The sequence below is a fragment of the Bradyrhizobium sp. Ai1a-2 genome, assembly GCF_000426245.1.
Lineage (GTDB): Bacteria > Pseudomonadota > Alphaproteobacteria > Rhizobiales > Xanthobacteraceae > Bradyrhizobium.
Genome location: NZ_AUEZ01000070.1, coordinates 1 through 41,842, shown reverse-complemented (window position 1 = coordinate 41,842; position 41,842 = coordinate 1). Strand labels below are relative to the sequence as shown.

Here is a 41,842-nt window from a genome sequence, read left to right as displayed (position 1 = left end):
GCTGGAGCTTTTGTTGCACCAAATCCTGGTCAGGCTCATCCTCCGATTTCAGCTCGTCCCAAGCTGAAATCAGACTTCTTCACGGGCGACTAAATCGAGCCTCCGGCAGGGCATTGCCGGAGGCCTTGGAGATTTGACAGAACCGCCTTTGCTGGTAGGTCGTCAGAAATTGCGCTGAACCCGGACGTTCAAGCTGACCGTGTCTTGGTCCTTGAACTCGTAGGCCGCGACCGGCTTCGGAGCGCCAGGACCGAAGACCGAGGTGGCAGCGGCGCCACCTACACCGCCCATCTTCTGGTCGAGGCGCGTCCATATCGCTTCCGCCGAGAACGCCAGGTTTTTGACGGGCGTCCAGCGGGTAACTACACCGAGTTGCGAGACATTGAAGCTCGGATCGCAGGTGTATGTCACGCCCTGACCAGGGTGGTTGAGACCGAAGGCCGCGCAGTAGGCCCCTTTGGCCGTCCTTAGATCACCGACGGTTCCATCATAACGGATGGCCGAATAGCTGCCGAACAAGCTGGTCGACCAGTACGGATCCCAGTTGTGGTTAAACGCGCCACGGACGCCCAAAGCCTTGGTCAGCTTCAGCTGGCCGTCGCCGCCGAGCAAGGGCGGCAGGTAGACTGCGTCCGTCGTGGCGCCGAGGCCGATACTCTGGTAAGCAACGCTGCTGCCGCCGAACATCGCAAAGCTCGGCGACGTGGCAGAAGTAGAGATCACGTTCTTCGTGTCACCCACGGCGTAAGTTGCGTCTAGCTTAATGTCATCGCCTGCGCCGGTCGGGATGTTCTTGATCTGTAATGCTGCCATTACCGAGCCGCCCCACTTGTCTTGGGGGTGACCGGAGATTTCCGACAGCGCAGTCGGCGCCGCAGGCGGCAACCCAACAGCACCGGCCGGCGCCGCTACGGTGTTGAGGATATTGTAGGACCCGCTCACGTTGTGAGCCGCGGCCGAAATCTGAAACAGACCCCAGGCTTGACCGACGCGAATGTTGCCGACAACGTCGGGAGCACGAACGCCGGCATAGGCATTGCCGCTCAGACCAATGCCATTGAGGCCGGTCGACAGGTTGTACACGGCGGTCCGGTTGAAGACGGTCGGGTCGTCGAGACCGATGGTGGCCGACACGCCATCGCCGAACTGCGCGCTGTACTGGATGTTGTTCACCCCGGTAACTGTGTCATGACCACCGAGCAGGAACGACGTGTTGTTGCCAGGGTATCCATGCCACGGCGTGGCGTAGGCCGACGCAGACTTGCCGAAGGTGAAGCCGGCAAACTGGATGAAAGTGTACTCGACGGATACGTAGCCGCCGCCCGGCGTGTAGAGCAAGTTGGCGCTGGCGACCGGCAATGAGCCGTTGATCGCGTTAGGGCTATAGCTGGCATTCCCTAAAGTGTCGAACGTAAAATTGGCCTGACTGAAGGTGCGGACGACCCCGTACTCAGTTGCGGTGCGCGTATCGACGGTAAACGCCATACGCGAACGTCCGACGAAATAGTCACGATAGCGATTGCCCTGACCAGGATCGCCAGCCCACGCGGGCGAGTCCTGCACGGCGAAGCCGTTGAACGTGGTATCGACGCGCAGGTAGCCGCCCAGCTTGATGCAGGTATCGGTGCCCGGAATGTAGAAGAATCCCGCGCCATAGAGCGAACAGATTCGCACATACTCGACCGGCTGTGCTTTCGTCGGAAGATCGGCCGCGTGAGCCATGGCGGTTGCAACCAGGCTCACCGTCGAACTCAAGATCACAGTTCTGCGTATCCTCACGCAAACCTCCAAGATGTTTTCTTGCGAGGAGCGATTCCGATGCGCGCAACGGAAATGCCCTCGCCTCCCCCCATTCACCCTGACTTGACCTTCACTTCCGACTAAGCGGCGGAGCGTCGTGCCAACCAGAGCGGCGCGAGGAAGACCATCCTCGTCACGTTCCCGAGAATGACGAAGGAGGCTTTGGTGAAGAAGGCGAAGCTTTGTACGCAGCGAACCATTCGCGCTCGACAAGCTTCAGGTGTGACGCGAACGCTTCAGGTTTCGTACGCAACGTACGAATCGCGCCAACGCTGGAGAAGCGAACTGGAAACTTTCACTAAGCAGGCACTATTCTTGCGAGACATCAAATAGAGTGCAGCCAAGCTCACGTTCCAACCGGTAAGCTTCAGATATCGTCGCGTGGCACGAGCATGCTCTTTGATCGAGAAGTTGACGATTTCGAACGCGAAGCGCCCCGCGGGCTTTCACAATCGACCCTTCATCTTCAAATCGCCTTAGGGCTTCGGTGACGCTCGCACGCCGTAGCCCCAGCATCGTCGAAAGATAATCATGGGTAACCGGTATATTAGTTCCGCCCGCGACGTCAGACGCATGACAAAGCCAGCCCGCAAGGCGCTGCGTAAGCTGATGATGAATTCCGCACAAGGCGACTTGGGAGCAGTGGATCAGCAGCACTTGAACGCTATGGAGAAAGTGCTCTCGCAACCGCGGCCGCTCTTCCATTAAATTCGACAAATCCTCCACGTAAATGTTGAGCGATACGCCCGAGGTCACCGCAACGCACTGGTGACCAGACTCGCCAGCCCCGAACAGGGCGGAAATCCCTACCACTCCCTGCACGCCTACCAGGGCCAATTCGACGATACTGTCACTCGAAATTCTCCTCAGGGAAACGAGACCCGATTCCACAAAGCCGATGTCCGCGACTCGCCTCTTCTGTTGTTGCAGAACAGAGCGCTCATTGAAAAACGTCTTGCGGAGATAGGGGCGCATGCAAGCAAGATCGGTCGGCGATAGACCGTTCAAGATCCTGTTATTTACCGGTGGGCGCAGCACGAGCATTAAACGTTCCCGCCATCGAATGATCTTGTTGCGATCGCCGCTCCTGCGAGAGTTCACGTCAGGCCCAGCTCAACTGAACCTCTTTCGAACCAGGAACAACCGCACTTCCGTCGATGGATTTGGCGTCTATCGCGGGGAGAGGCGGATCAATCTCGCGATGGCGTCGCTCCCAATCTGCCGTGGGGATAACAAGCTTGTCCCCGCGTCACTGCCCGCATCTTGACTCCTCCCATTGCGATCGTCATTGGACCACAATATGAGGTTATAATGATAGTATGTCAACCGGCTGCCGGCGAAGCGTCGGCAAGGACGGCCCGGCCGGTCGACTCTGCAGCCTTTTTCGAGCGGCGGAGATCACGATGGACGATCTCCTAGAGCGTGATGATTTCTCTTCGAATGACCATCGATGCTGCCATGAACGCATCGTCGACGAACCGCTGGGTTGCGAGTCCGCATCAGTCGGCCGGCACCAATCTCCTTGCCGGCCGCCTCTGCATGGAGCCAAGTGACGAGGGTTCAGCCGCCGCCAACCGTAGGCTCATTGGGTGCCCTCTTCGCAACACCCCTAACGCGTTGCCGCCAGCGCGGCGGCTTGCGCTCCCGTCAAGTATAGATCGCCGTAGCGATCTCCAACACGCTCCCACATCAGACGCGAGAAGAGCAAGGCTGCATCGAGTGGATGGTGATTGATCAAGATTGCGTCCGCTTCACCTGCAGCATTCATGTGAACCCAAACGGCGCACTCGACAGGAACGCCCTGAATCTGCGCGCGATAGGATTCCATGAAAAAGCTCTCACCGACGTCGCCGCGGTAGGTGAAGTTCTGAAACTCGTATAGTGGAATAGCTTCCTTCAGCAGGGCAACGATCGTCTCTCTGCCTTGGACGGGCCGCTTGAGAACCGCGCCTTCAAGCGTGGCATCCTCAGCCAACTTCGCCAGCCACGGCGGGGGCCCAGCGGGCTTCGGAAGCAATGGGGCGGTATCGTTGAACTTCATTTGTGGTCTCCCGATCGTACGTCGTCAGAGGCAGTCGCGGTGGTGCGACTGCAAATGGCAGGGAACGTGAATGTCATCCACCGAACCGGCATCAGAACATCCCGTTGCTGTTCTTTCCGGCTTCCGGAATGGGTTGGATGCGGTCCCAATGCTCGACGATCTTTCCGTCCTCGAGCCGGAATATCTCGCCGATCGCGAGGCCGCGCTCGCCCGGAAACCGAACCATGTGGACATCCATGATGACGTAGTCGCCGTCGGCGAAGATCCGCTTGATTTCACTATGCGAGTCCGGATGGTCGCTGCGAACCCACTCGATAAACCTGCGAAACCCCTCGCGTCCCTCCTCCACCAGCGGATTGTGCTGTCTGTAGGAAGCTCCGACATACCCGAGGGCTCTGTCGGGATTCTTTTCGTTGAGAGCAGCATTGTAAAACGCGACGACCACGCGCTTGTTCTTCTCTTCGCGGGGCGAATCGGAGCTCGTGCCGGGTGTCCGCTGCACTTCCTCGGGGACCTGCCCCAACGCGACGGGCGCTGCCAGCGTTCCCGCCGCGGCTATCGCGGAAGCGCCCAATACGAGTTCGCGTCGTGCAAGCAATATGACATCCTCCTTCTGATGCGGTCAACGCTTGGAATTGAGAGCAAACGTATTCACGCAGCCGCCTCGGCACGGGCGGAGCTTTCGCCGAGCGTCGGGTAGTCTGTGTAGCCGCGCTCGTCGCCGCCATAGAATGTCGAGCGATCATAGGCGTTGAGCGGTGCATCGATCGCCAGGCGACGAGGCAAGTCGGGGTTGGCGATGAATGCCCGACCGAAGGCAACGGCATCGGCGCGGCCGTCGTCGATCGCCGCCTCGGCGCTGTCCTTCGTGAAGCCGCCCGAAGCGATCAAGGGGCCGCTGAAAGATGCACGGAACAACGTCGCCGCAGAATCCGGCAAATGCAGATTCTGCTCGTCCGAGAGTCCTGCATTCGAACGAGGCTCGATCAAATGAAGATACGCGCCCTCGCGGGCCGAAAGTGCCTCGATCACGTAGGTGAACAGTACGACCGGATCCGAATCGCCGATGTCACCGAGCGTGCCGTAGGGAGAAAGCCTGACCCCGACCCTCGACGCGCCGTAAACGCTTTCCACCGCGTCCAGGACCTCGAGCAGGAACCGCGCACGATTGGCGACAGATCCTCCGTACCGATCAGTTCGACGGTTCGTCCGATCCTGCAGGAACTGGTCGATCAGGAACCCATTGGCGGCGTGAACTTCGACCCCATCAAATCCGGCGGGTTTCGCTCGAGTAGCCGCCTGCCTGTATTGTTCCACGACGCCGGAAATCTCATGGAGCTCCAGCGCGCGGGGTATCTCGAAGGGATAGGCCTTGAAGTCGGCGCCATAGGCTTTTCCTGAAGGTCGCACGGCAGAGGGTGCTACGGGCACTGTGCCGTCGGGCCGATGGCTCGAATGGGAGATGCGACCTGTGTGCCAGAGCTGGAGGAAGATGATGCCCCCGTGCGCGTGCACCGCGTCCGTCACCAACTTCCAGCCGGCCGCCTGCTCATCGCTGTGGATACCGGGCGTGCGCGGAAAGCCTTTGCCTTGCAGCGATATCTGCGTAGCTTCCGAGATGATGAGCCCGCCCTTGCTCGCACGCTGACCATAATATTTCGCGTTCAGAGCGGTGGGTACATCTCCAGGCTGAGACGCCCGCATGCGCGTAAGCGGCGCCATCAGCACGCGATGTTCAAGACGGAAAGGGCCGACCCGCAGGGGTGCAAACAGTGATTGGGTCATAGTATATAATCAAGCTGACCGGTCATATTGAATAGGGGTAAAACTATGTTGCCGCCGACATGGCGCTAGGACGAAATGCTCGTGAACACCACCTGGAAGAAGGCCCGGAAAGCACCGTCATCGCGATCCACCTTTGACCGCATCACGGCGCCTTCCCACGAGTTCAGCAAGAAGGCTGCGATAGCCTTCGGCTCAAGATCGCGGCGAAGAGATCCATTTAGTTGCGCTTCCTTCACACATGTTTCGATGGCACGGCTCCATGCCGCCAGGATCACGGCCAGACGCTCCCGCACCAAACGACTTTGATCGGGCATTTCGGCGCCCATGTTTCCGATCATGCAGCCGCGCTCGTAGTCGCAGTCGCGACCGACGCCGCTCAGGCGCTCAAAGTAGCTTTTGAGCCGATCGAGCGGCGGCCTGCTTTCGTCGTTGAGCTCTTGCAAATGACTCAGGACGACCCGCCAGTAGCGCTCCAGCGCTTCCACGGCGAGCGCCTCCTTGCTCTCGAAATGATTGTAGAAGGAGCCCTTCGGCACCTTCGCCGCGTCGGTGATGTCCTGCACGCTGGTCGCGTTGAACCCCTTGCGATGGAGGGTCCCAACGGCGGCATCAATGATAAGCTCTTTCACACTATGTCGTGGCATAGCCTCAAGATGACCGACCATCTTAGATTTGTCAACTCGCGATAATGCGCGTCAATTTGGGCTTGGGCTTGCATGCTCGCTCCTACGCGCCCCCGACCGGCGGCTCAAGCCGACCGGCGCGCAAAGGTTCTCCGATTTTACCGGCGCTTGAGAATGTAGCTGTCCATGATCCAGCCGCGCCGTTCACGCGCAGCTTTGCGGGCGGCGACGATGCGGGGGCCTACCTCAGCCAGTTCGCCGGACATGACGATCTGATCGGACATGCCAAGATAGGCTCCCCACCAGATATGAAGTCCTTTGGGATCAAGAGACTGGAAGGCGGTGCCGCCATCGAGCATCACGACCACGGTTTCCGTACCGGCGGGCCATCCATCTTCACGCAGCCGTCGTCCGGTCGTAACCAGGAAGGGCTCGCCGATGTCGGTCAGCGGCAGCGCGTGCGCTGCGCAGAGTGTCTGGATCGATGTGATGCCGGGGATGACTTCGATTGATGGCAATGGATCGAGCCGTCGCGCAATGCGTAGGCTCGAATCAAACAGCGAGGGATCTCCCCAGACCAGCAGTGCAACGCGCCCGGTGCTGCCGAGGTGGGCTGCGATCGTCTGCGACCAGGTCACGCCGACAGCGTCATGCCAATCGTCGACGCCCTTGCGGTAGTCGGCCTCGCCGCCGTCGCGTACAGGCAGATCAAGCTCCACGATTTGTGTCCTGGCGTTGGTCAGCACATCCGCGCAGATCGTTCGCCGCAATTCAGCGAGGTCAGACTTCGCAGTTCCCTTGCGAGGAATCAGGATGAGATCGGCAGCATTGATCGTGCGGATCGCCGCGAGCGTAACCTGCCCGGGATCGCCGCAGCCGATACCTATGAGGGAGAGCGTCAGCATGCCGTGGATGAGGGGCGGTCGCAGCGACCGCTCAACACGAGTTTTGCGCCCGTCACGATCTCGGGTTCGATATGCATGGCCTTAAGTCCTTCCTGCGGTCATTGATGGCCCCGGTGCCGAAAACTGCCTCCACGCCAAAGCGAAGCAAGCGAAAGCTGATAGCAAGATCACGGCGGATATTGCTCCGCCAGCGCGCCGAACAAAATAACTGTCGTCGGAGTTGCGGCAATCCCTCGTGCAAGCTGCTCGGCGAGCACGGCGATTGTGGTGCGGACGAGCCGCTCATCGGCGCCCCCCAGAGATTCGGCGAACAGCGCAGGCGTGTCGGGCGGAAGGCCATGCTCGACCAGCTTGGCAGCCAAGGATGGAAATGTACGCCGGCCCATGTAGACAACGGTCGTCGCATCCGGATCGGCGAGCGCCGCCCAATTCAAGTTCGCAGGCAATTCACCGCTGACGTCGGCGCCGGTCACGAATTGCACCCGGCGCGAGGTGCGCCGCCGGGTCAATGGAATACCCGCCTGCGCTGCGGCGACGCACGCCGACGTCACGCCCGGAATGATCTCATAACCGATGTCCGCGGCACGCAGCGCCTCGATCTCCTCCTCGAGCCGACCGAAGATGCCTGCGTCTCCCGATTTCAGGCGGACCACACGTGCGCCCGTCGCGGCGTAGTCGACCAGCAGCCGATTGACATGGTCTTGCTTGGTTGAGGGGCGACCCGCGCGCTTGCCGATTGCAACAAGACTGGCGTCCGGATGCGCGAGATCCAGGATCGCGCCCGAGGCCAAATCGTCATAGAGCACCACGTTGGCATGGCGCAGCCGGGCGGCGCCTTTGAGCGTCAGGAGCTCTGGATCGCCAGGTCCGGCCGAAACGAAGGACACGAATCCGCTCACCGGTCCTCTGCAATTAGATGGAAGAAGGTACCTGTTGCTTGACCGCGCCGCGAGCCCGTCTCGGCGACGATCGCGCCGGCGGCGTCGCGCACAATGGCGAGCGGTGCGTCAGGTTGTGCAACGATCGTGGAATAGTGAAACTCATGACCTCGCAGGCGCGCGCTGGCCGGATGCCTCAGCATAGGAGCGGCGAGCTCGGCGATTCGGTAGCCCAGATGCAGGCGACGTTTGGCAAAGCTCGTCTCAAGGCCGAGCAGATTGACCATCTCGTGGCGTGCGCCCTCGGCGTCGGTCAAGGCAGTGCCCAGCACCATATAGCCTCCGCACTCGCCATGCACCGGCCGCGTCTCGGCGAAAGCCCGCAGCGCCGCCCTAAATCGCATGTTCGCCGAGATCCGGCCGGCGTGCAGTTCGGGATACCCGCCGGGCAACCAGCAAATGTCAGCATTCGCGTCCGGTCCTTCGTCGGCAAGCGGTGAAAAAGTCGAAATCTCCGCGCCCGCAGCCCGCCAGGCTTCGAGCATGTGCGGATAGAAGAAGGAGAATGCGGCGTCGCGCGCGAGCGCAATGCGCTGACCGGGTGGTGTGATCTTGAGACTGCAAGGGGTGGATGGCGGCGACCAGGCACTGGCGGATTGTAGCACCGCATCCAGATCGACATGCTCGGTTACGACTCGCGCGGATTCGGCAATCAGACCGCCCACCTCCGCCTGCTCCTCCGCCGGCACCAAGCCGAGATGCCGGCTCGGCAAGCTGATCTGGGCATGGCGCGGCAGTGCACCGAACACGACGATACCGGCGTCCGTCATGGCGCCTCGGACGAGGTCCTTATGCCGCGCGCTTCCTACTCGGTTGAGAACGACGCCGGCGAGCCGCACGCCCTTGCGGAAGTTGCGCAATCCCGTAACGATCGCGGCGGCCGTCTGCGCCTGGCCGGAGACATCAATGACGAGCAGCACTGGCCAGTCCATCATCTCGGCGATGTCGGCCGTCGCGCCGGTCCCCAGGACACCGCGCACGGCAACGCCGTCGAACAGGCCCATCGATCCCTCAGCAAGCACGATATCAGCGTCCGCTCCGCGGCTGACGAGGCGCGCAATCATCTCGCGATCCATCGCCCAGCTATCGATATTGACAGACGCACGCCCTGTGGCGGCTGCGTGAAAACCGGGATCGATATAGTCAGGTCCGCTCTTGAAGCACTGCACGCGCAATCCGCGATCGCGATAGGCACGCGCGAGCGCCAGAGTCAGCGTTGTCTTGCCAGCACCGGAGGCGGGCGCCGAGATGATGAGGCCCGCCGCCATCACGACGCCTCAGGAAAGGGTGATGAGGCTCCGACCGGACGGTAGCGGCGATCATAGTCGGCTGCGTAGAGGCGACTCTCCGCGAACTCGTCCGAGCCCAATGTCCGGCCGACCAAAATGACCGCGGTTCGTTCAAGCGTGGTGCCAACGGCGGTGTCGAGCGTGCCAAGCGTTGCACGGAAGATGCGTTGGTCTGGCCAGCTTGCGCGCCAGACGATCGCGACCGGGCAGTCGGCGCCGTAGTGCGGCGTAAGTTCGGCGATGACCTTATCGAGCTTATGGATCGACAAGTGGATCGCAAGCACCGCACCAGTCGCAGCAAAGGCCGCGAGCTTCTCGCCCTCCGGCATCGCGCTCGCCCGACCTGGCGTGCGTGTCAGCACTACGGATTGCGCAAGCCCGGGCAATGTAAGTTCAGCCTCGAGTGCTGCGGCGGCGGCCGAGAAAGCCGGCACGCCCGGCGTGATCTCATAGGGGATATTGAGTGCGCGCAGGCGGCGCAACTGCTCTCCCATCGCTGACCAGATCGAGAGATCGCCGGAATGCAGGCGCGCAACGTCCTTGCCATCCGCATGCGCGGCGGCCATCTCGGCTATGATCTCATCGAGCGATAGCGGCGCGGTGTTGACGATGCGCGCGCCGGGCTTGCAATGCGCAAGAACACCCTCCGGCACGAGCGAGCCTGCGTAAAGGCAGACGGGACAGGCCGCAATCAGGTCACGCCCGCGCAAGGTGAGCAGATCTGCGGCGCCAGGGCCCGCACCGATGAAGTGCACTGTCATTCACCGTCTCCTTCCGCGATTGCCGCGGTGGCCGTCCGATCCTGCGAAGTTGCCCGCGTCGAAATCAGGCGCGCATTGGGACCGGCGCTCGCGAGTGCCGTTGCTTCGGCGAGTGAACCTGTGCCGAATTTTTCCATGATGCGTTCGGACCGGGTCGACGTCGCAATGCCAGCCAGAATATTGGCCGGAACGGCCCTGATCGGCAGATCCAGCTCACGCGCCAGCAGCTTCAGCGCCTCCTCCTCCGCCTTTTCACTCACGGTCGCAATGACCGCGAGCCCATCGGCGCCGGCAAGTGCTTCACGCAACGAAGCGAGCGTGACATTGCACCTGAAACCAAAGCCGGCGACCTTCATCTGACCGCACTCCACTGTACGACCGGCCGCGCCGCCACCCAGGATCGATACCGTCCCAGTGAGTCCGCGTGAGCGATCTCGACGCGCATCAGTTGGCCGCCGTGTTGCCGATGCAGATCTGCGAACAGCGCCTCGGTCTCCAGTGTCACGGCATGCGCAACCAGCCGTGTGCCCATCTCCAGGCGCGACCAGATGGCATCGAACATTGCAGCGTTGAGGCCACCACCGACGAACACCGCATCTGGCGCCTCGAGCCCCGAGAGGATGTCCGGAGCTGTACCTTGCATGACGGTGATCCGATGCGCCAGACCGAAGGCCGACGCATTGCTGCGGATATTCGTAGCTCGATTTTCCGCGGCCTCGATCGCAATGGCCGTTCCTCCGCACAGGGCCCATTCGACAGAGATCGAACCGGAACCCGCGCCGATATCCCACAATGTTTCGCCAGGTCGTGGAGCAAGCGCCGACAGAGCAAGCGCGCGCACCGGCCGCTTGGTGATCTGACCATCATGTACAAAGAGATCGTCCGACAGGCCCGAGCTGCGCGCGAGCCCGCGCGGCCCCCGCGCCTCCAGCGCAATCGCTACGAGACCGTCGTCGAGTTCTGCCGTGTAGCTATCGACACGATGGTGACTGATACGTTCGCGCGGGCCTCCGAGTGCCGAGAGGCTCCAGATCGATGACCTGCCCCAGCCACGGTCCGTCAACCATTTCGCGAGATCGCCGCTCGCCTGCCCGTCGCGCACGAGGACGATAATTCGTGCCCTGTCCACCAGATGCGGGACCAAACGCTCGACCGGCGCGGCGTGGAGCCCAAGACAGGCGACGGCTTCGAGACGCCAGCCCAGCCGCGACGCTGCAAGCGAGAATGTCGAGGGTGCCGAATGCGCGATCCACTCGCCGGCCTCGAGCTTCTCCGCGAGCGTTCCGCCGACGCCATGCCAGAAAGGATCGCCCGAGGCGAGCACCGCCGTGGGACGGCCGCGACAACTCAACACGCCGGCCATATCGAAAGGCACGGGCCACGGGCGGCCGCGGTCGACAACGCCGGCCAGCGCAAGATGGCGTTCGCCGCCAAAGATCGTTTCGGCTTCGGCCAGCGCTTTTCGGCTTGCCTCGGACAGGCCAGCGAGGCCATCTTCGCCGATGCCGATGATGGTCAACCAGGGACTAGCCATGACGCGCGCGCTCATTCTGGGTGGAACGGCGGACGCCAATCTGCTTGCCAAGGCGATGGCACGCGCAGAGCTTGACGCGATCTATTCTTACGGTGGACGCACCCGAACGCCAGCAAGCCAGCCGCTGCCGACCCGCATCGGCGGCTTCGGTGGACCGACCGGCCTTGCCGACTACATTCGTCGAGAAAAAATCACCCATGTCGTCGACGCGACGCATCCCTTCGCAGCCGAAATAAGCCGCAACGCGGTTGCGGCTTGCGCGGCAACCGAAACGCCGTTGATCGCCCTTGAGCGCGCGCCATGGGCCCAGGTTTCCGGCGATCATTGGATCGAGGTGGCGGATATCGCGTCCGCAGTCGAGGCGTTGCCGGAGACCGGCGCGCACGTGTTGCTCGCAATCGGCCGGCAGCACATCACGCCCTTTGGGGCGCGGCCGCAGCACGCCTATACCCTGCGGTTTGTCGATCCGCCCGAAGGCACATTGCCCTTTGATGCCGACGTCATCGTGTCGCGCGGACCGTTCACGCTGGACAGCGAACTGGAGATGATGCGGGCGCGCGGCATCGAATGGATCGTCGCCCGCAATTCCGGCGGAGATGGCGCGCACGCCAAGATCGAGGCCGCGCGAGTGCTCGGCCTTCCAGTTATCATGCTGTTGCGACCGAAATTGCCCGACCGGTTGCGGGTGGAAAGCGTGGACGAGGTCATACAGCGGCTCGGTCACCGGGCATGCCTCGGTGCATAGACCCAGCGGCCAACCCGCCGCGTTGCCGAATTGCCGACGATCACAAGCGTCCGCATGTCGGCCATTTCCGGCCTCGACTCGCAGAGCCTTACCGTTTCAATCCTCTCATCGGGCGCGCTGACAGCGCGTGCGAAGATCACGATGCGTTCGCCGCAGCCTGCCCGGTTCAGGATATCCAGCGCACGACCGAATGCCTCCGGTCGACTTGACGAGCGCGGATTGTAGATTGCAATCGCAAAGTCGGCTTCAGCGGCGAGCCGCAGGCGCTTCTCGATCAAGGGCCAGGGCTTCAGATTGTCGGAAAGATTGATCGCGCAAAAATCATGGCCGAGCGGGGCACCGGCACGGGCGGCCGCAGCCAGCATCGCTGTCACGCCTGGGAGAACGCGGATATCAAGTTTCGCCCATTGTGGCTGCAGCTCGAGCGCCTCGAACACGGCTGACGCCATCGCAAAGACACCGGGATCCCCCGACGAGACCACCACGACCTGCCGTCCTTCGGATGCAAGCTGCAGGGCTTCGCTTGCTCGCTGCAATTCGACGCGATTGTCCGATGGGTGCAGTGTCAGGCCGTCACGTGGGCGCACACGGGCGACGTAAGCTGCATAGCCCACGATGTCGGTCGCCGCCGCGAGCGCAGCCGACACCTCAGGCGTCACGAGTGCCTCGTCGCCGGGCCCAAGTCCCGCGATGGCCAGCGTTCCCATCACTCGGCGGCCTCCATGCGCCGCCCTCGCCCGTGCACCAGCACTATCGCGAAATATGGACAATCCGACCCATCGACATCGATCAGCCGGGCAAGGCGCTCCCCCGGCATCGTCCCGCGCTCCACCAGCCACGCGTCGTTCAAACGACCGGCAGAGGCGAGCGCGCGGCGCACTTTTTGTAGATTGCGGCCGGTCTTCATGACCACGAGCGCGTCGGAATTTCGCATCCGCCGCTCCAACTCATCCTCTGCCAGCGTGCCCATCAAGATCGTCGTTACGTCGTCACCAAGCGCGATCGGCTGGCCGACCGAATTCCAGCAGCCCGCCATGCCCGGAATCCCGGCGATCACCTCGATTTCGATCCGCTTCTGCAATCGGGCGTGCAGGTGCATGAAAGAGCCGTAGAAGTAAGGATCGCCCTCACAAAGCACGACGACATCGACCGCGCGCGCAATGCGCGCGAGGCGCTCTGCCCATTCGTCGTAAAAGCCCGCGAGCAATCGGATATAATCCGGACTGTCGAACGCGATCTCCGTCGTAACGGGGTATTCCATTGGGTATTCGCAGACGTCCGCCGCCAGCATTCCCTCGACAATGCGGCGTGCCTGGCCCAGACGCCCCTTCTTGCGGAAATAGGCGACGTGTTTCGCCGCGCGCACCTCGCGATCAGCGCGCACGCTCATCAAGTCCGGATTGCCTGGCCCGAGCCCGCAGCAAATGATACGGCCCATCGTTACTCGCTCCGGCTCGCCAGTGCGTTCACGGCGGCGGCGGTGATCGCCGAACCGCCAAGCCGCCCTTCGACTGTCAGCGCCGGCGCGGGCGGATCGGCCATCAATGCAGCCTTGGATTCAGCCGCACCGACGAAGCCGACCGGACAACCGATGATCGCGGCCGGCCTCGGACAGTCGGAGTCCTCCAGCATATTAAGAAGATGAAACAGCGCGGTCGGCGCATTGCCGATTGCAACAATCGCGCCCTCCAGGTGCGGCCACCACAGCTCGACCGCGGCGGCGGAGCGGGTGTTATGCATGGACTGCGCGAGCGCTGGAACGGCGGGGTCACCGAGCGTGCAGATGACGGCATTGCCGGCCGGCAGTCGTGCGCGGGTAATTCCCTCGGACACCATCCTCGCATCGCAGAGAATCGGCGCACCCTTCTGCAATGCGGCACGCGCAGCCGCCACCATGCCGCGCGTAATACGAACATGACCTTCGAGCCCCACCATGCCGGCCGCATGGATCATGCGCACCACCACTGGTTCCTCGTCGGGCGTGAAACGGCGGAGGTCCGCCTCAGAACGGATAGTAGCGAAGGATTGTTGATAGATCGCCGCACCGTCGGTTTGGTAGATGTGCGACATCAGCGCATCCTCGCCAAGACGGAGGGATCTTCGATGATGCTTGCGCCGCTTAGATTGTGGCGGACAGGCATATCCCGCGTCGAGCCGTCACGGATGAGATCAAAACCGTCTCTGGTTGCAACCAGCGTGATCGACGCCGAACCGGAATGGGCGCAGCCCTTGGCGCAACCGGAAACGTGAAGCCGCGCGCCGGGCGCAATGTGCGGCGCGAGTGCTGCCGCAAGCGGGCGCGTCTCGGCATGTGCATCTCGGCATCGCGGCGCGCCGCTGCAAGCAACGATGCGAAGCGCCGGATCGTCGGGCCGTACGACGAGATCCGGCGATTGTGGAATCTCGCGCAGCCCCTCTGCCAGCATCATGCGCCATGGCGTCGTGCGGAACGCCTGCGCGCGACCGGCAAGATCGCGTAGTGTCGAATGAGTCAGTTGCCCGAACACGGCGCCGACCAGCACGCCCTGTGAATATAGACCGGGCAGCGATGCGGCCCTCGCACGTGCAGGTTCGGCATCCCCTCGCAGAGCTTCCGGCAGCCGCACGCCAGAGCGGATATGCGCTGCCATGCGCCCCCGTCCGCTCCCGGCTCCGCCCGACGCGATGAACCATTCGGCAAGCGCGAGCGCGAGCGTCACAGCGTCACTTCGCGCAACGGAACGCCCGAATTCCGCGCCATCAGCGCGCACGATAAGCTCGCCCTCAAGATCGCGCTCAATCCGCACGTCAGCCGAGGCTGTCGCAAGAACGCGCGCCTTCCCGTCATCGATCGCAAAGCCGAATTTGGCCGGGAGGTCGAGGACACTGTCGGTGAGTGCACGCTCGAGCTCAGCGGCAAGCGAGCAGGTGCCGTCGCCAGTACACCAGAACGGCGTCACCAGGACGTTCCGCCGTCCCTCGGTCTCTGGATCGGGGTCGAGGAATCCCGACTGCGCGAGCCCGTCGAGCAATGGCAAATAGCCATCATTACTCACGCCACGGATCTGAATATTGGCGCGGGTGGTCAGATCGATCAGGCCATTACCGTAGCACTCGGCGAGATCAGCAATATCGGCGCCCTGCCTTGCGTCGAGCCTACCGCCATGCGGACGCACACGGACAACGAGCCCATCGCCTGATAACATCGGCCGAAGTGCGCCGGGGCACCAACCTTTGATCGCGACCGCGCTCATGAGACCTGCCGCAGCGCGGGTGCAATCCAATTGCGGCGCGTCCGCCAAAGGCGGTCGTACATATGTGACCTTTGCTCCGGCGCACTCAATGCGACCAAGCAGGCCTGGCTGCACGCAGACGAGCATTCGACGAGATCGACGTTGACGGCTTCCAGCACACTAACGCCGAGAACGGCCACATGCAGGCGCTCGCCGGGCGCAATCTGCTTTTCTGTCGGCGCCTGTCGGGCACGACAGGCAGTGTGAAGTGTGACAGTCATCACCCCATCCAGGATAGACAGAGGGAGGCGATGAGGTGCGAACCAATCCGATGGAAAGCTCGCGTCCCCGTCGCGGAACACCCAGTCCGGCGGTCTCAAACGTTGCGCTGGCAGGTCTCCCGGCTTGCGGAGTAGGACATTGTCCTTCGAATTCCCGCCTTCCCAATCCCATCAGGGATCAGTGGCCTCGGGCATCTCTCCGGTCACGGTCGCGGGGGCGGCTGCTAACCCAAATCTTCCGATTTGAGCCTTATCGCATTCCCTCTTCGCCTGTCGTGGGACAGGAACCAGCACAATCTCACCATTTGCCCAAGGCGACGACTTGTCAAGCCGAAGGACCGGGTCAGATGACGTCTGAACAGGATGCCGCTCTGGATGCAGACACGGTTTGCTGGCGTGGCGGCTCCAGCACTTCCACGGCATCCGACAGCGCCGACGACCATCTCGCCGAATTAGCCCCTGCTTTTGGAGGCCAAAACCGGCAAGGATTACAGAGAAATCGAAAAATCGATAGATAAGTGGGCTGATAGGTTAGCCAAATGGATGCTGTTGAATATGGGAAACGGTGCTGCCGCCAGGATAATTCAATGCAGCTGGATCGGCCCCAGCCTTCAACAACGTGAAGCCATAGCTTGAAAACATGACTGTCCGTCGCTGGGGAACGCAGGACGGAGCAATCGTTTTGGCGGCCCCTGAACGTCGCTGGCTACGATCCGGGTGTCCATTTCCAGACGATATCGGCGACCCTGACCGGTTTCGGGATCAATCCGAGGCGTGCAAAGCGGTCGGCCACAGACTGTTGGATCCTGATGATGTCCTCGTCGACCGGAACAACGGTATAGTTGGATCGCGCGACGAAACGCCTGATGGCTTCGATATCGACGCCGGTCGCCGTCGCCTGCGCCTGCGCGACCTCTTCATGATGTGCGTTGGCCCAGATGCCCTCGGAAGCGAAGACGTCGTTGAGGCGCGTCACAACGGAGGGATATCTGTCGACGAAATCGGCGCGCACGATGACGAAGGCATTGGGTTGGTGGATGTCCTTGGCAAACACGAGCACGCGCGCATCACCCTTCAGCTCCGCCAGAGCAAGATAGGGGTCCCAGATCGCCCAGGCATCGACCGCGCCCTGAGCAAAGGCCGCGGTCGCATCGGCCGGTGCGAGTGGGATCGGCTGGATGTCGCTCCAGGCGATCCCTGCCTTCTCAAGCGTCGCGACCAAAAGATTATGCGCGCTTGACCCCTTGCCGAAGGCTATGCGCTTGCCTTTGAGATCGGACAGCGACTTGATCGGCGACTCCTTGCGTACAACGACCGCCTGTGTGCCGCCTCCCTGCTTCACCGCGGCGGCGTACCGTATCCCGGCGGTCGCAGCCTGCGCGAAGATTGGCGGCGCGTCGCCGACATAACCGAAGTCAACACTGCCGACATTGATCGCCTCCAGCAGCGGCGGGCCAAACTGGAAATCGATCCATTGCACGTCCACGCCGAGTGGCTTGAACGCATCCTCGACTGTATGCCGTTGCTTTACCGCCGGGAAAAAGAACCCCCCTTTCTGTGTGCAGATGCGGATTACCTTCGGATGATCCTCGGCGCGTACTACCGGTGACAGCGCGACGCCCGCAGCGCCCGCCAGCGACAATCTCAAGAACTCTCTGCGTTCCACTATGACCTCCAGCCGAGGAGCAAATGTTGCTTCAACCATCGTATGATCGAAGAGACGATGGCGGTGCAGTCCAAAACGATCTCACCACGTCGCGATGTAGGTGCCCTTGAAGCGCTTCTCGAGAAAGTCCTTCACCGGCTGCGAGTGATAGGCATCAATGAGCTGAGCGACCCAGGGCTTGTCCTTATCCTCTGCGCGGACAGCCAGGATATTGACCCAGGGGCCGCTGGCCGCCTCGCGTGCGATGGCATCGACGGCTGGGTTGAGGCCGGCTTGCACCGCATAGTTGTTGTTGATCGACACCAGATCGACATCCTGCAATGCGCGTGGAAGCTGGGCGGCGTCCAGCTCGACAAATCTCAATTTCTTCGGATTGTCGGTGATATCGGCTATCGTGGACGCGATGTCGTTCGGGTCCTTCAACTTGATCGCGCCGTGCAGGGCCAGGATCATCAAGCCGCGCGCGCCGTTCGAAGGATCATTCGCGATCGCAACCCGCGCGCCTTCCGGAAGTTCGCCGAGCGTCTTGTATTTCAGCGAATAGACGCCCTGGGGCGAAGCGATGGTAGTAGCGACCTTGACGATCTTCCAGCCGGTCTTCGAAATCTGGTTCTTCAGATAAGGCTCGTGCTGAAACGAATTGGCCTCGAGATCGCCAAGCGCGAGTGCCTGGTTTGGAATGACGTAATCTGTGAACTCGACGACCTTGATGTCGAGCCCGCGTTCGGCGGCGCTCTTCCTGACGACGTCCATGATCTCGGCATGCGGACCCGCCGTCACGCCGACCCGAAGGGTCTCGGCGTGGACGGCGCCGACGAGCGTAAGAGCGGCGGCAACGAGTATAGCAAGATGACGCATCATTTCTCCGAGGTCAGAAAAGTGAGGGAGCCCGCAGCATGGCGAGCCGCAACTATCACCATACCGGCACGATGAAGCGGCCGTATTTCTTGGTGATGTAGTCTTTCACGTCGGGCGAGCGATAGATGGAGACGAAGCGCAGCAGCCGCGGATCGTCCTTCCTGTCGGTCCGCGCCACGAACTGCAGCGCGTAACGCGGATCGCCAAACCCGTCGGCGATCAGGAGGCTTTCGGGATCGCCGCCTGAGGCGATCAGATAATTGATGCTGACCTGCGCGAGTTCGACATCGTCGAGCACCCGCGGAAGCTGCGGCGCCTCGATCTCCAGGAACTTCAGGTTCTTGGGGTTTTCGACGATGTCGCGAATGTTGGCCTTTTCGCCTGCTCCCTCGCGCAACTTGATCAGCCCGGCCTTCTCAAACAGCAGCAATCCGCGCGCTTCGTTGACGGGGTCGTTGGCCACCGCAACCCGCGTGCCCGGATGAACCTCGCTGAGCTTGCTGATTTTCTTCGAATAGAGGCCGACCGGAAGCACATAGGTCGGCGCGATCGCCGTGAAGGTATAGCTGCGCGTCGCGATGGCGTTGTTGAGGAAAGGCGTATGCTGGAACAGATTGGCGTCGATATCCCCGCTCTGCAGCGCCTCGTTCGGCGTCACCCAGTCGGAAAACTCGACCACCCTGACGTCGAGGCCCTGCTCCTTCGCACGCGCAGCGGCAAACTGGATGATATCGGCAATCGGACCGCCCGATGTGCCGACTTTGAGCGGCTCGGCGGCCTCGCCCGCTCGAGCGAACCCAAGAGCGAACAGGGCGCTCGCCGCGGCCATCGCAAGCAAGGAGCGCCGATTACGATCGTCGATTCCAATACCGCTCTTCATGAAAGTCTCCCCTCTTCATTTACCCTCAGGAGTTACGCGATAGTTGCAGGCAGTGGCGGCGTCCGTTCGTCGCCGACGTCGATTTCGCGACGATACCGATAGGACGCCCCGATGTGGGTCTCCGGCAAACGCGCTGATCCGCCGAACAGTTTTTGCCGCAGAGTCCCCTCGCGATACGAAGTCTTGTAGACGCCGCGCTCCTGCAGGATCGGTACGACCAGATCGACGAAATCCTCCAATCCTTCCGGCGTCACGACCCGGCTGAGATTGAAACCGTCGATCCCGGTCTCCTCGACCCAGTTCTGCAACTCGTCCGCCACCTCTTCCGCCGACCCCACGAACGGCTTTGTCCGGCTGCCGAGCCCCATCTCGCCGAGCAACTTTCGCAGCGTCCATTGCTCGCTTGAACGCGTGGTCAATGCTTCCAAAATCGACTGCATCGAGTTGGTGTGCTCGTGCCGGAGCGGCGCATCGATATCCTCCTTCGCGTAGTCGATCCCGACGGAACTTGCGAAATGCGCGAGCGCTCCTTCGACGCTGCCGTAAGACTTGTAGTCGGCGAATTTCTCTTCCGCCTCCTTGCGCGTACGCCCGACCACGACCGCACGACTTGCGAAGACGACGATATCTTCAGGGTTGCGGCCGTTCTTGATCGCTTGCGCCCTGACGTCCTTGACGAGCGCGCGCACGTTGTCCTTGGTCGAGGTCGCCAGAAAGATGCACTCTGCGTGCCGGGCCGCGAAAGCCCGGCCACGGGTCGAGACGCCAGCCTGGAACAGGACCGGCGTGCGCTGCGGCGAGGGTTCGCTGAGATGGACGGCATTGATGCGGTGACGCCGCCCGATATGATCGATCGCGTGGACCTTCGCCGGATCCGCATAGATGCGGTTAACGCGGTCCGCGAGAACCGCGTCGTCCTCCCAACTCCCTTCGAGGAGTTTGTAGATGGCTTCCATGTATTCGTCGGCGAGATCATAGCGGTCGTCGTGCTCGAGCTGCCGATCCAGCCCCATCGCCCGCGCGGCACTGTCGAGATAGCCGGTGACGATGTTCCAGCCCGCCCTGCCCTTAGTGAGGTGATCGAGCGTCGACAGGCGGCGGGCGAACAAATAAGGCGTCTCGTAGGTCGCGTTCGACGTCACGCCGAAGCCGATGTTCCGGGTCACCGCCGCCATGACCGGCACGACAAGCAACGGATCATTGATGGGAATTTGCACCGCGCCCCGGATCGAGGCTGCTGGCGAGCCGCCATAGACGTCATAAACGCCGATGATATCCGCAAGGAAGATCGCATCGAACAGGCCGCGCTCGGCCGTCCGCGCCAAATGCTGCCAATATTCGATATCCGTGTAGCGGGGCGATTGATCGCGTGGGTGTGACCACATCCCGTGCTGGATGTGGCCGACGCTGTTCATGTCGAAGGCGTTGAGCCGAATCTCTTTCGGCATGATGGGCTCACCGATGCCGCAGGCGGCGGTTGACCCGGCGCGCCAGATAATCGCCGGCGGTCTGCACCGTCTGCACCAGCGCGATCAAGACGACGACCACCGCCAGCATCATTTCCGGCATGAAGCGCTGATAGCCATAGCGGATGCCGAGATCGCCGAGGCCGCCGCCGCCCACCGCTCCGACCATTGCGGAATAACCGAGCAGGCTCACGACCGCGAGTGTCAACGCCAGCACCAGGCCCGGCAACGCTTCGGGAATGAGGACCTTGAACACAATCTGCAGCGGGCTGGCGCCAAATGAGGATGCCGTCTCGATCAGCCCACCGTCGACTTCGCGAATGGCCGCTTCCACGAGGCGCGCGATGAACGGTGTTGCGGCGATGGTCAGAGGAACGATGGCAGCGCCCGATCCGATCGAGGTGCCCGCAATCAGGCGGGTGAAGGGAATGATGGCAACTACGAGGATTATGAACGGCGTCGATCGGGTGGCATTGACGATTACGCCCAGGACCGTGTTCACGGAAGGTGCCGCGAACAGCTCGCCCTTGCGGCTGGTTGCCAGGAATATGCCGATTGGCAGGCCGAGCAACGTGGCCAGGGATGCCGCGACCGAGACCATGAACAGGCTTTCGCCCGTGGCCTCGAGGATGAGGTTGATGAGATCACGCGACATGGCCGAGACGCTCCGCGAATAACTGATGTTGCGAAAGCCAGGACAGCACCTGCCGGGTCCGGCCATCGTCGCCGGGTATACCGAGCGTCAGCGACCCAACATGCCGTCCACCTATCTCGTCGACGCGCGCCGACAACAGCGCAATGTCAATGCCCAGCTCGCGCGCCAATCGGGCCAGGATGGTATCGCCAGCGCTTGTGCCTCGAAGCTGCACGCGAATGACGGCCTGGCCGCCTTGTATCGGCTGCGGCTCGATTCGACTTGCGAGCGAGACCGGGACGCGGTCACCGAGGACTTCCGCCAGGAAGCTTTGCGTGATCGGATGCTTCGGGTGAGTGAAGATATCGGCCACGTGTCCGCGTTCCACGATATAGCCGGCGTCGATCACCACGACTTCCTTGGCGAGTTGTCGGACCACCGACATTTCGTGGGTGATCAGGACGATGGTGACGCCAAGCTCGCGATTGATGTTGGCAAGGAGGTCGAGGATCGAGCGCGTCGTCTGCGGGTCAAGCGCCGAGGTCGCCTCATCCGAGAGCAGCACGCTCGGTCGCGTTGCAAGTGCGCGGGCGATGCCGACGCGCTGCTTCTGGCCGCCGGACAGCTCGGATGGATAGCGATCGTATTTGTCCGCAATGCCGACGAGCTCGAGCAGCTCGGAAACCCTGCTTGCGATGTCTGCCTTCGACCAACCTGCTATCTCCAGCGGCAGCGCGACATTGTGCGCCGCCGTGCGAGACGACAGGAGATTGAAATGCTGGAAGATCATGCCGATCGAGCGTTGCGCCAGGCGCAGCTTCCGGCCCGAAAGCGCGGATATATCGCGGCCATCGACCACGACACGGCCGGCAGAGGGCTTCTCCAGGCCGTTGATCAAGCGGACCAGGCTGGACTTCCCCGCTCCCGAACGGCCGATCACGCCCGTGATCGATCCTCGCGGAATCGCGAAATCGATCTCTTGCAGTGCTTGTACGCCTGGTTTGTCGCGATAGGCCGGATAGGTCTTTGCAATCTGCTCAAAGCGGACCATGGCCTCCACTGCGGCCTGCTCCGGCGCGATCGATGCGAGCGCAGGGATCGGTTCGGCAACCGTCACGGGTTGATGTACGTTCATTCACAAATCCAGTGTCAATGGCGTGCGGCTGTTCTGCGGCGCAGGCGGTCTTAATGCCCAAACAGAAGATAGCTGCGGTCGACGCCCCGAAGCTCCCGCGTGTCATCGGTCCAGCCGACCGCGCGACGATAGCTGCCGAGCAGCGCGCCTTGCTTCAGGGCGACGACATCCACGCTCTGCGATGCGTCCGCGAATGGCGAGACGAACAACGCGTCTTCCGGGCAGTAGAGCTCGCAAAGAAAGCAGGTCTGACAGTCGGCCTGGCGCGCGATGATCGGGATGCCATCCGTCTTGTCGAAGACGTTGGTGGGGCAGACGTTCACGCATATGTCGCAGGACGTGCAGCGCTCTGCATCGATGACCTCGATCATTCCGCCGCCTCCGCGTAAGCACCATCAGCATGGGTGCGCGGCGCCGTCCAGACCTCGTCCAGGCCGCCGGCCGAGACGTAGTGCCGGAAGCGCTCGTCCTGATTCGGAAAGTCGTCGCGGCGATGCATGCCGCGGCTTTCCTTCCGCGCCAGGCCGCTGCGGTACATCCAGCGCGCGGTCGCCAGCATCGCGGCGGCCTCGCGGGCGCGCAGCACGTCCGCTTCGGTCGCGGCGCCGGCACTGGACGCTTCGGCCCAGAGTGCGTCGAGACGCTCCAACGAACCTTCGAGACGGCCAGCCTCACGGAAATAGTTCAACTCATAGGGAAACACCTCGTCCTGGACCGCGCGCGCCAGTTGCGCCGGCGCGAACGGCCGGTCAGCGCGCTCGCGGAGTGCGACCGTGCCGGCGCGCGCCACTTGCCGGTTCGACGCCGCGCCAGCCAGCCGCGCATAATCCGCCGCGCCCTGCCCTGCCCAGGTGCCCGACGACATGGCCCAGGCCGCGTTGTGGCTGCCGCCGCCGGTGAAGCCGCCGCAGACCAGCTCGCGTGTCGCCGCATCACCGGCGGCATAAAGCCCGGGCACGGTGGTGGCGCAGGTGTCGTCGACAATGCGCAGTCCGCCGGTGCCGCGCACGGTGCCCTCGAGGCGCAATGTTACGGGAAAGCGGTGGGTAAACGGGTCGATGCCCGTGCGGTCGAACGGCAGAAAGAAGTTCGGCTGCGACGCCCGCATCGATCGCCGCACCTCTTCGTCGGCCTTGTCGAGCCGCGCATAGACCGGCCCTTGCATCAGCGCACGAGCAATCGCTGAACGGCCACCCTTGGAGGCTGCACCCGGAACAACACTGCCGTCTTCATAGGTGAACGTCGCCCATCCATAGAACAGCGTCTTGGTCACCGAGCCGAATGCCGCCGAGATCGCATAGGGATTGGAGAACTCCATGCTGGTCAGCTCGGCGCCGGCTTCAGCCCCCATTAGGTAACCATCGCCGGTCAGCACATTCGAGCCCAACGTCTTGCTGAGAAACGCGCAGCCGCCGGTCGCGATCACCACTGCCTTGGCGCGCACCACCCAGCGATCGTCCTTCTGCCGGCGCAGGCCCGCCGCACCGGCGACCGCGCCGCCGTCGTCAACCAGAAGCTCCAGCGCCGGACTATGATCGAGGATGATGACGCCGGCAGCCTTGGTGCGCTTGCGCATCAGGCGCATATATTCCGGGCCCTGCAGCGAGTTGCGCTGGGACTTGCCGCTGTCGTCGACGGGATATGGATAACCCCATTCAGCCAGGCGATTGCTTTGCGCGTAGGTGCAATCGAGCGTGCGTGCCATCCAGCGGCGGGCCTGGAGATAGCCGCCCATCTTCTCACGGCCTGCCATCGCGGCCTCGCGAAGCGCGGGATCGGGATCGATGTACCAGACGCCGGTGCCGGCCGCGGCCGTCGCCCCCGACGTGCCGCAAAATCCCTTGTCCGCCAGCACAACGCGCGCACCATGCTCCGCCGCGCTGATCGCGGCCCACGTTCCCGCCGGCCCCCCGCCGAGGACGAGAACATCCGCATCAGATTCGATAGATCCCGCCGTGGCCGACAGCTTTTCGGCGCGCCCTGTCATGGATCACTCTCCGCAGTCCAATGTCGCGCGGCACAAGTATCGAGGCCGCATTGCACAAGATCGCGTGAGGCCATGCTTCTGGCAATTTCAGATATTTGCGCGGATGTGGACGAAGCTTTCCTTGGCACGCGCGGCGAAAGAAGATTCATGTCGCTGCATACATGCCGTTTTCTTTGATCGCAGAACGCAGCAGCACTCTGTGCATCCATCACGAGATTAGAGCCAAATTTTTCTTTTTCGCTCCACCACCTCGTCGTTTGTTTCTTGTCCCGCTGCCGCACGATATCTCGTTCAGGTCATCCTGCAGCGCAAGGGCCGCCATGTCAGCTCGTCAACTTCATCTGAACGTCAATCTCCTCCACTCCGGCACCTACGCTTCCGCTTGGCGCTTGCCGGACAGCGATCCCTATGCGTGCTTCGATATTGGGCACTATGTGCGGGTCGCGCAAATTGCCGAGCGTGGCAAGCTCGATGCGATCTTCCTCGCGGACACCCCGGCGATCACCGATCGCATCGAGTACCGTTCCTTCATGTCGATGGAGCCAACGATCGTGCTCGCAGCGGTCGCCGCCTCAACCAAGCATATCGGGTTGATCGCAACCGCGTCGACGACCTACAACGAGCCCTACAATATCGCCCGCCGCTTCGCGACGCTTGATCACACGAGCGGCGGCCGCTCGGGCTGGAACGCGGTGACGACGGCGGATTCTGCGTCAAGCCGCAATTTCGGCTTGGCGAGCGCGCTCGAACACAAGGCCCGCTATGAGCGTGCCAAGGAATTCACCGAGGTCGTTCACGCGCTGTGGGATAGCTGGGAGGACGATGCGTTTGTCGGCGACAAGCTCAATGCGCGTTTTGTGGATACGACCAAGGTTCATGCGATCGCCCATCGCGGTGCGCATTATTCTGTTGCCGGCCCGCTGAATGTGCCGCGATCGCCTCAGGGACGGCCTGTCACCGTCCAGGCCGGCGGATCGAGCGACGGCCGCGACTTTGCCGCGAGCCATGCCGAAGCCGTGTTCACGCTCGCCCAGACGGTCGACGAAGGCGTCGCCTATGCGCGCGACCTGCGTGCCCGAGCGACCGCCTACGGCCGGTCCGGCGATTCCATCGTCATTCTGCCCGGCCTCACGACGGTCATCGGCAGCACCGAGGCGGAGGCGAAGCGGCGGCAGGATGAGCTTTGGGAACTCATCCCAATCGAATACAGCCTTGCACGGCTTGCCGGCACTCTGCAGATCGATCCGACGCTGCTCGTGCTTGACCAGCCGCTGCCCGATCCGCTTCCGCTTCCCGCCAACGCCAATCACACCATGTTTCAAGGGACGGTCAACTTAGCGCGACGCGGCAACCTCACCGTTCGTCAGCTCCTGCGCGCGTTGGGCGGCGGCGTCGGGCATCGCATCATCGTCGGAACGCCTGAGCAGATCGCCGATGACATCGAGGCCTGGTTCAGGGCCGGCGCTGCCGACGGCTTCAACCTGATGCCCGATGTGCTGCCGTCGGGCCTCGAAACGTTCATCGATACGATCGTGCCGATCCTGCAACGGCGCAGCCTGTTTCGGACAGAATATAGCGGCTCAACCCTGCGCAACCATTTTGGCCTCGCAAAGCCTCCGAGCCGGTTCGCAAAGGCGGGAAAAGAAAGAGCTTCCGCCTGAAGGCAAGTGCCGGTTGTTAGCTCTGCGCAGCCCGCTCGGCCTGTGCTGACCGCACCCGCGGTATCACCTCCTCGGCAAAACGTCGCATCTCTGCTTCGAATGGCTGGAACTGCAACATAAACAACTCAATGCCGGCAGCATGAAAGATAGAGATACGCGCGGCCACCTCATCGTAGCTGCCGACAAGTCCGGCCGCCGTGCCGCCATTGGTGCCAACGCGTGGCGTTTTCTGCATCGTCTGCATCATCACGACCTTCGGATCGGTGTTCTGCCGCTGGATTGCCTTCATCGGTGCGTCTTTTGCCGCGAGCGCCAATAAGTGCTCGTGCTCGGCCCGAGCCTGCTCGCTCGTCTCGCGTGCAACAACGAAGGCGGAAAGCCCAAAGCGCAGGGGCGCTGCTGTCCGCGGGCGCGCCGCAACATCCGCGATCAAGCTCGCCACGTCGGCTACCGGCTGGCCGTTGATGAACCAGACATCGCCATGGTCGGCGACCAAGGCACGCGCGGGCTCGGACTCGCCCCCAACGTAGATCGTCGGCCGCTTCCGATAAAGGCTCGCTGGTCTGAGGGCGTAGTCGCGCACATCGAAATGCTTGCCTTTGTAGGTCAAGCGTTCGCCTTGGATCAAGCGTGACACCACAGAGATCCACTCGCGGCCATAAGCGTAGCGGTCATCATGCTCTGCGAAGCCGATTCCAGCCTTCTCCAGCTCCGGGCGATTCCATGCATTGACCAGATTAAGCGCAAAGCGGCCACGGCTGATGTTCTCGATCCCGAGCGCCATCTTGGCGAGCACGACGGGATGATAGAGATAAGGCTTGATGGCCGCGATGATCTCGATCCGGTTCGTCAGTGCGGCAATTGCGGCCGCAGCACTCCAGGCCTCGAGTTGATCGAAGTCCTCGATATGCGGGTTGATGGTGTGCTGCGCGATCAATGTCGAGTCATAGCCAAGCTCCTCCGCAGCAAGCACGAGATCACGATTGCGCTCCCATGACGCGTCATAGGGCTCGTCGGGATGTTGGTATGCACCACGTGATCCGTGCACCACCGCCCAGATGCCAAAGCGCGGAGACGTTGCTGTCATGGGAGCCTCTCTTCGTAGAGCTCGTGCCTTATCGCGCGAACGCCGCTCGTTTTGACCAACGAGTGCTTCAAGTTCAAGCACGCCCGCATCAAAAGATATTCTTTGCCGCCGAGGCGGGCGCGGAGAAATCAGAAAACTCCGGAACGAATGACAATTGAAAAACCCCTCTATTTCTGTTCGCCGAAATTCGTGGGACAGTTTTACGCGTGTGACGAATATGGCTGTTGGCGGCAGCGCAGCGAGCGATGGCTCGTGCCTGTTTCCTGCGCAGCATGATGAATCGGCATTTCATGTGCTGCATGACGCGCGACACGATGCAACGGGACCCGAGTCAGCCTTGAGCAATATCGAGCAAACTCTCGCAGCCACCAAATTTGATCAGGCGCAGACGGCAGCCTCCCAGCACACACCCGCTCCGCTAGGAAGGCGTAGCCTGCTGGCGATCTCGTGGCTCGCGCCGGCGGCAATCGTCATCATTTGGGAATTGCTGGCGAGAGCAGGATGGATCTCACCGCAGGTGCTGCCGGCACCGACCAAGGTCGTCGCCACCGCTGTCAAGCTGGCTACGACCGATAACCTTCTGAACGATCTCGGCGTGAGCCTGTTGCGGGCGGCAAGCGGTTTTGTGGTCGGAGCCAGCATCGGCTTTGCACTTGGCACCCTGGTCGGTTTCTCGCGCATCGCGAAGGCCGCGATCGACCGCAGCGTCCAGATGATCCGCGCCATTCCCTTCCTCGCGGTTCTTCCGCTCGTGATCGTCTGGCTCGGGGTGGGTGAAGCCGAGAAGATCTTCCTGGTCGCGCTTGGCGTGACGTTTCCGATCTATATCAACACCACCCTCGGGATCCGGCAGATCGATCCCAAGCTGATCGAACTCGGGCGGGTCCAGGGGCTCAGCCGTCTCGGACTGATCCGGCGCATTATCCTTCCCGGCGCCCTGCCGTCCATCCTCACCGGCGTGCGCTATGCGCTGGCGACCGCTTGGCTCGCGCTGGTCGTGGCCGAGACTATCGGGGCGCAATCCGGCATCGGATTCCTCGCTATGGACGCGCGAGAATTTTTGCGCACCGACGTGATCGTGCTGACGATCGTGATCTACGCCCTGATCGGCGTCGCCGCGGACGCGATCGCACGCTGGCTCGAGCGACGGCTGCTGGCCTGGCATCCGAACTATGGAGGCGGACGATGACCGCGCATGTCGCGCCGCCTGCCTCTTCGGCGACCAATCCGGCTGTGGTGGTGAGCAACCTCCGCCGCGCCTATGGCGCCCGCGTCGTGATCGATCGACTTAATCTGCGCATCGAGCGTGGGGAATTCGTCGCGCTGCTGGGCGAAAGCGGCTGCGGCAAGACCACGCTGCTCAGAGCGCTGGCCGGCCTCGATCCGATCCAAGGTGGACGCATCGCAGCGCCAAGGCGGCCGGCGGTCGTGTTCCAGGAGCATCGTCTGCTGCCATGGGACAGTCTCTGGAGCAACGTCTCCCTCGGCCTTCAACTGCCTGACGCGCGCGAACGCGCCGCGGCCGCGCTTGCCGAGGTCGGGCTCGGCGACCGCCTCGATGACTGGCCACGTAACCTTTCGGGCGGGCAGGCTCAGCGGGTGGCACTCGCCCGCGCCCTGGTACAACAGCCCGAGCTTCTGCTGCTGGATGAGCCGTTCGCTGCGCTCGATGCGCTGACGCGTATCCGCATGCACGACCTTGTCCGCCAGCTCGTCGCCAATCATCGACCCGGCGTCTTGCTTGTTACACACGACGTCGACGAAGCCATCGCATTGGCCGACCGCATCCTGGTGATGCGCGATGGCGCGATCGCCTTTGAGTATCGCGAGGCCGGCGGTTCCGGCTCGATCGAACGAACTGTGCTGCTCGCCGAGCTCGGCGTGCTCGTCTCTCATGCCGCCGCATAAGGTTTTCCGAAAGGATCGTCCCCATGTCTCACTCTCAATCCAGCAATCCATCCCGGCGCAGCTTCCTGGGCACCGCCGCGGCCGGCATCGGCACTCTTGCCGGGTTCGATCTCGGCGAATCCGCGTGGTCGGCGACCGGCCGCTCCACCGATCTGGTCCGCCTGACCTGGGGGCTCAGCGGCCTCAACCTGATCGCCAAGGAACGCGGCGAATTCGAAAAGGTATTGGCGAAGGACGGCATCAAGGTGGAATGGCTCGGGCCATTCCCGAACCACGCGCCGACCTTGCAGGCCGTCACTGGCGGCAGCGCCGACTTCTCCTTTGGCGGCAGCACAACGCCGGCGCTCGCCGCGATCATCGCGGGCTCACCACTTGTCTTCACCCAATTCGTCGTCTACGAGCCGCGTACCACGGCGATCATCGCCAAGGATGATTCCGGCATCAACAAGATCGAGGATCTCGTCGGCAAATCGGTCGCGGTCAACCGTTCGGGTCTTGGTGAATTTCTTCTGGTGGCGGCGCTGGAGAAGCACAAGGTCGACCGATCGGCGGTGAAGTTCGTCTATCTCAATCCGCCCGATGCCGCGCCTGCGTTGGCCTCGGGAAAGGTCGACGCCTGGTCGATGTGGAGCCCGGGCGTCGATATCGCGCGGCTCGAATACAAGGCCCACGATATTTTCCTCGAAGGCCGCGATCTCGAATTCCAGATCGATTACACGTCGTACCTGACCACCCGCAAATTCTCCACCGACAATCCCGCGCTGGTCCGCGCGGTCAACGATGCCTTCCGCGCCGAGGGCAAGTGGATTTCGGAAAACAGCAAGGAAGCTGAATACATCGCGCAGAAAGCCGGCAAATACAGCGATCAGGTCCGCGACCAGTTCATCGCCATGAACCGACAGTACCGCTACTTCCCGGTCAACGATGAAAAGTTCCTGTCCGAATTGCAACGCGCCGCGGACTGGCTTGTCGCACGAAAGGTCCTGCCCGAGCCGATTAAGGTCACCGATCATCTCGCTCAGCTCTGATCGCGGCTGCCTCCAGCAATGACATCCGGACTCTAAAAATGAACAAACCTGCATCCGCTACTAGCCTCGCCCCGTCCGGGCAGATCGCTCTCCGCTCCGCGGAGCTGGATGCCCTGTTCGCCCGGATTGCCGAAGGAGAAAGCAAGCGCGAGCGCGAGCGCATCTTGCCGTTCGACGCGATCGATCTGATCCGCGATGCGAAGCTTGGTGCATTGCGCCTGCCAACCTCCGCCGGCGGCGCCGGCAGCACGATCCGCGAATTGTTCGAAGTCATCATTCGCCTCGGCGAAGCCGACGCGAACGTCGCGCACATCCTGCGCAACCATTTCAGCGTGGTCGAGCGGCTGGTTCGTCAACCCAGGGACGAGCAGGGCCGACAATGGCAGCAGGCAGTCGCCGATGGCGCCATCATCGGGCTTGCCACGACCGAGCTCGACACCCCGCAGGTCGGCGACATCATCCCGAACACGACCTTCACGCCGGATAGCGACGACTACCTGCTGAACGGCACCAAATATTACAGCACCGGCACGCTTTATTCCGACTACGTCCTGGTCCGTGCCGCCGATCCATCAGGCAATGCGGGCGCGACCATCATCCCGGTGAAGCGAGACGGCGTCGAACTGATCGACGATTGGGATGGCCTGGGACAGCGGTTGACGGCGACCGGCACCACGCATTTCCGGAACGTGCGGGTCAGACGCGAGGAGATCGTGTTCGATGCGCCTGACGTCGGATATGGGGTACCCTATTCCAACACGTTCGCCCAACTATTTCTGACTGCTATTGTCGCGGGGATCGCTCGTGCCGCCCTGCGAGATGCAGCGGCCCTCGTCCGTTCGCGCAAGCGCACCTTCTATTACGCGCCGAGCGAGGCGCCGACCGACGATCCGGTGCTGCAACAAACCATCGGGCAGATCGCAAGTGGCGCGTTTGCCGCCGAAACGGTGGTCCTTGCCGCGGCCGAGGCCCTGGATGTAGCGACCGACGCTTTCGACGCCGGCGTCCGAGACGCGAACGAAGTCGCTCACAGAGCGGCGCTGCTGTCAGCCAAGGCCAAGATTGTCGCCGATGATTTTGCCATTCGGGCCGGCAGCCTGTTGTTCGACGTCGGCGGCGCATCCGCCACCAAGAAGGCGACCAATTTCGATCGGCACTGGCGCAACGCTCGCACGCTGTCGTCACACAATCCGACAACCTACAAGGCCCGATCAATCGGACAACACGTGATCAGCGGCACCCCGCTGCCGGCCAAAGGCTTTTTCTGAACCAATCTCGAAGAGGCCTGAAGCAACACGGGGTGCAACGCCAGAGGAGGAGAGCAAATGGCCCGGGCGGACTTCCATCTCGTCAATGAAACTGACGAAATCGAGCAGCAGTTCCGCTCGGTCATGCGCCGCCTCGCCGGCGGTGTGAGCATCATCACCGCCGGCCGGGGCAGTGACATCACGGGGATGACAGTGACCTCGCTGAGCTCGCTCAGCACCGCTCCTCCCCGCCTCCTTGTCAGCATCAATCGGCAAGCATCCTCCTTTCCATTGATCGATCGCTACCGGGTGTTCGGCGTCAATATCCTGGGATCCGACCAGCACGACGTCGCCGGCCGATTCAGCAACGGCCGACTGAAGGGCGGCCAGCGCTTCGAGGGCGTCGCGTGGTCTGCCGGCTCATCGGGCGTGCCTCTGCTCAGCCATTCGTTGGCGACGATTGAATGCCAGGTCGAAGAAATCATTGAACGTCACTCCCACGGGATCGTCGTCGGTAGTTTGTTGAGCTTCGAATTGTCGCCGCGTCTGTCGGGTCTCGTCTATTGGAACGGTCAATATATCGAGATCGATCCCGACAGCGGCCTCGACCTGCTTGCCGAGGTCGGGATTCCCCTCGCCCATGCCCGGTGATGCATGAAACCCGAAATCCCGCCGGACGACAGCGCCCTCGCAACTGATGCAGACGGTCCGGCGCTCAAGCGATGGCAGCTCGATCGCATCGTTGCTGAGCTACGGGTATCGCGCGAGGAGACGCACAGCATCCGCCGCGATGGTGAGGCGCGCCGCGCGCCTTCCCGCGCGGCATTGGAAGACATCCTCAACAGGCTGACCGAAGCATTGTTTCCGCGCCACTATGGGCGCTTCGAGCTCGACGGAGAGAATATCGACTATTTTGTTGGACACACGTTGAGCATTGCCCTTGATCAGCTCTGCGAGCAGATTCATCGCGGCGCGCTGTTCGTCGGCGATGAGCTGTTGCGCGGCTTTCGCCGGCGGGATGCAATCGATCTCACCCGGCAGTTCGCATCCGAGCTGCCGGCCGTGCGCGGCGTCCTCATCAGCGATCTCCGTGCCGCCTTTGTCGGCGATCCCGCCGCCAGAAATTTTCCGGAGATCCTGATCGGCTATCCCGGCATGACGGCGATCATTCACCATCGCCTTGCCCATATCCTGCATCGGCTCGACGCGCGATTGGTGGCGCGCCTGGTCGCCGAGATCGCTCATACCCGAACCGGAATCGACATTCACCCGGGCGCGAGCATTGGATCAGGCTTCTTCATCGATCACGGGACCGGTGTCGTGATCGGCGAGACCGCGATCATCGGCGATAACGTGCGCATCTACCAGGCCGTCACACTCGGCGCCCGTCATTTCCCCACTGACGACGAAGGTAATCTCGTCAAGGGCGATGCCCGCCATCCCATCGTCGAGGATGACGTCGTGATTTACGCCGGCGCCACCATTCTCGGACGGATCACCATCGGCCGCGGCTCGACCATCGGCGGCAATGTCTGGCTCACGCAAAGCGTGCCGCCGAACAGCATCGTGACCCAGGCGACGGCGCGCAACAAGCCCGGCGCCGGCTAAAGCGCTTTCGAGCGAAGTGGACACCGGTTCGCGTGAAGAGAGCGCGTCAGAACAGAAATCTAGAGCTTCGGTTCTGATTCAAACAGAACCGAAAATGCTCTAGACCGCCGCCTTCCACCGCATCAGACGGCGCTCCAGCGCCTCGAGCACGGCATTGAAGGTCAAGCCGATGACGGTGATCCCGAGAATGCCGAAGTACATCTGCGGGATGAGGAAGCTGTACTGGCTATAGATGATGAGATAGCCGAGGCCCGCCTTTGCACCAACCATTTCGGAAGCGACCAGCACCAGCATCGCCGACGCACTCGCGAGGCGAATTCCAACAAAAATCGTGGGCAGCGCCGCCGGCAGGATGACCTTGCGGAAGAGCTGCTGAGGGCTCGCGCCCATCGTCCGGGCCGATTTGACCAGCAGCGGGTCGACCTGCCTGACTGCGGCGATAGTGTTGAGCAGCAGCGGCCAGGCGCAGCTATAAATCACCATGGTGATCTTCGACAGCTCGCCGATCCCCAGCAGCAGGATGAACACAGGCAGCAGTGCGAGCGGCGCCGTGTTGCGGCAGACTTCGATGAACTGATTGAGGAGGTCGCCGAGGCGGGCATACCAGCCGACCGCAAGCCCCAATGGGACTATCAGCACCACCGAGATCAGGAAGCCGCTCAGCGCGCGCAACAGGCTCGCCGCGACATCGTCGTAGAGCTCACCGCTTTGAGCAAGCCGCCAGCCTGCGGCAATCACGTCAGAGAACGGCGGCAGAAACGCCGGGTCGGCCAATCCAAACCGCGGAACGGCTTCCCAAAGCGCCAGCAGCGCAAGCACCAGCAAGGAGCGCTGGCCGAACCCAACCACCCTGCGGATAGCCGGACGCAAAGCCTCCCACCTGTTGAAGGTCCTATCGGGCTCCTGCCCGTGGATGAGTGGACGTCCTTGCGCCAGTTCGAGGAGTGACAGCATTTCGAGGCTAGACATGGGCGAGCTCCTTTTCGGCCTTCTCTGCACGGCGCGCATCCGCCTCACTCGCCGCTTGGCCATGCTGGGCCTTCAGCACCTCTTCCCGTAGCAGCGACCAGACCTCATGCCGGATCTGGCCGAATGCAGGAAGCGACCGCACGTCGTCCGTCTCGCTGTGCAATTCCTCCGGGACATCGATCACCTGCTTGATGCGTCCAGGACGCGACGTCATGACCGCGACCCGTTGGCCCAGCACGACGGCCTCGTCGATGCCGTGGGTGATGAAAACGACGGTCTTCCCGGTCGTCCGCCAGATGCGCAGGAGTTCACCCTGCAGCGTTTCCCGCGTCTGGGCATCGAGCGCTGCAAAGGGCTCGTCCATCAGCAACACTTCGGGATCGTACGCGAGGCTGCGCGCGATCGCGACGCGCTGCTTCATGCCGCCGGACAATTCGTGCGGATAACGGTCGGCGAAGGAGGCAAGCCCAACGAGATCGAGATAGTGCAGCGCGCGCTCGCGGCGCGCCTTCGATTTCATGCCCGCGATATCGAGGCCGAACTCAACGTTCTGCGCCGCGGTGCGCCAGGGAAACAGCGCATATTGCTGGAACACGATGCCGCGATCGCGCGCGGGTCCAATGATCGGCCGGCCGTCGAGCAGGATCCGGCCGCTGGTCGGAACCGCCAATCCGCCTAGCAGATCGAGCAGCGTGGACTTGCCGCAGCCGCTCGGCCCGACCAGCGCGAGGAACTCCCCGGAGCGAACGTCGAGCGTGATATCCTCCAGCGCCGTGAAGTTGCGCGGAGGGCTTCCGCCCTCGCCCCGGACAGTGAACTCTTTCCGAACCTGCTCGAAGCTAATCTTGGTCGCGCTCATTTGGCGTCCGCCTGCTTGCCGGTGCGATAGAAGTTGAACTCGTTCGTATAGGTATCCGCCGCCTTGAGTTGGTTGGGCTTGAGCAGGCCGTCCTTGACCAGCCAGTCGATCCAGATCTGAATTTCGCCGTCGCTGATGACGCCGCCCCTGGTGGCAACGCCGGTGCTCTTCCAGTATTTGATGGGCGAGGCATCCTCGTTCCGCTTGCGATCGGCGATGATCCGCTCGAACCGGGCGCGCACCTCTTCCGCCGGCGTCGCTTGTGCCCAGGCGATGGCGCGCGAAATTCCTTCCACGAGCTTGCGAGACGTGTTGGGATTGTCCCTGATGAATTTATCGCGCAGGACATAGGCGCCACCGGTGAAGTTGCCGAACAGGTCGGTATCGGCGAACAGCCTGCGGATGCCGCCGCGCTCCAGCGCCTTGTCGCGCAAAATTCCATTGAGCGTTGTGACATCGACCGCCCCCTGGCGCAGTGCCTGCTCGCCGGTGACCGGCGGCACCGCGACCAGCGTAACCTGCTTGGCCTCAGCGACGCTGATGCCATTGCGGGCGAGGTATTCTCGGAGCACGAATTCGAGATGCGCCCCCAGCGTGTTGACCGCAACCTTCTTGCCGATCAGATCGCGGGCAGTTTTGATTGGGCTATCTTCCTTGACGTAATAGCCGTTATAGGTGTTGTCATCGGATCCGTAGTAACCGACCACGGCTTTGATCGGCGCCTTGGCCGCGATCAGCTTGATGATCGCGCCATAGAAAGCGCCGCCGATGTCGACATCGCCAGTGACGACGGTCTGGATGTCCTGCGGCCCAGAGATGGTGTTGCCGACCCATTTCAGCTTCAGCGGCGCCAGATAGCCGAGGTCGCCGGCAAGCTCCACAAAGGTCACCTGTCCGGCCCAGCCCTGATAGCGGATTTCGGTCTGCTCTGGCAGTGAATCCGCCATCGCCTGGCTGAACAAGGCGATACTCATCGCAGCTCCCCAAAGGAAGCACCGCGAGGCCTTGGCCAGTCGGCTTAGGGAGATCGTGGCCGACCACTTTCCAGTTCGAGACAAAGTCGTCATCTACCGTTCTCCGATTGCGCGTGGCTGTCAGGCGGCGTTGGCCTGGGGCTTCGCGGCCTTGATCCGCGTGATGCTCTTGCGGCCATCGATGCTGACCGGCACGTCGCCATCGAGAGTGACACGGCGGACAACGCGGTGCTGATCGCCATAGTCGTTCACGGCGTAGTGCTGCGTCGCGCGATTATCCCAGATCGCGACGTCGCCCTGCTTCCAGCTCCAGCGCACTGTGTTTTCGGGAGCTGTGACATGCGACTGGAACAGATCGAAGAGCTTCTGGCTGTCGTATTTCGGAACGCCGACGAAGCGCTGCACGAAATTGCCGAGCACGAGCGTCCGCTCGTCCGTCTCGGGATGGACGCGGACAACCGGATGTTCCGTCTCGTAGACCGTGCCGGTGAAGACCTCGTCGAAATGCTTCCTGTCGGCTTCGCTGGCGCGGTGCTTTACCGCATAGTCATAGGCGTTGCTGTGGACGGCCCAGAGCTCGTCGGCGAGGCGCTGCAACGGCGCCGGCAGGTCGAGATAGGCAGCCGCCGTGTTGGACCAAATCGTGTCGCCGCCGAACGGCGGGATCACGACGCCACGGAGGATCGAGATTTTCGGATACGCATCGACAAAGGTGACATCGGTGTGCCACTGGTCCGCACGCCCTCCGCCCCGGGCAGAATCGAGTTCGAGAATAGAGGCATTTCCCTTTGTCGCGCCGATAGTCGGATGCGGCACGAGCTTTCCGAACCGCAGCGCAAAGCGCTCCTGCTCAGCGTCGTCGAGGTGACCCTGATCACGGAAGAAGATTACCTTGTGCTCGAGCAGCACCTTGTTGATCGCACCGATCACCTGGTCGGGTAGATCGCCCGAGAGCTTGACGTTCCTGATCTCTGCACTAATGCGGGCGGCACGCTTGACGATGTCGGCACGCGGGATGACGTTGTCGATGGCAGTTGTGTCAGTCATGGTCATGGTCCCCAGGGCCGCGATCGCGTTTCAGGACAAAGCTCCGCCATTCGCCGATCGCTTGAAGCGACGGCGGAGCATTCATTTGATTGTCTTGTGATCAGTCCTCTCTGCGGCTCGCCATCGGCCTTCCTCGCCGAGCAGGCGGGATCACTCGGGACCGTTCCGTTCTCAAGCTGCTTCGGTGCAAACTCGATGCATAGTCGTAAGATGCTATCGCAAGCCGCTCGAAAATACGTTCCAAACTTGCGAGCAGGCGGGAAATAGTTGCGCTCACATTTCGATACCGAAGGAAATTCAGTTGAGCTTCCATTCGCGTTACTCCGCGGCAACGTCCGACCGGCAGGCCGAAGCGAAAATCGAGCTGAGGCATGATCTACATCCACGTCCGAGGTGACATATCGATGCATGCAAATCGTAGAAGCGAATGATGCTCAGTCAATGAAATGAAATCATCGTTGTTTTTGAGTGCGCACAACTATCGCATCGTCGACGATCCCCTCGCTGAAACATTTTGGACGAAGTGCTGCGGCCGATGACGGACTGGCATAGTCCGATCGATCGCCGCATCGCTCCAATGCCTCAGCACGTCCTGTGCTCTCATCTACATCAGCGGGATTGCGCATAACGTTCATGCTCACCCTCTCCGCAACAACGTAAATTCATTTCATCGACATTGTTGCAAGCTCCGACATAGACTCTTCTGGTCTCTCGCATACACCGCACGCGGCACGCCGGCGTTCGGCACACCGCGAAAGCAGACATCGGGGAACATCAAATGTCGCAACTCGGCGGCGCTATTAGTCTTGCACAGGACACGCTCGCACTCGCTCAGGCCTACGAGCAGGCGGGCATCCTGCAATTTCATCACGGCAAATTCCTGATCGGCCCGCTTGCACTGAAAGCGGGAGATCATGTGCTCGATATCGGCGCAGGCACGGGCCGGTTGACGGAATTTGCCGCGGGCGTCGTGGGTCCAACCGGGCGCGTCATCGGCCTCGATCCGCTCGAATACCGAATCGCGATCGCTCAACTGCGGCAAACCGAAGCCCTGACCTTCGAGACCGGCCGGGCCGAGGACCTGTCGCGCTTCGACGAGAACACGTTCGACGCAGTCTATCTCAATAGCGTGCTGCACTGGATCGAGGACAAGGCGCTGGCTTTGAACGAGATTCACCGCGTCCTGAAGCCCGGCGGCAGGCTCGGGCTGAACGTTCAGGATCCGGCAAAGCCGCACGAATCCCGAGCCTTGCTGCGCAAAGCCATCCAGCAGATCGGGCTCGGCGGCCGCCATGCCGAATCCCATCCAGTTCTCGGCGTGGGTGATGACGAGCTCAGGCGGCTGTTAAGCGAGGCCGGATTCATCGAATATCGAAGCGAGCTGCGATCGCTCGTCGAAATCCACCGAGACGCGGACTCCCTGCTCAAATGGTCCGAGGCAAGCGCGTTCGGCAATTTTCTCGACGGCTTCTCCGAGGCGGAACGCACAGCCGTCCGCCTCGCCTTCACCGACCTCCTTGAAAGCAAGCGCGTGCCTGAAGGTCTGCGGCTGGAGCGATATCTGCGCTTCGCATTCGCACACAAAGGCGGCGCCGCTCGCACCATCTGATGTTCCTTTCATCTTTCTCAACATCCGCATGAGCGCGTGAACCATGAGTGATCGACGACAACTTGCTCTCAATCTCTTCATCTATCCGGGCGGCCATCACGAGGCAGCGTGGCGCTACAAGGGCTACCCGGCGGATCGTATCCTCGACGTCTCCTTCTATCAGGAGCTTACTCAGCGGGCTGAAACACACAAATTCGATGCCATCTTCTTCGCCGACGGCCCGGCGCTTGCCGACAACGTCCGCTACGCACAGCGCTTTCGGTTCGAGCCGATCACCTGGCTCGCCGCGATCGCCGCGGTCACCAAGCGCATCGGCCTGATCGCAACCGCGTCGACTACCTATACGGAGCCCTATAATCTGGCGCGACTGTTCGCTTCGCTCGATCATTTGAGCCAGGGGCGCGCGGGCTGGAACATCGTCACGACAAGCACGCCGCAGGCTGCGCAGAATTTCGGACTGCCCGAGCATCCGCCGCACCACGAGCGATACGAGCGGGCGCGCGAGTATCTCGACGTGATCACGAAGCTCTGGGATAGCTGGGAGGACGATGCTCTCGTCAATGATCCTGTCTCCGGCGTTTTCGCCGACACCAGCAAGATCCACGCGATCGATCATGTCAGCAAGCAGCTCCGCGTTCGCGGTCCGCTGAATATCTCGCGTTCTCCGCAGGGCCGCCCGGTCTACGTTCAGGCCGGCTCATCCGACGACGGACGGTCCTTCGCCGCTCGCTTTGCGGAAGCGATCTTCACAGCGCATCAGACACTCGACAGCGCCCAGGAGTTCTATGCCGACATCAAGCGGCAAGCTGGCTCCTTCGGCCGCAGCCCCGATCAAATCAAAATTCTCCCGGGCATCAGTCCATTCATCGGCAGCACGCAAGCCGAGGCCGATCGCTTGCAGGAAGAGTTCAACGATCTCATTCAGCCGGAGTATTCGCTGACCCAGCTCCGGCAGATGATCGGGCTTGATCTCTCGGGATTTGATCTTGACGCGCCCTTCCCACGCCACTTGATCGACGCCGGCAGCGCGCGCGGAGTGGCGAGCCGTTTCAAGCTCGTCGTCGACATCGTCGATCGCGAGAAGCCAACGATCCGTCAGCTCGTGCAGCGCCTGGCGGGCGCGCGCGGCCATTGGGTGATCGCCGGGACACCTGGAAGGATCGCAGATAACATCCAGACCTGGTTCGAGAACGGCGCAGCCGACGGCTTCAACGTGATGCCGCCCTGGCTGCCGGGCGGCTTCGATATCTTCGCCGAAGAGGTCGTTCCGATCCTGCGCAAGCGCGGCCTGTTCCGTAACGACTATACCGGCAAGATGCTGCGCGAGCACTACGGGCTGAACAGACCGGCAAGCGTCTTCAGCCATGCGCCTCAGGCGATTGCGTAACGGCCAGGCCCGCACGAAACGAGATAAGTAGAGAGACAAATGACGAGATTCTGGTTGCTGCTGTCCAGCCTTGCTCTTTCCATTTTCATCGCTGGCAATGCATTGGCCCAGCAACCCGCCAAAGCCGAGCTCAAGGTCGGCTTCGTTCCCGGCCCGTACATCGACGAGTTCAAAGCTGGCGTCGAACCGGAGCTCAAGAAGAAGGGCTATACCGTTCGCTATTTCGAGTTCTCGACCGGACTCGAGGCCAACAATGCCGTGTTCAAGGGCGACATCGACGCTAACGTCATGCAGCACACGGTGTTCCTCAACTCCTACAACGAGCGGCAGAAAACCGATCTCGTCGGAATCGTACATGTGCCGACGCCGCCGATGGGACTTTACTCGAAGAAACACGCCTTGGATACGCCCATCAAGGCAGGCTCGACGGTGGCCGTGCCGAACGACCCAGTCAATCTACAGCGCGCGCTATGGGTTCTGCGCGACCTCGGCCTGGTCGAGATCCGGGACAGCAAGCCGGTAGATGTCACCGAACTGGATGTGATCAAGAACCCTGGCGGCATCAAGATCGTGCCGCTGGAGTCCGCCCAGGCGCCGCGCGCGCTCGACGATGTCGACTTCGCCGCGATCCAGGGCAATTTCGCAATCTATAGCGGCCTCAAGCTGACCAACGCTTTCGCGTTGGAGAAAATGACGACGCCTTACGTCAATGTCGTGGCGGTCAAGCGTGACAACGCCGACAGCCCCTGGGCGCAGGACATCGTGTTGGCTTACAAGTCGCCGACGTTCAAGAACGCGATCCTCTCGGACCGATTCTATGACGGCTTCACCCTGCCGGACTATTTGCAATGACGAAACCGCAATGGATACGATCGAGCACGACTGCCGATGATTTGTGATATGGCCACGTTGCAGCCGCGCCGCACGGCTGTGAACATCCTCGAACAAGCTGGCCATGGCGTCCGTCTCTAGGAGTTCGCCGCCTTGGCATCCTTGAGCATCTGTCGCGCTTTTTCGGGGGCTTCGCGCACTGCGAGAAAGGCTCTCGCTCCGAACTCGAGAATCGACTTGGCCTCTTCGTGGTAGACCTCCGGGTCGCTTTCCGAGACCTGCCGAACCCGCTTGACGCTAACGACAAGTTTTAGCTTTGCATCGGGAGTCGTGAAATTCGCCAATGGTACTTTGGCAGCTTGAAATTTGTCCGCCAAGTCACTGACCTTCTCAGCCGAATATATGCGGTCTCCTATCAAGCGGAGCATGGTTGCCCCTTTCCACTCGCTATCAAACGCCTTCCTCAGCCACAGCAGTTCGGTCTCACCTACCTCCTGCACGCCACCTCCGGGCAAATTGACGACAACCATTTCGCTACCTCCACTCGCGCCGCCAAATCGGTCCATAAATACTGCACTATGCAATCTGTCACGGATCGTCTCTCGCGTACGGAGAGCACGTTGCGATCGACCGTGACTCTGTTGTTGCTTCAGAAGCGGAGCAGCTTGTATTTCCGTGCCCGGTGGCTGACATCTCTGGACATATGCAATCGTTCGCCATCGCGCCGGCGGTAAGGAGGAAATACGACACTAGGACAATAAGGCACACCGCAAAGCTGTAGACGGGCCTTTATGGCCGCGCTCTCGTCGTCATGATCGAAGTTCATAGTGCCGCGCGGCAATTAGGGTGGAAGCGTAGCGTCAATCAGGATGAGAGAGCTTCGCCGGGCTCGTGACGCAGGGAGGGCGTAGCCCGACCGGAGTTACGAGCCCGGCGACGGCGCGATCCACAGGGGATCGCGCCGTCTGGTGATCGCGGCCGGCTGGTTATGCAAGTGGTTCTTCCGCCAAGAGGAATCACTCGCTTGCCAGGCCGACACATTACCGATCACCAGATGAGGCTCTACATGAAGTACCGTCAGACCGAT

42 protein-coding genes and 1 riboswitch are annotated in these 41,842 nt (G+C 62.0%); of the genes, 11 read left to right on the top strand and 31 right to left on the bottom strand.

Annotation, left to right across the window (positions count from 1 at the left end):
• Positions 1–162: 162 nt before the first annotated feature.
• From K288_RS0133015 to K288_RS0132960, 12 genes are all read right to left on the bottom strand, one after another.
• Positions 163–1,722, bottom strand: coding sequence for a porin (locus K288_RS0133015; RefSeq protein ID WP_152535778.1), 1,560 nt, complete (start codon positions 1,720–1,722; stop codon positions 163–165).
• A 387-nt stretch (positions 1,723–2,109) separates the two neighbouring features.
• The gene (locus K288_RS47240) at positions 2,110–2,844 is read right to left on the bottom strand and encodes a Crp/Fnr family transcriptional regulator (RefSeq protein ID WP_084799885.1); all 735 of its coding nucleotides are present in this window, start codon (positions 2,842–2,844) and stop codon (positions 2,110–2,112) included.
• Between the two features lie 565 nt (positions 2,845–3,409).
• Complete coding sequence (locus K288_RS0133005; RefSeq protein ID WP_027583394.1) at positions 3,410–3,841, bottom strand: hypothetical protein; 432 nt, start codon at positions 3,839–3,841, stop codon at positions 3,410–3,412.
• Between the two features lie 91 nt (positions 3,842–3,932).
• Positions 3,933–4,439, bottom strand: a complete 507-nt coding sequence (locus K288_RS0133000) for a nuclear transport factor 2 family protein (RefSeq protein WP_043161353.1) — start codon at positions 4,437–4,439, stop codon at positions 3,933–3,935.
• A gap of 53 nt (positions 4,440–4,492) precedes the next feature.
• A complete protein-coding gene (locus K288_RS0132995; RefSeq protein WP_027583392.1) occupies positions 4,493–5,626 on the bottom strand; it encodes an alkene reductase in 1,134 nt (377 codons plus the stop codon).
• Positions 5,627–5,691: 65 nt separating this feature from the next.
• Positions 5,692–6,255 carry a TetR/AcrR family transcriptional regulator gene (locus K288_RS0132990; protein WP_244443343.1) on the bottom strand — a complete coding sequence of 188 codons (564 nt, stop codon included), beginning with the start codon at positions 6,253–6,255 and terminating at the stop codon, positions 5,692–5,694.
• A 152-nt stretch (positions 6,256–6,407) separates the two neighbouring features.
• Entirely contained in the window at positions 6,408–7,154 is a 747-nt protein-coding gene (gene cobF / locus K288_RS0132985; protein WP_027583390.1) for a precorrin-6A synthase (deacetylating), read from the bottom strand.
• Positions 7,155–7,321: 167 nt separating this feature from the next.
• Entirely contained in the window at positions 7,322–8,053 is a 732-nt protein-coding gene (gene cobA, locus K288_RS0132980) for a uroporphyrinogen-III C-methyltransferase (protein ID WP_027583389.1), read from the bottom strand.
• A complete protein-coding gene (locus K288_RS0132975; protein ID WP_027583388.1) occupies positions 8,050–9,360 on the bottom strand; it encodes a cobyrinate a,c-diamide synthase in 1,311 nt (436 codons plus the stop codon). Before K288_RS0132975 ends, cobA begins: the two co-directional genes overlap by 4 nt.
• Complete coding sequence (gene cobM / locus K288_RS0132970; RefSeq protein ID WP_027583387.1) at positions 9,360–10,142, bottom strand: precorrin-4 C(11)-methyltransferase; 783 nt, start codon at positions 10,140–10,142, stop codon at positions 9,360–9,362. The genes K288_RS0132975 and cobM overlap by 1 nt, the downstream gene beginning before the upstream one ends.
• Positions 10,139–10,498, bottom strand: coding sequence for a cobalamin biosynthesis protein (locus tag K288_RS0132965; protein ID WP_027583386.1), 360 nt, complete (start codon positions 10,496–10,498; stop codon positions 10,139–10,141). Before K288_RS0132965 ends, cobM begins: the two co-directional genes overlap by 4 nt.
• Entirely contained in the window at positions 10,495–11,676 is a 1,182-nt protein-coding gene (locus tag K288_RS0132960; protein WP_027583385.1) for a bifunctional cobalt-precorrin-7 (C(5))-methyltransferase/cobalt-precorrin-6B (C(15))-methyltransferase, read from the bottom strand. Before K288_RS0132960 ends, K288_RS0132965 begins: the two co-directional genes overlap by 4 nt.
• Here K288_RS0132960 and K288_RS0132955 point away from each other — a divergent pair.
• Entirely contained in the window at positions 11,675–12,421 is a 747-nt protein-coding gene (locus K288_RS0132955) for a cobalt-precorrin-6A reductase (RefSeq protein WP_027583384.1), read from the top strand. The genes K288_RS0132960 and K288_RS0132955 overlap by 2 nt on opposite strands.
• Here the strand turns inward: K288_RS0132955 and cobJ are convergent.
• The 13 genes from cobJ to K288_RS0132895 all read right to left on the bottom strand — a co-directional run bounded on the left by cobJ (position 12,397) and on the right by K288_RS0132895 (position 24,540).
• Complete coding sequence (gene cobJ, locus K288_RS0132950; protein ID WP_027583383.1) at positions 12,397–13,131, bottom strand: precorrin-3B C(17)-methyltransferase; 735 nt, start codon at positions 13,129–13,131, stop codon at positions 12,397–12,399. The two genes, K288_RS0132955 and cobJ, sit on opposite strands and share 25 nt — an antisense overlap.
• On the bottom strand, positions 13,128–13,859 hold the full coding sequence (locus K288_RS0132945) for a precorrin-2 C(20)-methyltransferase (protein WP_027583382.1): 732 nt from the start codon (positions 13,857–13,859) through the stop codon (positions 13,128–13,130). The genes cobJ and K288_RS0132945 overlap by 4 nt, the downstream gene beginning before the upstream one ends.
• 2 nt (positions 13,860–13,861) lie before the next feature.
• Positions 13,862–14,491: a precorrin-8X methylmutase gene (locus K288_RS0132940; RefSeq protein ID WP_027583381.1), complete on the bottom strand. Its 630-nt coding sequence runs from the start codon at positions 14,489–14,491 to the stop codon at positions 13,862–13,864.
• Complete coding sequence (cobG, locus tag K288_RS0132935) at positions 14,491–15,654, bottom strand: precorrin-3B synthase (RefSeq protein WP_027583380.1); 1,164 nt, start codon at positions 15,652–15,654, stop codon at positions 14,491–14,493. The genes K288_RS0132940 and cobG overlap by 1 nt, the downstream gene beginning before the upstream one ends.
• A complete protein-coding gene (locus tag K288_RS52800; RefSeq protein WP_152535775.1) occupies positions 15,651–15,914 on the bottom strand; it encodes a DUF1636 family protein in 264 nt (87 codons plus the stop codon). The genes cobG and K288_RS52800 overlap by 4 nt, the downstream gene beginning before the upstream one ends.
• 91 nt (positions 15,915–16,005) lie before the next feature.
• A riboswitch (cobalamin riboswitch) is annotated at positions 16,006–16,221 on the bottom strand.
• 399 nt (positions 16,222–16,620) lie between these two features.
• Entirely contained in the window at positions 16,621–17,580 is a 960-nt protein-coding gene (locus K288_RS0132930; RefSeq protein ID WP_043161352.1) for an aliphatic sulfonate ABC transporter substrate-binding protein, read from the bottom strand.
• A gap of 81 nt (positions 17,581–17,661) precedes the next feature.
• Complete coding sequence (locus K288_RS0132925) at positions 17,662–18,438, bottom strand: MetQ/NlpA family ABC transporter substrate-binding protein (protein ID WP_027583378.1); 777 nt, start codon at positions 18,436–18,438, stop codon at positions 17,662–17,664.
• A gap of 55 nt (positions 18,439–18,493) precedes the next feature.
• Positions 18,494–19,318 carry a MetQ/NlpA family ABC transporter substrate-binding protein gene (locus tag K288_RS0132920; protein WP_027583377.1) on the bottom strand — a complete coding sequence of 275 codons (825 nt, stop codon included), beginning with the start codon at positions 19,316–19,318 and terminating at the stop codon, positions 18,494–18,496.
• Positions 19,319–19,350: 32 nt separating this feature from the next.
• Positions 19,351–20,766, bottom strand: coding sequence for an LLM class flavin-dependent oxidoreductase (locus K288_RS0132915; protein WP_027583376.1), 1,416 nt, complete (start codon positions 20,764–20,766; stop codon positions 19,351–19,353).
• Between the two features lie 7 nt (positions 20,767–20,773).
• Positions 20,774–21,439 carry a methionine ABC transporter permease gene (locus K288_RS0132910; protein WP_027583375.1) on the bottom strand — a complete coding sequence of 222 codons (666 nt, stop codon included), beginning with the start codon at positions 21,437–21,439 and terminating at the stop codon, positions 20,774–20,776.
• Positions 21,429–22,553, bottom strand: a complete 1,125-nt coding sequence (locus tag K288_RS0132905; RefSeq protein WP_027583374.1) for a methionine ABC transporter ATP-binding protein — start codon at positions 22,551–22,553, stop codon at positions 21,429–21,431. Before K288_RS0132905 ends, K288_RS0132910 begins: the two co-directional genes overlap by 11 nt.
• A gap of 50 nt (positions 22,554–22,603) precedes the next feature.
• Positions 22,604–22,924, bottom strand: a complete 321-nt coding sequence (locus K288_RS0132900; protein ID WP_027583373.1) for a ferredoxin family protein — start codon at positions 22,922–22,924, stop codon at positions 22,604–22,606.
• Entirely contained in the window at positions 22,921–24,540 is a 1,620-nt protein-coding gene (locus tag K288_RS0132895) for an FAD-binding protein (RefSeq protein WP_051334867.1), read from the bottom strand. Before K288_RS0132895 ends, K288_RS0132900 begins: the two co-directional genes overlap by 4 nt.
• Before the next feature lie 320 nt (positions 24,541–24,860).
• Here K288_RS0132895 and K288_RS0132890 point away from each other — a divergent pair, with 320 nt between their 5' ends.
• Positions 24,861–26,201 carry an LLM class flavin-dependent oxidoreductase gene (locus tag K288_RS0132890; RefSeq protein ID WP_027583371.1) on the top strand — a complete coding sequence of 447 codons (1,341 nt, stop codon included), beginning with the start codon at positions 24,861–24,863 and terminating at the stop codon, positions 26,199–26,201.
• Positions 26,202–26,217: 16 nt separating this feature from the next.
• Here K288_RS0132890 and K288_RS0132885 read toward each other — a convergent pair whose 3' ends face one another.
• Complete coding sequence (locus tag K288_RS0132885) at positions 26,218–27,288, bottom strand: LLM class flavin-dependent oxidoreductase (RefSeq protein ID WP_027583370.1); 1,071 nt, start codon at positions 27,286–27,288, stop codon at positions 26,218–26,220.
• Between the two features lie 433 nt (positions 27,289–27,721).
• Between K288_RS0132885 and K288_RS0132880 the strand changes: the two genes are divergently transcribed.
• The 6 genes from K288_RS0132880 to epsC are packed head-to-tail and all read left to right on the top strand — an operon-like array spanning position 27,722 to position 33,079.
• A complete protein-coding gene (locus K288_RS0132880) occupies positions 27,722–28,477 on the top strand; it encodes an ABC transporter permease subunit (RefSeq protein ID WP_244443344.1) in 756 nt (251 codons plus the stop codon).
• Positions 28,474–29,196: an ABC transporter ATP-binding protein gene (locus K288_RS0132875; RefSeq protein WP_027583368.1), complete on the top strand. Its 723-nt coding sequence runs from the start codon at positions 28,474–28,476 to the stop codon at positions 29,194–29,196. Before K288_RS0132880 ends, K288_RS0132875 begins: the two co-directional genes overlap by 4 nt.
• A 23-nt stretch (positions 29,197–29,219) precedes the next feature.
• The gene (locus K288_RS0132870; protein ID WP_027583367.1) at positions 29,220–30,224 is read left to right on the top strand and encodes an NrtA/SsuA/CpmA family ABC transporter substrate-binding protein; all 1,005 of its coding nucleotides are present in this window, start codon (positions 29,220–29,222) and stop codon (positions 30,222–30,224) included.
• A 38-nt stretch (positions 30,225–30,262) separates the two neighbouring features.
• The gene (locus K288_RS0132865) at positions 30,263–31,492 is read left to right on the top strand and encodes an acyl-CoA dehydrogenase family protein (protein WP_027583366.1); all 1,230 of its coding nucleotides are present in this window, start codon (positions 30,263–30,265) and stop codon (positions 31,490–31,492) included.
• Between the two features lie 57 nt (positions 31,493–31,549).
• Positions 31,550–32,122, top strand: a complete 573-nt coding sequence (locus K288_RS0132860; protein ID WP_027583365.1) for a flavin reductase family protein — start codon at positions 31,550–31,552, stop codon at positions 32,120–32,122.
• 3 nt (positions 32,123–32,125) lie between these two features.
• Complete coding sequence (gene epsC / locus K288_RS0132855; protein ID WP_027583364.1) at positions 32,126–33,079, top strand: serine O-acetyltransferase EpsC; 954 nt, start codon at positions 32,126–32,128, stop codon at positions 33,077–33,079.
• 99 nt (positions 33,080–33,178) lie between these two features.
• Here the strand turns inward: epsC and K288_RS0132850 are convergent, their stop codons facing one another.
• The 4 genes from K288_RS0132850 to K288_RS0132835 all read right to left on the bottom strand — a co-directional run bounded on the left by K288_RS0132850 (position 33,179) and on the right by K288_RS0132835 (position 36,928).
• Positions 33,179–34,048, bottom strand: a complete 870-nt coding sequence (locus K288_RS0132850; RefSeq protein ID WP_027583363.1) for an ABC transporter permease — start codon at positions 34,046–34,048, stop codon at positions 33,179–33,181.
• On the bottom strand, positions 34,041–34,907 hold the full coding sequence (locus tag K288_RS0132845; protein ID WP_027583362.1) for an ABC transporter ATP-binding protein: 867 nt from the start codon (positions 34,905–34,907) through the stop codon (positions 34,041–34,043). The genes K288_RS0132850 and K288_RS0132845 overlap by 8 nt, the downstream gene beginning before the upstream one ends.
• Positions 34,904–35,881 carry an ABC transporter substrate-binding protein gene (locus K288_RS0132840; RefSeq protein ID WP_244443342.1) on the bottom strand — a complete coding sequence of 326 codons (978 nt, stop codon included), beginning with the start codon at positions 35,879–35,881 and terminating at the stop codon, positions 34,904–34,906. The genes K288_RS0132845 and K288_RS0132840 overlap by 4 nt, the downstream gene beginning before the upstream one ends.
• A 120-nt stretch (positions 35,882–36,001) precedes the next feature.
• A complete protein-coding gene (locus tag K288_RS0132835; RefSeq protein ID WP_027583360.1) occupies positions 36,002–36,928 on the bottom strand; it encodes a TauD/TfdA family dioxygenase in 927 nt (308 codons plus the stop codon).
• A gap of 778 nt (positions 36,929–37,706) precedes the next feature.
• Here K288_RS0132835 and K288_RS0132830 point away from each other — a divergent pair.
• The 3 genes from K288_RS0132830 to K288_RS0132820 are packed head-to-tail and all read left to right on the top strand — an operon-like array spanning position 37,707 to position 40,776.
• On the top strand, positions 37,707–38,537 hold the full coding sequence (locus K288_RS0132830) for a methyltransferase domain-containing protein (protein ID WP_027583359.1): 831 nt from the start codon (positions 37,707–37,709) through the stop codon (positions 38,535–38,537).
• Between the two features lie 43 nt (positions 38,538–38,580).
• Complete coding sequence (locus K288_RS0132825; protein WP_027583358.1) at positions 38,581–39,924, top strand: LLM class flavin-dependent oxidoreductase; 1,344 nt, start codon at positions 38,581–38,583, stop codon at positions 39,922–39,924.
• Positions 39,925–39,963: 39 nt separating this feature from the next.
• Positions 39,964–40,776 carry a MetQ/NlpA family ABC transporter substrate-binding protein gene (locus tag K288_RS0132820; RefSeq protein ID WP_027583357.1) on the top strand — a complete coding sequence of 271 codons (813 nt, stop codon included), beginning with the start codon at positions 39,964–39,966 and terminating at the stop codon, positions 40,774–40,776.
• A gap of 116 nt (positions 40,777–40,892) precedes the next feature.
• Here K288_RS0132820 and K288_RS0132815 read toward each other — a convergent pair whose 3' ends face one another.
• Positions 40,893–41,285: a hypothetical protein gene (locus K288_RS0132815; protein WP_027583356.1), complete on the bottom strand. Its 393-nt coding sequence runs from the start codon at positions 41,283–41,285 to the stop codon at positions 40,893–40,895.
• Positions 41,286–41,842 lie beyond the last annotated feature (557 nt).

Coding starts and splice junctions, on each gene's coding strand:
- K288_RS0132840 (WP_244443342.1), bottom strand. CDS start 35,881: ATGAGTATCGCCTTGTTCAGCCAGGCGATGGCGGATTCACTGCCAGAG.
- K288_RS0132875 (WP_027583368.1), top strand. CDS start 28,474: ATGACCGCGCATGTCGCGCCGCCTGCCTCTTCGGCGACCAATCCGGCT.
- K288_RS0132895 (WP_051334867.1), bottom strand. CDS start 24,540: ATGACAGGGCGCGCCGAAAAGCTGTCGGCCACGGCGGGATCTATCGAA.
- K288_RS0132975 (WP_027583388.1), bottom strand. CDS start 9,360: ATGGCGGCGGGCCTCATCATCTCGGCGCCCGCCTCCGGTGCTGGCAAG.
- K288_RS52800 (WP_152535775.1), bottom strand. CDS start 15,914: ATGACTGTCACACTTCACACTGCCTGTCGTGCCCGACAGGCGCCGACA.
- epsC (WP_027583364.1), top strand. CDS start 32,126: ATGAAACCCGAAATCCCGCCGGACGACAGCGCCCTCGCAACTGATGCA.
- K288_RS0132925 (WP_027583378.1), bottom strand. CDS start 18,438: ATGCGTCATCTTGCTATACTCGTTGCCGCCGCTCTTACGCTCGTCGGC.
- K288_RS0132900 (WP_027583373.1), bottom strand. CDS start 22,924: ATGATCGAGGTCATCGATGCAGAGCGCTGCACGTCCTGCGACATATGC.
- K288_RS0132845 (WP_027583362.1), bottom strand. CDS start 34,907: ATGAGCGCGACCAAGATTAGCTTCGAGCAGGTTCGGAAAGAGTTCACT.
- K288_RS0132965 (WP_027583386.1), bottom strand. CDS start 10,498: ATGAAGGTCGCCGGCTTTGGTTTCAGGTGCAATGTCACGCTCGCTTCG.
- K288_RS0132960 (WP_027583385.1), bottom strand. CDS start 11,676: ATGGCTAGTCCCTGGTTGACCATCATCGGCATCGGCGAAGATGGCCTC.
- K288_RS0132910 (WP_027583375.1), bottom strand. CDS start 21,439: ATGTCGCGTGATCTCATCAACCTCATCCTCGAGGCCACGGGCGAAAGC.
- K288_RS0132865 (WP_027583366.1), top strand. CDS start 30,263: ATGAACAAACCTGCATCCGCTACTAGCCTCGCCCCGTCCGGGCAGATC.
- K288_RS0133005 (WP_027583394.1), bottom strand. CDS start 3,841: ATGAAGTTCAACGATACCGCCCCATTGCTTCCGAAGCCCGCTGGGCCC.
- K288_RS0132885 (WP_027583370.1), bottom strand. CDS start 27,288: ATGACAGCAACGTCTCCGCGCTTTGGCATCTGGGCGGTGGTGCACGGA.
- K288_RS0132850 (WP_027583363.1), bottom strand. CDS start 34,048: ATGTCTAGCCTCGAAATGCTGTCACTCCTCGAACTGGCGCAAGGACGT.
- K288_RS0132890 (WP_027583371.1), top strand. CDS start 24,861: ATGTCAGCTCGTCAACTTCATCTGAACGTCAATCTCCTCCACTCCGGC.
- K288_RS0132905 (WP_027583374.1), bottom strand. CDS start 22,553: ATGAACGTACATCAACCCGTGACGGTTGCCGAACCGATCCCTGCGCTC.
- K288_RS0132830 (WP_027583359.1), top strand. CDS start 37,707: ATGTCGCAACTCGGCGGCGCTATTAGTCTTGCACAGGACACGCTCGCA.
- cobG (WP_027583380.1), bottom strand. CDS start 15,654: ATGAGCGCGGTCGCGATCAAAGGTTGGTGCCCCGGCGCACTTCGGCCG.
- K288_RS0132920 (WP_027583377.1), bottom strand. CDS start 19,318: ATGAAGAGCGGTATTGGAATCGACGATCGTAATCGGCGCTCCTTGCTT.
- K288_RS0132820 (WP_027583357.1), top strand. CDS start 39,964: ATGACGAGATTCTGGTTGCTGCTGTCCAGCCTTGCTCTTTCCATTTTC.
- K288_RS0132995 (WP_027583392.1), bottom strand. CDS start 5,626: ATGACCCAATCACTGTTTGCACCCCTGCGGGTCGGCCCTTTCCGTCTT.
- cobF (WP_027583390.1), bottom strand. CDS start 7,154: ATGCTGACGCTCTCCCTCATAGGTATCGGCTGCGGCGATCCCGGGCAG.
- K288_RS0132825 (WP_027583358.1), top strand. CDS start 38,581: ATGAGTGATCGACGACAACTTGCTCTCAATCTCTTCATCTATCCGGGC.
- K288_RS0132915 (WP_027583376.1), bottom strand. CDS start 20,766: ATGCCGAAAGAGATTCGGCTCAACGCCTTCGACATGAACAGCGTCGGC.
- K288_RS0132940 (WP_027583381.1), bottom strand. CDS start 14,491: ATGTCGCACATCTACCAAACCGACGGTGCGGCGATCTATCAACAATCC.
- K288_RS47240 (WP_084799885.1), bottom strand. CDS start 2,844: ATGCTCGTGCTGCGCCCACCGGTAAATAACAGGATCTTGAACGGTCTA.
- K288_RS0132945 (WP_027583382.1), bottom strand. CDS start 13,859: ATGGGCCGTATCATTTGCTGCGGGCTCGGGCCAGGCAATCCGGACTTG.
- K288_RS0132815 (WP_027583356.1), bottom strand. CDS start 41,285: ATGGTTGTCGTCAATTTGCCCGGAGGTGGCGTGCAGGAGGTAGGTGAG.
- cobM (WP_027583387.1), bottom strand. CDS start 10,142: ATGACAGTGCACTTCATCGGTGCGGGCCCTGGCGCCGCAGATCTGCTC.
- K288_RS0132870 (WP_027583367.1), top strand. CDS start 29,220: ATGTCTCACTCTCAATCCAGCAATCCATCCCGGCGCAGCTTCCTGGGC.
- K288_RS0132835 (WP_027583360.1), bottom strand. CDS start 36,928: ATGACTGACACAACTGCCATCGACAACGTCATCCCGCGTGCCGACATC.
- K288_RS0133015 (WP_152535778.1), bottom strand. CDS start 1,722: ATGGCTCACGCGGCCGATCTTCCGACGAAAGCACAGCCGGTCGAGTAT.
- K288_RS0132955 (WP_027583384.1), top strand. CDS start 11,675: ATGACGCGCGCGCTCATTCTGGGTGGAACGGCGGACGCCAATCTGCTT.
- K288_RS0132860 (WP_027583365.1), top strand. CDS start 31,550: ATGGCCCGGGCGGACTTCCATCTCGTCAATGAAACTGACGAAATCGAG.